This is a genomic window from Streptomyces sp. NBC_01750, from assembly GCF_035918095.1.
In the GTDB taxonomy this organism is placed as follows: domain Bacteria; phylum Actinomycetota; class Actinomycetes; order Streptomycetales; family Streptomycetaceae; genus Streptomyces.
The window spans coordinates 8806172-8861801 of the sequence record NZ_CP109137.1 but is presented as its reverse complement, the minus strand read 5'-3'; the positions used below and the strand labels follow the sequence as shown (position 1 = coordinate 8861801).

58 protein-coding genes and 4 pseudogenes (2 of these 62 cut by a window edge) are annotated in these 55630 nt (G+C 68.1%); 29 read left to right on the top strand and 33 right to left on the bottom strand.

The window, feature by feature from the left end:
- Positions 1–577: the 3' portion of an ArsR/SmtB family transcription factor gene (locus OG966_RS40005; protein WP_326647201.1), read on the top strand. The gene continues 380 nt to the left of window position 1, outside the view; 577 of the gene's 957 nt are visible here — the last part of the coding sequence; the start codon falls outside the window, past its left edge; the stop codon is at positions 575–577.
- Positions 578–1355: 778 nt separating this feature from the next.
- Here the strand turns inward: OG966_RS40005 and OG966_RS40000 are convergent.
- The 3 genes from OG966_RS40000 to OG966_RS39990 form a co-directional block, all read right to left on the bottom strand.
- The gene (locus tag OG966_RS40000; RefSeq protein WP_326647202.1) at positions 1356–1598 is read right to left on the bottom strand and encodes a hypothetical protein; all 243 of its coding nucleotides are present in this window, start codon (positions 1596–1598) and stop codon (positions 1356–1358) included.
- A 1072-nt stretch (positions 1599–2670) separates the two neighbouring features.
- Positions 2671–2952 carry a thioesterase domain-containing protein gene (locus tag OG966_RS39995; RefSeq protein WP_326647203.1) on the bottom strand — a complete coding sequence of 94 codons (282 nt, stop codon included), beginning with the start codon at positions 2950–2952 and terminating at the stop codon, positions 2671–2673.
- Positions 2953–3263: 311 nt separating this feature from the next.
- On the bottom strand, positions 3264–4352 hold the full coding sequence (locus OG966_RS39990; RefSeq protein ID WP_326647204.1) for a ParB/RepB/Spo0J family partition protein: 1089 nt from the start codon (positions 4350–4352) through the stop codon (positions 3264–3266).
- Positions 4353–4592: 240 nt separating this feature from the next.
- On the opposite strand from OG966_RS39990, the gene OG966_RS39985 reads away from it, so the two are divergent.
- The 4 genes from OG966_RS39985 (at position 4593) to OG966_RS39970 (ending at position 8134) form a co-directional block, all read left to right on the top strand.
- Positions 4593–5018 (top strand): helix-turn-helix domain-containing protein, encoded by a 426-nt coding sequence (locus tag OG966_RS39985; protein ID WP_326647205.1) that lies wholly within the window; start codon positions 4593–4595, stop codon positions 5016–5018.
- 265 nt (positions 5019–5283) lie between these two features.
- Positions 5284–5814, top strand: coding sequence for a toxin (locus OG966_RS39980; RefSeq protein WP_326647206.1), 531 nt, complete (start codon positions 5284–5286; stop codon positions 5812–5814).
- Entirely contained in the window at positions 5811–6992 is a 1182-nt protein-coding gene (locus OG966_RS39975; protein WP_326647207.1) for an MAB_1171c family putative transporter, read from the top strand. Before OG966_RS39980 ends, OG966_RS39975 begins: the two co-directional genes overlap by 4 nt.
- Before the next feature lie 20 nt (positions 6993–7012).
- Positions 7013–8134, top strand: coding sequence for a serine hydrolase domain-containing protein (locus OG966_RS39970; RefSeq protein ID WP_326647208.1), 1122 nt, complete (start codon positions 7013–7015; stop codon positions 8132–8134).
- On the opposite strand, the gene OG966_RS41090 is transcribed toward OG966_RS39970, so the two are convergent.
- A complete protein-coding gene (locus OG966_RS41090) occupies positions 8113–8451 on the bottom strand; it encodes a hypothetical protein (protein WP_442806796.1) in 339 nt (112 codons plus the stop codon). The genes OG966_RS39970 and OG966_RS41090 overlap by 22 nt on opposite strands.
- A gap of 174 nt (positions 8452–8625) precedes the next feature.
- Here OG966_RS41090 and OG966_RS39960 point away from each other — a divergent pair, with 174 nt between their 5' ends.
- The 3 genes from OG966_RS39960 to OG966_RS39950 all read left to right on the top strand — a co-directional run bounded on the left by OG966_RS39960 (position 8626) and on the right by OG966_RS39950 (position 12721).
- Complete coding sequence (locus tag OG966_RS39960) at positions 8626–10017, top strand: IS1380 family transposase (protein WP_326652221.1); 1392 nt, start codon at positions 8626–8628, stop codon at positions 10015–10017.
- A 596-nt stretch (positions 10018–10613) separates the two neighbouring features.
- Positions 10614–11807, top strand: a complete 1194-nt coding sequence (locus tag OG966_RS39955) for an NAD(P)/FAD-dependent oxidoreductase (protein WP_326655023.1) — start codon at positions 10614–10616, stop codon at positions 11805–11807.
- A complete protein-coding gene (locus OG966_RS39950; protein ID WP_326655021.1) occupies positions 11804–12721 on the top strand; it encodes an RNA polymerase sigma-70 factor in 918 nt (305 codons plus the stop codon). Before OG966_RS39955 ends, OG966_RS39950 begins: the two co-directional genes overlap by 4 nt.
- Before the next feature lie 340 nt (positions 12722–13061).
- Here the strand turns inward: OG966_RS39950 and OG966_RS39945 are convergent, their stop codons facing one another.
- A complete protein-coding gene (locus OG966_RS39945; protein ID WP_326655020.1) occupies positions 13062–13493 on the bottom strand; it encodes an SRPBCC family protein in 432 nt (143 codons plus the stop codon).
- 456 nt (positions 13494–13949) lie between these two features.
- Here OG966_RS39945 and OG966_RS39940 point away from each other — a divergent pair, with 456 nt between their 5' ends.
- From OG966_RS39940 to OG966_RS39925, 4 genes are all read left to right on the top strand, one after another.
- Positions 13950–14162: a hypothetical protein gene (locus tag OG966_RS39940; RefSeq protein ID WP_326655018.1), complete on the top strand. Its 213-nt coding sequence runs from the start codon at positions 13950–13952 to the stop codon at positions 14160–14162.
- Positions 14143–14487 carry an ArsR/SmtB family transcription factor gene (locus OG966_RS39935; RefSeq protein WP_326655017.1) on the top strand — a complete coding sequence of 115 codons (345 nt, stop codon included), beginning with the start codon at positions 14143–14145 and terminating at the stop codon, positions 14485–14487. The genes OG966_RS39940 and OG966_RS39935 overlap by 20 nt, the downstream gene beginning before the upstream one ends.
- Positions 14488–14573: 86 nt before the next feature.
- Positions 14574–14993 (top strand): ATP-binding protein, encoded by a 420-nt coding sequence (locus OG966_RS39930; protein ID WP_326655016.1) that lies wholly within the window; start codon positions 14574–14576, stop codon positions 14991–14993.
- A 23-nt stretch (positions 14994–15016) separates the two neighbouring features.
- On the top strand, positions 15017–15142 hold the full coding sequence (locus tag OG966_RS39925; protein WP_326655553.1) for a DUF6126 family protein: 126 nt from the start codon (positions 15017–15019) through the stop codon (positions 15140–15142).
- Between the two features lie 8 nt (positions 15143–15150).
- On the opposite strand, the gene OG966_RS39920 is transcribed toward OG966_RS39925, so the two are convergent.
- The 7 genes from OG966_RS39920 to OG966_RS39890 form a co-directional block, all read right to left on the bottom strand.
- Complete coding sequence (locus tag OG966_RS39920) at positions 15151–16632, bottom strand: hydrogenase large subunit (protein ID WP_326655015.1); 1482 nt, start codon at positions 16630–16632, stop codon at positions 15151–15153.
- 4 nt (positions 16633–16636) lie between these two features.
- Complete coding sequence (locus tag OG966_RS39915; protein WP_326655014.1) at positions 16637–18256, bottom strand: proton-conducting transporter transmembrane domain-containing protein; 1620 nt, start codon at positions 18254–18256, stop codon at positions 16637–16639.
- A complete protein-coding gene (locus OG966_RS39910) occupies positions 18256–18948 on the bottom strand; it encodes a hypothetical protein (protein ID WP_326655013.1) in 693 nt (230 codons plus the stop codon). The genes OG966_RS39915 and OG966_RS39910 overlap by 1 nt, the downstream gene beginning before the upstream one ends.
- 7 nt (positions 18949–18955) lie before the next feature.
- On the bottom strand, positions 18956–19909 hold the full coding sequence (locus OG966_RS39905; RefSeq protein ID WP_326655012.1) for a respiratory chain complex I subunit 1 family protein: 954 nt from the start codon (positions 19907–19909) through the stop codon (positions 18956–18958).
- Positions 19906–21939: a proton-conducting transporter transmembrane domain-containing protein gene (locus OG966_RS39900; protein WP_326655010.1), complete on the bottom strand. Its 2034-nt coding sequence runs from the start codon at positions 21937–21939 to the stop codon at positions 19906–19908. Before OG966_RS39900 ends, OG966_RS39905 begins: the two co-directional genes overlap by 4 nt.
- The gene (locus OG966_RS39895) at positions 21936–22415 is read right to left on the bottom strand and encodes an NADH-quinone oxidoreductase subunit B family protein (protein WP_326655009.1); all 480 of its coding nucleotides are present in this window, start codon (positions 22413–22415) and stop codon (positions 21936–21938) included. Before OG966_RS39895 ends, OG966_RS39900 begins: the two co-directional genes overlap by 4 nt.
- 206 nt (positions 22416–22621) lie before the next feature.
- The gene (locus OG966_RS39890; protein ID WP_326655551.1) at positions 22622–22972 is read right to left on the bottom strand and encodes an ArsR/SmtB family transcription factor; all 351 of its coding nucleotides are present in this window, start codon (positions 22970–22972) and stop codon (positions 22622–22624) included.
- A gap of 184 nt (positions 22973–23156) precedes the next feature.
- On the opposite strand from OG966_RS39890, the gene OG966_RS39885 reads away from it, so the two are divergent.
- Together OG966_RS39885 and OG966_RS39880 are read left to right on the top strand one after the other, a co-directional pair.
- The gene (locus tag OG966_RS39885; RefSeq protein ID WP_326655008.1) at positions 23157–23363 is read left to right on the top strand and encodes a hypothetical protein; all 207 of its coding nucleotides are present in this window, start codon (positions 23157–23159) and stop codon (positions 23361–23363) included.
- 14 nt (positions 23364–23377) lie between these two features.
- Complete coding sequence (locus tag OG966_RS39880; RefSeq protein ID WP_326655007.1) at positions 23378–23728, top strand: anti-sigma factor antagonist; 351 nt, start codon at positions 23378–23380, stop codon at positions 23726–23728.
- 187 nt (positions 23729–23915) lie between these two features.
- Here OG966_RS39880 and OG966_RS39875 read toward each other — a convergent pair whose 3' ends face one another.
- Positions 23916–24188: a hypothetical protein gene (locus OG966_RS39875; protein WP_326655006.1), complete on the bottom strand. Its 273-nt coding sequence runs from the start codon at positions 24186–24188 to the stop codon at positions 23916–23918.
- A gap of 400 nt (positions 24189–24588) precedes the next feature.
- Here OG966_RS39875 and OG966_RS39870 point away from each other — a divergent pair, with 400 nt between their 5' ends.
- Together OG966_RS39870 and OG966_RS39865 are read left to right on the top strand one after the other, a co-directional pair.
- Positions 24589–24720, top strand: coding sequence for a hypothetical protein (locus OG966_RS39870; protein WP_326655005.1), 132 nt, complete (start codon positions 24589–24591; stop codon positions 24718–24720).
- A 272-nt stretch (positions 24721–24992) separates the two neighbouring features.
- Positions 24993–25592 (top strand): beta/gamma crystallin domain-containing protein, encoded by a 600-nt coding sequence (locus tag OG966_RS39865; protein ID WP_326655004.1) that lies wholly within the window; start codon positions 24993–24995, stop codon positions 25590–25592.
- Between the two features lie 248 nt (positions 25593–25840).
- Here the strand turns inward: OG966_RS39865 and OG966_RS39860 are convergent, their stop codons facing one another.
- The 9 genes and pseudogenes from OG966_RS39860 to OG966_RS39820 form a co-directional block, all read right to left on the bottom strand.
- Positions 25841–26062, bottom strand: a complete 222-nt coding sequence (locus tag OG966_RS39860) for an alkylphosphonate utilization protein (RefSeq protein ID WP_326655003.1) — start codon at positions 26060–26062, stop codon at positions 25841–25843.
- A 46-nt stretch (positions 26063–26108) separates the two neighbouring features.
- Positions 26109–26516 carry an STAS domain-containing protein gene (locus OG966_RS39855; RefSeq protein WP_326655002.1) on the bottom strand — a complete coding sequence of 136 codons (408 nt, stop codon included), beginning with the start codon at positions 26514–26516 and terminating at the stop codon, positions 26109–26111.
- A gap of 16 nt (positions 26517–26532) precedes the next feature.
- Positions 26533–26955, bottom strand: a complete 423-nt coding sequence (locus tag OG966_RS39850) for an ATP-binding protein (protein ID WP_326655001.1) — start codon at positions 26953–26955, stop codon at positions 26533–26535.
- Positions 26955–27365 carry a pyridoxamine 5'-phosphate oxidase family protein gene (locus OG966_RS39845; RefSeq protein ID WP_326655000.1) on the bottom strand — a complete coding sequence of 137 codons (411 nt, stop codon included), beginning with the start codon at positions 27363–27365 and terminating at the stop codon, positions 26955–26957. Before OG966_RS39845 ends, OG966_RS39850 begins: the two co-directional genes overlap by 1 nt.
- A complete protein-coding gene (locus OG966_RS39840) occupies positions 27362–29023 on the bottom strand; it encodes a SulP family inorganic anion transporter (protein ID WP_326655550.1) in 1662 nt (553 codons plus the stop codon). The genes OG966_RS39845 and OG966_RS39840 overlap by 4 nt, the downstream gene beginning before the upstream one ends.
- 68 nt (positions 29024–29091) lie before the next feature.
- A complete protein-coding gene (locus tag OG966_RS39835) occupies positions 29092–29433 on the bottom strand; it encodes an ArsR/SmtB family transcription factor (RefSeq protein ID WP_326654999.1) in 342 nt (113 codons plus the stop codon).
- Positions 29434–30220: 787 nt separating this feature from the next.
- Positions 30221–30383 (bottom strand): annotated as a pseudogene (locus OG966_RS41085) (GP88 family protein); the annotation flags it as partial.
- A gap of 424 nt (positions 30384–30807) precedes the next feature.
- Entirely contained in the window at positions 30808–31974 is a 1167-nt protein-coding gene (locus tag OG966_RS39825; RefSeq protein ID WP_326654997.1) for a hypothetical protein, read from the bottom strand.
- 619 nt (positions 31975–32593) lie between these two features.
- Positions 32594–32908, bottom strand: a complete 315-nt coding sequence (locus OG966_RS39820; protein WP_326654996.1) for a LysR substrate-binding domain-containing protein — start codon at positions 32906–32908, stop codon at positions 32594–32596.
- 92 nt (positions 32909–33000) lie between these two features.
- On the opposite strand from OG966_RS39820, the gene OG966_RS39815 reads away from it, so the two are divergent.
- The gene (locus tag OG966_RS39815; protein WP_326654995.1) at positions 33001–33399 is read left to right on the top strand and encodes a pyridoxamine 5'-phosphate oxidase family protein; all 399 of its coding nucleotides are present in this window, start codon (positions 33001–33003) and stop codon (positions 33397–33399) included.
- 208 nt (positions 33400–33607) lie between these two features.
- Here the strand turns inward: OG966_RS39815 and OG966_RS39810 are convergent, their stop codons facing one another.
- Together OG966_RS39810 and OG966_RS39805 are read right to left on the bottom strand one after the other, a co-directional pair.
- The gene (locus OG966_RS39810; RefSeq protein ID WP_326654993.1) at positions 33608–33955 is read right to left on the bottom strand and encodes a hypothetical protein; all 348 of its coding nucleotides are present in this window, start codon (positions 33953–33955) and stop codon (positions 33608–33610) included.
- A gap of 441 nt (positions 33956–34396) precedes the next feature.
- On the bottom strand, positions 34397–34855 hold the full coding sequence (locus OG966_RS39805; protein ID WP_326654992.1) for a hypothetical protein: 459 nt from the start codon (positions 34853–34855) through the stop codon (positions 34397–34399).
- A gap of 355 nt (positions 34856–35210) precedes the next feature.
- Between OG966_RS39805 and OG966_RS39800 the strand changes: the two genes are divergently transcribed.
- The 4 genes and pseudogenes from OG966_RS39800 to OG966_RS39785 form a co-directional block, all read left to right on the top strand.
- The gene (locus OG966_RS39800; RefSeq protein ID WP_326652221.1) at positions 35211–36602 is read left to right on the top strand and encodes an IS1380 family transposase; all 1392 of its coding nucleotides are present in this window, start codon (positions 35211–35213) and stop codon (positions 36600–36602) included.
- Positions 36603–37292: 690 nt separating this feature from the next.
- Positions 37293–38293: pseudogene (locus OG966_RS39795) on the top strand (DUF6192 family protein).
- A 2-nt stretch (positions 38294–38295) separates the two neighbouring features.
- Positions 38296–38715 (top strand): RacP protein, encoded by a 420-nt coding sequence (locus OG966_RS39790; RefSeq protein ID WP_326654990.1) that lies wholly within the window; start codon positions 38296–38298, stop codon positions 38713–38715.
- Between the two features lie 58 nt (positions 38716–38773).
- Positions 38774–39448, top strand: a pseudogene (locus OG966_RS39785) (IS5 family transposase); the annotation flags it as partial.
- A 20-nt stretch (positions 39449–39468) separates the two neighbouring features.
- Here OG966_RS39785 and OG966_RS39780 read toward each other — a convergent pair.
- On the bottom strand, positions 39469–41148 hold the full coding sequence (locus OG966_RS39780; protein WP_326654985.1) for a recombinase family protein: 1680 nt from the start codon (positions 41146–41148) through the stop codon (positions 39469–39471).
- A gap of 214 nt (positions 41149–41362) precedes the next feature.
- Here OG966_RS39780 and OG966_RS39775 point away from each other — a divergent pair, with 214 nt between their 5' ends.
- From OG966_RS39775 to OG966_RS41080, 4 genes and pseudogenes are all read left to right on the top strand, one after another.
- Positions 41363–42577, top strand: coding sequence for a site-specific integrase (locus tag OG966_RS39775; protein WP_326654989.1), 1215 nt, complete (start codon positions 41363–41365; stop codon positions 42575–42577).
- On the top strand, positions 42574–43509 hold the full coding sequence (locus OG966_RS39770) for a tyrosine-type recombinase/integrase (protein ID WP_326654988.1): 936 nt from the start codon (positions 42574–42576) through the stop codon (positions 43507–43509). Before OG966_RS39775 ends, OG966_RS39770 begins: the two co-directional genes overlap by 4 nt.
- Positions 43506–44495: a tyrosine-type recombinase/integrase gene (locus tag OG966_RS39765; RefSeq protein ID WP_326654987.1), complete on the top strand. Its 990-nt coding sequence runs from the start codon at positions 43506–43508 to the stop codon at positions 44493–44495. The genes OG966_RS39770 and OG966_RS39765 overlap by 4 nt, the downstream gene beginning before the upstream one ends.
- Positions 44496–44608: 113 nt before the next feature.
- Positions 44609–45076, top strand: a pseudogene (locus OG966_RS41080) (recombinase family protein); the annotation flags it as partial.
- A 1025-nt stretch (positions 45077–46101) separates the two neighbouring features.
- On the opposite strand, the gene OG966_RS39755 reads toward OG966_RS41080, so the two are convergent.
- The 4 genes from OG966_RS39755 to OG966_RS39740 form a co-directional block, all read right to left on the bottom strand.
- Entirely contained in the window at positions 46102–47001 is a 900-nt protein-coding gene (locus OG966_RS39755; protein WP_442806795.1) for an IS5 family transposase, read from the bottom strand.
- Between the two features lie 409 nt (positions 47002–47410).
- Positions 47411–47785 carry a fic family toxin-antitoxin system, toxin component gene (locus tag OG966_RS39750; protein WP_326654983.1) on the bottom strand — a complete coding sequence of 125 codons (375 nt, stop codon included), beginning with the start codon at positions 47783–47785 and terminating at the stop codon, positions 47411–47413.
- Positions 47782–48081 carry a hypothetical protein gene (locus OG966_RS39745; RefSeq protein ID WP_326654982.1) on the bottom strand — a complete coding sequence of 100 codons (300 nt, stop codon included), beginning with the start codon at positions 48079–48081 and terminating at the stop codon, positions 47782–47784. The genes OG966_RS39750 and OG966_RS39745 overlap by 4 nt, the downstream gene beginning before the upstream one ends.
- A 323-nt stretch (positions 48082–48404) precedes the next feature.
- On the bottom strand, positions 48405–49193 hold the full coding sequence (locus tag OG966_RS39740; RefSeq protein ID WP_326654981.1) for an amidohydrolase family protein: 789 nt from the start codon (positions 49191–49193) through the stop codon (positions 48405–48407).
- A 99-nt stretch (positions 49194–49292) separates the two neighbouring features.
- Here OG966_RS39740 and OG966_RS39735 point away from each other — a divergent pair, with 99 nt between their 5' ends.
- Together OG966_RS39735 and OG966_RS39730 are read left to right on the top strand one after the other, a co-directional pair.
- The gene (locus OG966_RS39735; RefSeq protein ID WP_326654980.1) at positions 49293–49649 is read left to right on the top strand and encodes a MerR family transcriptional regulator; all 357 of its coding nucleotides are present in this window, start codon (positions 49293–49295) and stop codon (positions 49647–49649) included.
- Between the two features lie 202 nt (positions 49650–49851).
- A complete protein-coding gene (locus tag OG966_RS39730) occupies positions 49852–50394 on the top strand; it encodes a hypothetical protein (RefSeq protein ID WP_326654979.1) in 543 nt (180 codons plus the stop codon).
- A gap of 756 nt (positions 50395–51150) precedes the next feature.
- Here the strand turns inward: OG966_RS39730 and OG966_RS39725 are convergent.
- Positions 51151–52338 (bottom strand): pentapeptide repeat-containing protein, encoded by a 1188-nt coding sequence (locus tag OG966_RS39725; RefSeq protein ID WP_326655549.1) that lies wholly within the window; start codon positions 52336–52338, stop codon positions 51151–51153.
- A 372-nt stretch (positions 52339–52710) separates the two neighbouring features.
- Positions 52711–53019, bottom strand: a complete 309-nt coding sequence (locus tag OG966_RS39720) for a transposase (protein ID WP_326654978.1) — start codon at positions 53017–53019, stop codon at positions 52711–52713.
- 223 nt (positions 53020–53242) lie between these two features.
- On the opposite strand from OG966_RS39720, the gene OG966_RS39715 reads away from it, so the two are divergent.
- A complete protein-coding gene (locus OG966_RS39715) occupies positions 53243–54208 on the top strand; it encodes an LLM class F420-dependent oxidoreductase (protein WP_326654977.1) in 966 nt (321 codons plus the stop codon).
- Positions 54209–54304: 96 nt separating this feature from the next.
- Entirely contained in the window at positions 54305–54979 is a 675-nt protein-coding gene (locus OG966_RS39710) for an HAD family hydrolase (protein WP_326654976.1), read from the top strand.
- Positions 54980–55119: 140 nt separating this feature from the next.
- Here OG966_RS39710 and OG966_RS39705 read toward each other — a convergent pair whose 3' ends face one another.
- The gene (locus tag OG966_RS39705) at positions 55120–55260 is read right to left on the bottom strand and encodes a hypothetical protein (RefSeq protein WP_326654975.1); all 141 of its coding nucleotides are present in this window, start codon (positions 55258–55260) and stop codon (positions 55120–55122) included.
- Between the two features lie 133 nt (positions 55261–55393).
- Positions 55394–55630, bottom strand: partial view of a hypothetical protein gene (locus tag OG966_RS39700; RefSeq protein ID WP_326654973.1) — the 3' portion only. It continues 888 nt past the right edge of the window; 237 of the gene's 1125 nt are visible here — the last part of the coding sequence; its start codon lies off the right edge, out of view; its stop codon occupies positions 55394–55396.

Sequence of the window (55630 nt, the reverse complement as noted above, 5' to 3'; positions counted from 1 at the left end):
CTACGACGTCGTGCACCGCGCCGGGCGACTGTCGCAATTCGGATGGGCGGCCGCGCTGGACGGCCTGCACGATGGAGTGCGTTGGCACGACGGCGCCATTGAACTGAAGGGCGACCCGACCCGGGATCCAGTGTCGCTCGACGGGGACGGCTTGCTCCTGGTGCCGTCCGTGTTCGTCTGGCCCGGCCTCGTCGTGCACGTCGACCAACCGTGGCCGAAGGCATTGATATACCCAGCCCGCGGTGTGGCCGCCATATGGGAAACGTCGTTCGATGCCGACCCTGAAGCCCTGCACGCGCTGATCGGCGCAGCGCGAGCACGGCTGTTGACGGCTCTTGAGCAACCGGCCACCACAACCCAACTCGTCGCGATGCTGGGGATGACGCTCGGCGCGGCGGGCAGACACCTAGCCGTACTTCGCGAGGCCGGGATGGTCAACCGCGCCCGCATGGGGCGATCGGTGCTCTACCGCCGCACACCGCTGGGCGACGCGCTGGCCGCCGTCGCGGTCAGCAAGACGCCCACTGCACGCACCGCCAGAGCCTCACGGGATACCAGCGCCGCATCACACGCGTGAATCGGTCGTGGTTCAGCAGCCATGGATGCCGGCGCCGGCAGGATCGCCATCTTCCCGTCGGAACAGCGCATCCCGCTCCGCCGGGCCGGTGTCGACGTACGAGCGCAGCTTCGTGTCGGTCCACTCGGCCGCGTACTGGCAGTACAAGTCGCAGCTGAGCGGCAGCCACGCGGTGGGGTTTTGACCGGACTTTGACGGTTCTGCCGGGCCGTGACCGCGACGAGCGACAGGCAGCCTCATCGGTCCCGGTCTACCTATTGCGGCCGCCGGTCTGTGTAACGGAGACCTTCTCCTCCATCCCGGCCGTGAAGTCGTACTGGACCGGCCAGTGCGGACCCACCTCCGACCCGGCGCATCGCCGCTCGAACGCCGTAACGCCTGATGCCCAAGGAGAACAAGGACCCGCAAGGTCGGGCATCAGCGCGCGATGCGCCCGGCCGAAGCCGACAAGGCCCGGTGCCCCATCAAACCGAGATCGATGAGCCGGGGCATCCACCTCCCGCTCGTCGCCCTCGAGCCGAACCCACGGGCCCGCCCAAGGTCTGCCGCCGGCGCAGCATCACGCTCGCTCCCGCCCGAGGGCGTCAAGCACCGGCAGTACCTCGAGTAGGGAAGACATCACCCACGGCCGTTGATGGTCGCGGCTTCGGTGACCTCCGAGGCTCTGGCACGGAAAGTGATCCGGGACCACTAATGCGTCGCCGACAGCCGTGGGATGACGGACTGAGAAGAGACCGGTCAGCGGGTCGGATGCATGCACCCGTGTCGGTGGTGCCGGTCATTTCTCGTCGTGGCAACTGCCTACACTCTGCGACATGACCCTCGCTGCGAAGTCGTGCCATGTCTTGGCGCACTCCACGGCCAGAGCGGCCACGGACTCTGCTCGGTGTGGCGGCACGTTGTCCGTAAGCCGTTCCCATTCATCAGCCTGGATCAGATTCATATCCAGCAGCCGCAGCAGGAAGCGACCCGTCTCCGTCATCCGCACGGACGGGTCCTGGCGCAGAATCTGGTACGCCATCCTCCACCGTTCGGCGCTGGAGCGCTGGTGGCTCGCACGGTCCGGAGGCGCCTCACGCGACGATTCGCGTGGACAGTACATGGCATGGGAGACCCGACCTGACCTGGCCATCGCACCGGACGGAACGTCCTTAGTTCCGCCGCGGTCGGACGTGGGAACGGTCTCGTCCTTCGCTTTCCGTGTGGGGAGCTGGCGGATTCTGCCGTCCCTCCCGACTCGAGCCGTCGACTGAGGAAATTCCTCAGCAGCTAGGCGCCGCCGTACGACCCCGACTGTCTTGGGCGAGAGACCGACCAGCCCGGCGATCATGCGGTCTGACCAATCTGCGTGCGTCCGCACGATGCGGGCGGCTGCGGTTCTGCGGTCTGCCAAGGTCAGTGGCAGACCGTGCGTGGCGTTGGCTTGTACTGCTGCGACGAACGCTTCCTCCTCGTCCCCCTCGAAGAACCGAACGGCGATCGTCTCTCGCCCCTGCAACTTGGCTGCCAACAGCCGGTGCCTACCGTCGATTACGCGGAGCGTGTGACGGTGCACGAGGATAGGCGGTAACGGGCCCTCAATCTCCACCAGAACACGGACATGGCCCTCGTTCGTGCCCTTTATCCGAAGCGTGTCACCCGCGACGAGCGAGGTGAGGGGAACAGTTTCCCCATCGACTTGCTCATGCGAAGCGATCTGTAACCAATGGACGTCAGAGTAAAGCATTTCAACTTCCCCCTTGTGAGATCAGGCGCTAGGGCCAGGAGGCTGGCAAAAGGCAGACGCAGCCCCCGGTTTGATGAACTGGCGTACCCAGCAGCCAGGTGGGGGCTGACACTGCCCGGGACTGAGACGACGGGCCTGCCGACTTGTTGGTGCCGGCGTCAGCAGGCCGTGGCAGTCGACCCAGGAGGGCTTCTTGCACGCCTGTCTAATCTGCCGAGCGGGCTGACTCGAGCATCTCTGCCGGGCGACAACATGTCGTATGCCCTCACAGGCGATGCGACGAGTCGGAGGGTATGGCGACTCATGGCCGCAAAATCCGTTGGGGCGCAAATGTTTCCTGATCGCCATCGCCTGGAGGTTCCTCTCCTCAGACCCCGCCAAACCTCAGGTCGGCCCGTAGCACGGGCTCGAAGAACGAGAACTTGTTGTTGTCGGCTGCGACTTCGGAGGAGACGATCCCGGCCTTGAGCAGCGCCTTCAGGAAATGATCGCTCGGCAAATGGGCCATGGGCGACGACGTGCCCCATGCACTGGGGGCCACCTGCCTGAGAACGGCGAGCCCGCATAATGCGAGTCCCTCCTGCTCCAGTCTCCGCGCCACCTCGTAGGCGACGAATGCTCCGGAACAGTCCCCCAGCAGAATGAACAACTCGCCATGCCCTCGCGCGTGGCGCGGATATTCTCCGTGCACTCGGCGACCACAGACGACATGTCGCGCCGCAGCGGCTCCGAGAACCTGCTCTCCCGGCCTGGCAGTCGCACAGTGAGCAGACTGAGACTCGGCGGCGAGCCACGTGCCAGGTCACGGTGGGAAGCTGCCCCTGAACCCGAGCTGGGGATGGTGTAAACGACAGCCTGAACCGGTCCCTCCGACGCGGTGTGCTCCAGCACCCAGCGTTCACTCACGCGTACACCTCCTTGTGTAGGGCTAGAACAGGCCGTCAGCCGCAGCGCTGCCGGTCACTCTGGTGGATGTGGTCGAGCCAGCCGGCTGGCCCAAGACATGCTCGCCGTCGCCTGCTCGTCGCACGCCTCCAACTGTTTTGCGAGTTGGTACCAGTCCCGCGAACAGGAATAGGCCAGCTCCGCGACAGCGCACCGCCAACGGCTGGGAAGCCAGTTGATGAGCCGCTGCCGCTGCCCGGTGTCGGCGATGTGCATGCCGAACAGGCGCAGCAAGAGCCGGCCCTCGGCAGACATACGAAGCTGCGGATCCCGCATGAGCGCTTGCCTGGCCGTCTCCCGGTTCAGCATCCCGACGGCAGCTCCGGCACCGCTGTCCATCGCGATGTGGCTTCCCTGCGCGGCATTCAGCTCGGCCCTGCGCTGACGGGGAGGGACCGGGTCCTCGTTGCGCTGCAGGCGCTGACGCACATCCCGCACGGTGCCCGGTGACACGCCGGCCGCGGTGGCGATCTCCCGCAGTGAGGCATCAGGGTTCTTCGCGATCAGAGCGCTCGCCAACCTGCGGCCCTCCGTACTGTTGACCGGGCGGGCCTTGCTGTCCCTCCCGATCCGGGAGTGCAACTGGGGAACTTCCCCGGTTGCCGACCGCCGACGAATGGCAGCGACGGTCTTCGCCGCCAACCCGGTCGCTGCGGCCACCGCACGATCAGACCATTCCGGATGTGTCTTGACGATGCGTAGTGCCGCCGCTGTGCGATCCGATAGCGTCAGCGGCAAACCATGCTGCATGTTGGACTTCACAGCAAGAACAAATGCGTCCCGTACGCTTCCATCAAAGAACTTGACCTCAATTACATCCCGGCCCCGCAAAGTCGCGGCGTGCAGCCGATGCATTCCGTCGATGACTCTCATCGACGGGCGGTGGACAATAATTGGAGGCAATACTTCTTCGGACTGGGCAAGCATGCGACCATGCTCCATATCCTCACCCGCCAAACGGGGAGAATCTGCCGTTACCAGTGAAGCGATAGAGACGCGCTCGACACTCGACTCTGCTAAATCACTCTTAGGCGAAGGCTCCAGGGGTATGCCTTCCATCATCACGCATCCTTCCTGCCGGGCCATCGACACGAACACGTACATGGAGTGGCCCACGAAGCACTTGACTCAGATCAGCAACAACCGAAGAACAACTGCTCAACCCACGCCACAAACCGGCGGTCAACCGTTAGATGAAAGTTGAGATTCAAATAATCTACCGGTTGATCCGCAGATGCTTCCATGCCCACGGCGCCTCGTCAACCAGTAGACGAGGCGCCGCAGTAGACTTCAACTGTCCGTCGCACAGGGGTAGATGGTGCATATTCAGCCACAGGAGGACGCATGACTGGCGCGCCAGAGGAGTCGACGCTTGCCGAGCGACTGGACGGCCTGTTCTCCAGGAGCCGCCCTGAGGGACGGCGGTGGACTAACAACGAGGTTGCTGACAAGATCAAGGAGAAGTTTCCTCACATACGCGTTAGTGGCGCCTACCTGTCAGCACTGCGGAACGGCTCTCGTGCACACCCCTCTCAAGAACTACTGGCAGCACTTGCAGAGTTCTTCGGCGTCTCGCCGGCCTATTTCGTGGACCCCGACCATGCAGAGCGAGTCAACGCTCAGCTCGCGGGGCTGGAGGTGCTGAGCCAGGCAGGCGTCCGCGGGGTCGCCCTACGAGCTGTGGGCTTGCAGCAGGACAGCCTTGAGGCCATTACAGCCATGCTTGATCAGGTGAGGAAGCTGCATGGACTCCCCCCTGTCGAGGAGTGACGATGCGTGCCTTTTCCGAGCCGCATCCGGCCCGCACCGCCGCAAGTGGTTCTCAGGCTCTTACGGTGCACAGCAGAAGAGTTCCTCGCCGACTTAACCCTGCCGGGCCTGCTGTGCCCGGCGGCAGGAACCACCACGGCTGGTGTTGCCGGAGTCGAAATCGTCCGAGTGTAGACACCAAGGCTGAGGTAGAAGACTTAACGTCTCCACACTCGTACGGTCGGTGGTCTTCTTCGCTGAGAGGTCGCGTCCAGTGCCGCCGGAAATGAGATACAGCCAGCGCCGCAGCCTTGCACACCTACGCCGCAGTTGTGAGGCCCGTCTGGCTGCGTTGATGCTCCCCATGTCGTGCGACATCGCCGGGTTGTGCGCTCGTCTAAGCGAGCGGCGCGGCCGACCTCTCCATCTGATTCCCATTGCCATGCGGGCCGCCCAGCCGTGCGGTCTTTGGATCGCCTCGGACGCGGCCGACCTCGTCATATTCGAAGCCAAGACTACGCGACCTCACCAGGACCACATCATCGTGCACGAGCTGGCTCACATAGTCTGCGAACATCGCAGCAGCTCATCCCTGGACGACGCGACCGCCCGATTGGTGTTTCCGGATCTGAATCCAGAGCTAGTCCGAAATATGCTGCAGCGTTCAAACTATTCTGATGCCCAGGAACAAGAAGCGGAGATGATGGCAAGTCTGATCCTCGCCACACAGAATGACGGCATCGCTGTGCCCCCAACTCCCGCGCTGGGGGCACTCAGCGAGGCACTGGGAATCACCCAAAGGGGACGTCGACTGTGACGATCAGCGAATTACTGAGTTTCGGGATTGGCTTGGAGACGGCTGGCGTCGCCTCTCTGTGGTTGGCAGTGGTGCTACGTGCTCCGACCGTCATGCGTTCAAGCGAGCAACGGCCCCTGTGGCTAGCGGTCCTGGGCGCCGCAGCTGCGTTGACTCTCCATCTGCAATGGGTCAACGACCTCGTGTACCAAGCCACCGGGCCCACCCATCTGACCGCGTTGGCACGAAACCTGTTCGGCGTTCTCACCTCTGCCGCCGTACTGGACTTCGTGTTCCTGGCGGTTCGCGGCCGTCACACATACCTGCTGTACGGTTTAGCCGGGCTCGTGATGACCGCGCTCGCCTGGCTAGATCTAGCCGCAGAACCGCACCTGTCACACACGGTTCCCTCCGTTGGTGATCCCACCCCTTCCACGACATACTGGGTGGTCCTTATCACGGTCAACCTCAGCACGAACTTGGTGTGCGCAACCGCCTGCTGGTGGTACAGCCGTGCGAGTTTAGACCTCGCCCTACGTGTCGGACTGCGGCTCTTCGGCCTCGGTGCTGTCTTCGCCGGGGCGTACTGGCTACTCAGCGCCACATATATCGGGATGCGATACTCGTGGTTCCCATCTATCACTCCACTTCTGCTGGGTTGTTATGCCTTCTCAAGAGCGAGCGCGATCTGCGTCCCTCTCGGGACTGCGGCGGCGCTGGCGCTCAGACGCATGCGGATCTTGTGGCAGCTCTGGCCGCTGTGGCGTGACCTGGTCGACGCGGTGCCCGACGTCCGCCTGGCGCAGACTCAACAACGCAGCCTTGGTTTCCTGCGGTGCTCTGACCCGCTGGACTTGCTCCTCTACCGGACAGTGATCGAGATCCGTGACGCCGTCCTCGATCTGCGTGCCTATGTCCCCCAGGCAGTACTGGATGACGTTCGGGCACAGCTTGAACACGAAGACTCACCCCCACCCGCCGAGGTCGATCCCCGCGTGACCGCCTGCTGGTTGCGCATAGCGCGACACGCAAAGGCAGGCGGAGCGCCCCTGCTGCGCGGTGATCTGACCGTCCCGGTCCTCGGAGGTGCAGACCTGCCTGGCGAGATCGAATTCCTACGCAAAGTCGCCAAGGCAGACACTTCACCTCAGATCCGCGAACTCGCCGCCCGCCTTAACCGCCTGATAGCGACGCACTGAGATCGGAGACATCGTTCGACATGGAAATTCAAGGCAACTGTAGCCACCAGTTCAGCGCAGTACGGGAGGCGTTCGCCGACTCCCTGCGCAGCGGAGCGGATGTCGGTGCCTCGGTGGCGATCTACCTAGACGGCGAACCCGTCGTCGACCTGTGGGGAGGCCACACCGACCAGGAATGTACCCAACCATGGCAGCGCGACACCATCACCAACGTGTGGTCCACTACGAAGACGATGACCGCGCTGTGTGCTCTCGTCCTCGCCGACCGCGACGAACTCGACCTGACCGCACCGGTCGCAAAATACTGGCCGGAGTTCGGTACCGCAGGAAAAGACCGCATCGAGATCCGGCACCTGCTCGGCCACACCGCTGGTCTCCCCGACTGGGACCAGCCAATGAACCTCGACGACCTGTGCGATTGGGAGAAGGCCACCACCCTACTGGCCCGCCAGTCGCCCCGCTGGGAACCTGGCGCGGCTTCTGGCTACCACAGGTTCACCCACGGCTTTCTGATCGGCGAGGTCATCCGCCGCATATGCCAGCAGTCAATCGGCAGGTTCTTCGCCGACCACATTGCTGCCCCACTCGACGCCGACTTCCACATCGGCCTCCCAGCCGAACACGACCTCCGTGTCTCCGATGTCATCCCCGCACCCGGCCCCGCACCCGCAGCCAACCCACGGGTGACCATTCCGGTCGGCGCCTACGTGACCGCTCAGGATACCTGGAGCGCCCAGTGGCGCCGCGCCGAGATCCCTGCCGCGGCGGGCTACGGAAACGCGCGATCTGTGGCCGCCATCCAATCGGTACTGGCATCCGGAGGCCAAACGCCCTCAGCGCGCCTTCTGTCCGAAGCTACCTGCCGCATGGTGTTCGACGAGCAGTCCCACGGCATCGATCTCGTACTCGGCATCCCTCTGCGCTTCGGCATGGGCTACGCCCTGAACGCCGACGACGCACCGGTCGGCACACCCAACCTCCACACCTGCTACTGGGGCGGAAGGGGCGGATCATTGGTCGTCAATGACCTCGACACGCGCATGACCATCGCCTACGTGATGAACCAGATGACCCATCTCGGCCTCACCGACCCGCGCAGCCACAAGCTCCTCCAAACCGCCTACGAGGCACTGACACGCTGAGCGAAAGCCCTGTCGGTCCATTCGCGCACCGCTGATAGAAAGCACGGCGCGGGGCCCGCTGTCACAGGGCCGCCGCCCGCGGGGCTCGAGGCGCCCGGCTCGGTTTTCTGGCTGGCGGTTCCGACCTTGGTGAGGTAGTCGGCGAGGGAGTTGAGGATCTCGTCTGAGGTCTTGGTCCAGCTGAAGGGCCGCGGGTTCTCGCTCCATGTGTCGATCCACGCGGTGATGTCGTGTTCCAGGGCCTTCACGGACCTGTGGACGCCGCGGCGGATGAGCTTGTCGGTCAGCAGGCCGAACCACCGCTCGACCTGGTTCATCCAGGAGGAGCCGGTCGGGGCGAAGTGGACGTGGAAGCGCGGGTGCTTGCTTAGCCTCGATCCACCGAGTGACCCGCCTCCTGTGGATAAGGAATCAAGAAGAGGTGCCTGCTGACCTGCGATGATGGGAGTTCTGACGCTTCCAGCACGCACAATCAGCAAGGCACCTCGTAGATGAAAGTTTCCCATACTCCGGCGGCGGTCTCCGCTGCGTTCGACGACCCGAATCTGATCGCGCATGCCGGGCTGGTCCCGGTGATGCAGCTGGCCGAGCGGTGCGGGCTGGCCCGTCTGGTGGCGGAGAAGGTGAAGCTGACCGGAGCGAAGAACGGCGCGGGTGCCGGGCCGGATGCCAAGGTCACCAGCATCGTGGCCGGGATGGCCGCCGGTGCGGACAGCATCGACGACCTTCACGTCCTGCGCCACGGCGCGATGCCCGTGTTGTTCGCAGGCGTCCGTGCGCCCTCCACGCTGGGCAGCTTCCTGCGCGCGTTCACCCACGGTCACGCACTCCAGCTCCACGCGGTGCACCGCAGGTTCCTGGCCGCTTTGGCCTCGCACACGCCGCTGCTGCCCGGCGCAGGCGAGAAGGCGTTCATCGATGTCGACTCCACCCACAAACGGGTCTACGGCCGGACCAAGCAGGGCGCCGAGTACGGCCGGTTCAAGGGCGTCCGCACCCTGCACCCGCTGCTGGCCACGATCTGCACCCCCGCCTCGCGGCCGGTGATCGCCACCGTGCGGATGCGCCGCGGGAAGGCAGCCGACTCACGCGGCGCCCCGAAACTGGTCAGTGAGGCGCTGGCCACCGCCGTCGAGGTCGGCTGCACCGGCCTGCGGATCCTGCGGGCAGATTCACAGTTCTACAACGCCGGTGTAATCGCCGCCTGCCGCCGGACCGGGGCCCGCTTCTCCATCACCTGCGGCATGAACCCCTCCATCAAGCGGGCCGTCCTCGGCATTCCGGACGAGGCATGGCAGCAGATCACCTATCCCACCGCGGTGCCCGACCCCGACACCGGCGAGCTCATCTCCGGCGCCGAAGTCGCCGAGATACCCGCCTACACCGCCTTCACCGGCCGCAAGAAGAGCGAGCGGGTCACGGCCCGGCTGATCGTGCGCCGGGTCCGGGACCTGGCCGAACCCGCCGTCGTGGGTGAACAGGGCGAGCTGTTCCCCCTCTGGCGCTACCACCCGTTCTTCACCGACAACCCCGCCCCGACCCTCCAGTCAGAACGGGAACACCGTCACCACGCCGTCGTCGAGCAGGTCATCGCCGACAGCAAAGCCGCAGCTCTGGCCCACCTGCCGTCCGGACACTTCCACGCCAACTCCGCCTGGCTGACCCTGTGGGCGATGACCTACAACCTGCTGCGGGCCACCGGTGCTCTGACCTCCGCCTTCCACGCCAAGGCCACCACCGCCACCCTCCGCGCCCACCTGATCCACGTTCCCGCCCGGACCGCCCGCTCCGCACGGCGCGTCACCCTGCACCTACCGAACAACTGGCCCTGGCAGCACGCCTGGACACACCTCTTCGACACCGTCCACGGCCCAGCCGGCTGACACGAACGTCCCTGCCCACCCCGCCCGCAAGGGCCCAACCGGAACCGAACACGTGGAAACGCTGGGCAGACCAGCAGCTACAAGGTGCCCAATCCAACGGCCGTCCCCCGACCTCAGCCAGAAGATCACCCTCAGCCCACATCGGTGGATCGAGGCTAAGTGGTCGGCTCCGGAAGTCCTTCGGGGGTTGACACCGGAGCCGGTCGTGGGCGCCGCCGCTCAGGTGTCGAGGTGATGAGGATCGGTGATTTGGGTCCGGTTCGTTTCGAGTGAAGCTCGCGATCAAGTGGTGAGGGCGTAGTTCCGCTGGGCGGGGGTGGTGTAGAGGCGGTCGTGCTCGCGGGCGGCGTGAGAGCACCAAGTCCTGCCGCTGACCTGCGGAATCCTGTTGTTCCGTCAGTTCCTGTGCGGAGCCAGTCGATCATGATTGAATGCTGCGCGTCGCGGTGCTCGGGGTGCTGATGCAGCGCGCGCCCGCTCTCTCTTCGCGATGTGACGCGGGTCATATCGGACCCATGTCACGAACGGAAGGGCAGCTTGCGTCTGGTGGTCGTCCGCACAGCGGGAACGACCGACACGAAAGAGAGAGCAGAGCGATGAACACGACAGCAGCGCAGCAGCACGAGGTCCTGGTCCTGGGAGCCGGCTACGCCGGGCTCTCCGCCGCGATCCAGCTCGCGGCCCGCACCAGGAAGCGTGGCAACCTGCGAGTGACGCTGGTCAACCCCTACGTCAACTTCACCGAGCGGCTCCGACTGCACATGACCGCCACCGGCCAGGAGACGGCCGAGATGAACATCCCGGAGCTGCTGGACGGCACCGGCGCCGCCTTCGTCCGCGGCTGGGTCACAGCGGTGGACGCCGAGGCGAAGACCGTCCGGATCGACGACGACCGGGTCCTGCGCTACGACACCCTGGTCTACGGCCTGGGCAGCGCGGCGGACACCGTCGCCGTCCCTGGCGTGGACGACCACGCCTACACCCTCAACAGCCCGGAGGACGCCGCCCTCCTCGCCGACCGGCTGTCCCGGCTCGACGGCGGGACCGTCGTGGTCGGCGGCGGCGGCCTCACCGGCGTCGAGGCCGCCGCGGAGATCGCCGAGCGGCACCCGGAGCTCCAGGTGGTGCTGCTGGGCCGGCAGGAGCCGGGCGCGAGCATGCACCCGAAGGCCAAAGCCTATCTGGACGCGGCGCTCGCCCGGCTCGGCGTGCGGGTGCGCAGCGGCGTCGAGGTGACCAAGGTACTGCCGGACAGCGTCGAGCTCGCGGACGGCTCCGGCGTCCCGGCGGCCGCGGTGCTGTGGACCAGCGGCACCCACGTCTCGCCGCTGGCTGCCACCGCGGGCCTGACCGTCGACGAGCGCGGCCGTGTGGTCACGGACAGTGCGCTGCGCTCGGTCTCCCACCCGGATGTCTACGCCGTGGGTGACGCGGCGGCGATCCGTCAGGGCTACGGCGTGATGCACGGGACCTGCCAGGGCGGCATGCCCACCGGCGTGCACGCGTCCCTCTCGATCCTGCGGGTGCTGACCGGCAAGGAGCCCAAGCCCTTCCGCTTCGGCTACTACCACACACCCGTCAGCCTGGGCCGGAACGACGCCGTCGTGCAGTTCACCCACCCCGACGACAGCCCGCGCCGGCTCATGCTGACCGGCAAGCGGGCCGCGAAGTACAAGGAGACGGTCACCGCCGCGCCGTGGCCGACCTTCGCCCGCATGAAGAAGATGCCCGCCTCGGGCGCGTTCTGGCCGCACGGCGGCCGCTACACCCGGATCCGGAGCGCCAAGTGACCCAGCCACAGCAGGCCAGCCCCGACCAGCTCGCCTTCCAGCAGTACCGCACCCTGCTCTTCTCCGTCGCCTACCGCCTCCTCGGCACCGCCGCCGACGCCGAGGACGTGGTCCAGGACGCCTGGCTCAAGTGGTCGGCGGCCGACCGTTCCCAGGTCGCCGACCCCAAGGCCTATCTGACCCGGATCGTCTCCAACCTGGCGATGGAACGGCTTCGTTCGACCCGCCACCAGCGCGAGACCTACGTCGGACCGTGGCTCCCCGAGCCGATCCTCACCAGCCCGGACACCGCCGACGGCGTCGCCACGGCGGACTCGATCTCCATGGCCCTGCTGGTCGTCCTGGAGACGCTGAGCCCCCTGGAGCGCGCGGTCTTCGTACTGAAGGAAGTCTTCGCCTTCAGCTACGCGGAGATCGCGGAGGCGGTGGAACGCTCGGAGACAGCGGTCCGGCAGGCCGCGCACCGCGCCCGCGAGCACGTCCAGGCCCGCCGGCCCCGTTTCACCGCGGACCGCGCCCGCCAACGCGACGTCACCGAGCGCTTCTTCGCGGCGGCGACGGGCGGCGACATCAACACCCTCATGGAGCTGCTCTCCCCGGACGTGACGCTGTGGACCGATGGCGGCGGCAAGGTCCGCCAGGCCCTCAAGCCGGTCGTCGGCCTGGAGACCGTGGCCCGTTGGTTCGCCGAGCTCGGCACCGTGACCTACCAGGGCATCGAGCCCGGGCAGATGCGGGCAGAACTCACCTGGATCAATGCCGGCCCGGGCGTGGTCTTCCGCGGCCCGGGCCGCGTGGTCGCCACGCTGACCTTCGACTTCGACCCGGAAGGCCGCATCTCAACCATCCACAACATGGCCAACCCGGACAAGCTCCACGCCGTCGCCGACGGCACTCGGCACGAACTCTCCTGAGCTGCCCGATCGTTGTCGACACCCTCCGGAATCCCCGTGAGCGCCCGGGTGTGACTGTCCCAGCACGCCCAGGTGGAGCTGGCTGGCGCAGTCGAGGGTGTCCTCGGGTGGGCCGGTGAAGCCACCGGTGGGCAGGATGGAGTCTGCGTATGGTTCGTCGCTAGCGCAGTAGGGGGCGAAGCCCCAGGGGAGCGCCGGTAACGTCACACCCTCCGCGCCGCCGGGGCCGATGCCGAACAGGCAGACCGGCGATTGCGCCCGAACCGGTCAGGGGGCCGGTCCCGCCGCAGCGGCCGAGAAGGGCAGAGACCTCAGGCCCCGGTGGGAACGGTCGCGCGGCTCACCGTTCCCGTTCTGTCAACTCCTTGAAGTGCTCGAGGTCATTCCGTACGAGCTGTTCGATCGCGGTTGCCTGGGCGAAACCCTTCGGCCCGCCGAACGCCTCCCTGACGGTGCCCGGGTCGTACTCGATCCGGGCCTGGACTCGGGTGTGCTCCCGGTCGATAGGCAGCAGTGAGAACGTTCCGGCCAGGTCGGGACCGCTCGTGGTCTGCCACTCCATCATGTTTTCCTTGCCCCGGTCGGTGATCTCGGCTTCGAACTCCTGAGCCCGGCCGCCCGCGTCGACGTCCAGGTGCGCCCGGTGCCCGCCCTCCGAACGACACTCGCGTACTCCTACCAGGAACCGCGGATACGTCTCCACGCGGTGGAGGCAGTCCCAGGCCACATCCATCGGAACACCGATGTCGATCTGTTCTTCGAGAGTGCTCATCGGCCACCTCACAGCTCGGTTCACGGCTTACGGGGCGCTGTCTCCAGTGTGCCCCCGGAGGATCGATGGCGGCGGGCGTGAGTGCCCGCGGGCCAGCGGGCCGGTGTCCTCCGGCATCGGGCGAGCGCGGGAGCAGGAGGGCCGGGCGGAGGACGGTGGGGGCGGGGCTACCGCAGGGGGACGGCGAGTTAGCGGCTGCAGTAGAAGCCTTCCCACTCCTCGACGACGTAGGGGGCCATGACCTCATGCCGCCGCGCCTCCGCCTCGGAGGGCGAGAAATGCCCCTGCGGCCGCTTTGCGGATGCGGGGTGGATCTGTCGGCGGAACCGCGAAGGATCGCTTGGCCTCCGTCAACGTGGCCGCCGCCGCCGGGAGTGGTGTACCGGCGCCACTCAGGGGCATAGAATTGAAGAGTTCTTCAATTTGCTAGTTGCCAAGTCGGACAAGAGTGCCGAGGTGGGAAGGGTGGCCGTGGGCGGGTTCGTCGAGGCGGTGCTGGAGCGTGTCCGGGAAGCGCGGGCCGCCTTGGAGGCCGCGCTGGAGGCCGAGGACGCTTACGGCGCGGCGGTGGCGCAGGAAGACCTGGATGATGCGCTTCGGCTCGCGAGCGACCACGGGATCGACGTGGGGGCGGAGGAGGGTGAGCGAGGTGCCGGTTCCGCTGTATGAGGCGAAGGCGGAGTTCTTCCGGATGCTGGGGCATCCGGTGCGGATACGGGTGCTGGAACTGCTGCAGGGCGGGCCGATGCCGGTCCGTGATCTTCTTGCGGCGATCGAGATCGAGCCGTCGAACCTGTCGCAGCAGCTGGCGGTGCTGCGTCGTTCGGGCATCGTGACGGCGAGCCGCGAGAGTTCGACGGTGGTGTACGAGCTGGCGGGCGGGGATGTGGCGGAGCTGCTGGCTGCCGCGCGGCGCATCCTGTCTGTCCTGCTGGCTGGGCAGCAGGAGCTGCTGGCCGAGCTGCGCGAGGCGGAGAGGGAAGCGGCTCCGTGATGGGGATGGACAGGTTCAGGCCGTGGCGCAAGCACTTGCCCGCGGCGGCAGTCGAGCACACCTTGCCTGCGGTTCAGAGGCACACGGTGTCTGTCCGGGTGGCGCCGGAGGCGGTGCGGGAGGCTCGGCAGGCGGTGGCCGAGCACCTGCCGAAGGTCGGCATCGCCGCGGACTCCGCCTTCGCTGACGTGGTGCTGCTGGTGGCCAGCGAGCTGGTCGCCAACGTGATCCGGCATGCGGCGCACACTTCCGTGGCTGGTGTCGGGATAGCCGTCGGTGCCGGACAGCTGGTGATTGCGGTCAGCGACGGGGACCCTCGCCTCCCTTGCCTCGCCGCGGACGCAAGGGGTGAGGGTCTGCGGATGGTGAGTGAGCTCGCCGCCCTGTACGACGGCGATGTCAGCGCGGAACCGGCCGTGGATCACGACGGCAAGGTCGTACTCGTCCGGTTCCGGATTCCTTATCCAGCGATCCCAGGAGATGCAAGGCCGGGAGTGATGACGTGACCGGGAAGCAAGCCAAGCAGCCGATGGACCTGGAGAGGTGGAAGGAACGCGGCGTCATGCTGCGCGTCTTCGTGTACGTCTTCGCAACGCACCTGTTCGCCGGCTTCGTCTGGCTTCTGTTCTATGTCGGCGAGCACGCGCCGAAGTAGCGGCGGCGTCATAGGTCGTTGCCGGCGTAGGAGAGGTTGAAGCTCTTATTGGTCAGCGGGAAGTCCGGGACGATCGTGTTGGCGAGGGCGACGGGCAGGGCGGGCCAGTTGAAGAACGACGGGTCGACCGGTTTGACCCGGGCCAGGGTGCCGTTGGGGGCGAGCTCGATGCGGGTGGTGATGGTGCCGCGCCAGCCCTCGACGATGCCGACCCCTGTGCCGGGGCCCGCACCGGCTGTGGGCGTCGGCGCGAGGACGGCACCTGGGGCGAGGCCGTCGGTGAGGTGCTCGATCAGGGCAAGGGAGACGTCGATCTCCTCGGCGCGGACGAGGAAGCGGGCGAGGACGTCGCCGGTGTCGCGGCTGGGGACGGCAATTTCGGAGTCGTACGCGGTGAAGGGGTGGCCGATACGGGCGTCGGTGCCGGACAGGCCGCTGGCGCGGGCCACGTAGCCGAGGCAGCCGATGTCCCGCGCTGCCTTGGCGGTGAGGACGGCGGTGCCGGTGAAGCGGTCGCGCACGGTTGACTGGTCGAGCGCGAGACCCGCGATCTCGCGGATGTCCGCGCCGATCGCCTTCAGACGGTGCGGGTCGGGCAGCGCGTGCAGGGCTGCGCCGCCGGGTACGACGCCGCCGCGCAGCAGCCGGTGACCGGTGATCTCGGCGTTCAGGCGCAGGAGTTGTTCCCGCACCCGCTGGGCGTGGGCGTTGAGGATGGAGTGGCCGACGTCGTTGCAGAGCATGCCCAGGTCGGCGACATGGTTGTGCAGGCGCTCCAGCTCCAGGAGGAGGGCGCGGGCGCGCTGGGCCTCTGGTGGGACTGTCGTGCTGGTGGCTTCTTCGACGGCGAGGCAGTAGGCGAGGGCGTGGCCGACGGCGGTGTCGCCGCTGATCCGTTCGGCGAGGGGCAGCCCGGCCGCGATGCTGCGGCGCTGGAAGAGTTTTTCGATGCCTTTGTGGACGAACCAGAGGCGGGCTTTGAGTTTGAGGATGGTCTCGCCAACGACGGAGAAGCGGAAGTGGCCCGGCTCGATCAGTCCGGCGTGCACGGGTCCGACCGGGATTTCGTAGACGCCGTCGCCTTCGACCTCGAGGAAGGGGTAGGGGCCTTCCTGTTCTGCGAAGGGCGGCGGCGGCCCGGCGTCGGGGAGCATCGGGTTCCAGCCGCGCGGCCAGTGGAAGTGGCGCACCAGACGGCGCGGCATGGGGTGATCGCGGGGGACGATCCCGAACAGGTCCCGCATCTCGCGCTCGAACCGGCCTGCGGGGAAGGACATGTGAGCCAGCGTCGGCACCTCCGGCCGGTCGGCGTCGAGGTGTACGTGCAGTTCGGTACGGGCATCGGGCGGTCCCGCGACGAAGAGGTACACCACGCGGATCCGGTCCTCGTCGTGGTGGGCGGCGACCAGGGCCAGTCGACGGCCAGCGCGCAGCAGTTCGTCGGCCCGCTTGGGCAGTTCGGCGGCATGGATCTCGTGCACGGTGCGCATGGCTTCAGCGGGCTCCGATCGCCTGGGCGGCATCCTGCAGCAGGTCGGTGAGCGGACCGGTCGAGATACCCAGGGCCGCGCAGGCCACCAGGCCCAGGACGAGTGGCCATCGGGTCGTGGCGGGCGGCTCGTCTGTCCGGGCCGTGGGTGCGGGGCCGAGAAGCATCCGGGCGGTGCGGGCGGCGAGCGCGGCGAAGGCGATCAGGACCAGCAGCAGGGCCGCAGAGATGGCCCAGCCCATGCGGGCGGCGAATCCGGCGCGGACGATGCCCAGTTCGGAGGCGAACAGGCTGAAGGGCGGGAACCCGAGCAGCGCGACGACCGCGAGCCCGAAGATGCCCGCAAGGCCGGGTGCCCGGGCGATCAGACCGCGTACGCGTCCGATGCGGGTGGTCCGGGTGAGATGCAGGATGTGGCCGGAGGCGCAGAAGGCGACCGCTTTGGCGAGCCCGTGCCCGGCGATGTGCAGGAGCAGGGCGGCACGGGCGAGAGGGGTACCGATCGCGGAACCGAGGGCGATCAGGCTCATGTGCTCCATGCTCGAGTACGCCAGCATCCGTTTGTAGTCGCGCTGGGCCAACAGCAGGGCCGCGGCGAGGGCGAGCGTGAGCAGCGCGATGCCGGTCAGCAGCGCGCGGGTGTAGCCGGTCCCGAGGGCGGCGTCGGCGATGCTCTGGTAGCGCAGGATCGCGGTGAAGGCGACGGACAGCAGGACGCCGGACATCAGAGCGGAGACGGGGGCGGGTGCCTGGCTGTGGGCGTCGGGCAGCCAGGCGTGCAGGGGCACGAGGCCGGCTTTGGCGCCGAAGCCGAGGAGCACGAGGCCGATGCCGAGCCGGGTGACGGCCGGATCGAGCCGGTCGGCCTGTTCCATGAGGGTGGGCCAGTTAAGCGCGTACGCCTCCGCGATGCCCGCCTGCCGGGCGGCGTAGTAGATGAGGACGGTGCCCAGGAAGGCCAGGGCGATCCCGGCCGAGCAGATCACGACGTATTTCCACGCGGCTTCGACGGATGTGCGGGTGCGGCGGTGGCCGACGAGGAAGGCGGTGACGATGGTGGTGGCCTCGATGGCCACCCACAGCACTCCGAGGTTCGCGGTGAGCACGGCCAGGCACATGGCCGCGAGAAACGCCTGCACGAGGACGTGGAAGATCGCGGTGTTACGGGCATCGGCCCGTCCGGCGGTGCGCTCGCCCGCCAGATAGGAGGGGGCACTCGCGCAGGCGATCAGTGCGACGGCTCCGACGACCAGCAGCATCCACACCGTCAGGGCATCGGCGCGCAGCAGTCCGCCGTAGGCGGTCACGGCTTCGTCGTCACCGAGGGCGGCTGCCAGTACCGCACCGCAGGTGATGATCGCCGATGGGGAGATGAGCCCGTACCAGTCGGCCCGGTGAGGTGCATTGGACCCTGGCGGAGGTGGTGCTGCGGCCCCGTCCGCCGGTCCGGTGGCGGCGCCGACCAGGGCAGGCTGACGGGACACCTCCCTGCTCGGCTCGCGGACTTGCGCCGCAGACGCACGCAGGCCAGTCAGCGCATGGACGCCGGCTACGGCGAGGGGCACCGCGAGGGGCGCGGTCAGCAACACGGCGGTCGCAGCGGGCTCTTGGAGAAGATGCGGCATCAGTCGTGCAGCTCCCGCAGGTCGTCGATGTCAGTGGTGCCGAACGCGGCCCGCATACGAGTGGTGAGCAGCTGCAGTACCAGTACGGCGAGCAGGACATCGAAGGAGACGCCGAGTTCGACGATCAGCGGCACTCCGGAGGTGGCGAGAAAGGCGGTCGCGGTGATGCCGTTGTCCAGCAGCAGGAAGCCCACCACCTGGGCCAGCGCCCGCCGCCTGGTGACCAGCACGAAGAACCCGATCAGGACGACCGCAAGGCCCACCGGCAGGGCACGTGTCGCCGGGGTGGGGTCGAGCTCGGCCAGCGGCCGGGCCACGGCATAGGCGAGCAGGGTCAGTGCCGCCGCAGTCAGCAGGGACGCCGCCACATTCACCAGCGGCTGGGTCTCCCGGGTCTCGGCCCCGTCCGTGTCATACGTTCTGTGGTCGCCGGTCGGGGCGGTGAGCGCCCTGCGCATCAGATACGGAAGCACTCCGGCCCGCAGGAGACCGATTCCGGCCGCCACCGCGATCAGGTCCCAGCGTTCCTCATGCAGCCCCAGGAGGACGGCGACGGCGGCCAGGGCAATGCCCTGGAGGGCGAAGATCCGTACGATCGCGTCGAGTTCACGCCGCCACAGGATCATCACCGCCGCCAGTAGGAACGCCCCGCAGGCCAGGTCCAGCAACTGCGTGTACAGACTCTCGCTCACCGCGCGCTCACTCTCCGCTCAGGAAGTAGGAGGAGGTCACCGCGAGCAGCGCCAACAGGAAGGACCCGGCGAGCAGCTCCGGCACGCGAAACAGCCGCAACTTCGCCCAGAACACCTCTGCCGCGGCCAGCACCATCCCCAGCAGCGCAACCTTGACCACGAACAGGACCAGCGCGACGGCGAGCGCCGACGCTGATGCGGTGGTCGCGATGCCCCAGGGCGCGAACAGCGAGGCGAGCAGCCCCAGCAGCACCGTGAGCCGCATGTGCGCACCCAGTTCGACCAGCGCCAGATCGGGCCCCGCGTACTCCAGCACCATCGCCTCGTGCACCATCGTCAGCTCCAGATGCGTGGACGGGTTGTCCACCGGGAGCCGCCCGGTCTCCGCGAGGACGGCGACGGCGAGCGCGGCGGTCGCCAGCAGCCCCGCCGGCGAGGCCAGCCGTGCCGGTTCGTGGACGGCGCCGGAGACGATGGCGGGCAGGTTGGTGGAGCCTGCCGGTATCGACAGGGCGAACACCGACATCAGGAGGGTCGGCTCCACCAGGGCCGCGATGGTCATCTCCCGCGAGGCCCCCATGCCGCCGAACGCGGTCCCGGTATCCAGCCCGGCCAGCGCCAGGGCGACGGTGCCCAGCGCAAGGAGCGCCACCACCAGGATCAGGTCCGCGCGCCCGGCGACCGGGGTGTCCGTGGAAAGCAGCGGAACCAGCGCGGCGACCACCACAGTGGTCGCCACCAGCAGCGCCGGAGCGATACGGAACGCGGGCCCCGTCCCGGTCGCGCTGATCGGTTCTTTACGCAGCAGCTTGCGCGTATCGCGCCACGGCTGGAGCACACCGGCCCCGGCCCGCCCTTCCATGCGCGCCCGCACCTGCCGCATCAGCCCGGTGAGCAGGGGAGCGCCCCCGACGACCACAGCGATCTGCCCCGCCACCGCCACATACCCGGCGGCGCTCACCAGCCCACCGCCAGCACCAGGAGCAGAGCGACCAGGCCGAAGAAGCCGTAGCCGAGATAAAGATGGACGCTGCCGCCCGCCAGCCGGCGCGCGGCCCGCCCGTACCTCGCGAGAAACGCCAGCACCGGTTCGTACAGCCGGTGCTCGATCCGGTCGGGCACCCGGTTGCGGAACCGGACACGCTCCACCAGGTACGCGGATTCCCCTGCATGCGTGACATTCACGTCCTGCTCCGGGGCAAGTACGTCGTCGAAGACGCGCTGCAAAGGTTCGGCGAACGAGGTCGCCGTATAGGCCATCCTCGGCGTGGACGCGCCGCCGCCGCAGTCCCACAGCTTGGCGTCTCTGCGTCGACGGCGATTGCCATACAGCCGGGGCAGACACACCGCCAGGGCCAGCGCCGCCGTCAAGGCGGCCACCACCCACAGCGGCGACAGCGACGCCGACACGTCGGCAAGCCGTACCTTCAGCCCACCGCCCGACACGGCCGGACCCCCAGGAAGGCCCGCGGCGAGCACGGCCTGATCCAAGCCACTGCCCAGCAGCCCCGGGACCAGCGCCAGCCCCACGCACCCGGCCGCCAGCAGCCCCATTCCGGCGAGCATCATGGGCGGCGCCTCCCGCGCACCGGTGGCCTCTTGGCTGCGCGGCCGGGCGAAGAACCCGACCCCGAGCGCCTTGACGAACACCGCCGCGGCGATCCCGGCCGACAGCGCAATCAGCGCCACCGCCAGCGGCAGCATCACGGCGACGGCCACCCCCGGCATCTGAAGTCCGTGGATCAGCGACTGCAGCAGCAGCCACTCACTGATGAACCCGTTGCCGGGCGGCAACGCCACCGCCCCCAGCGCGCCCAGCGCGAAGAGTCCGGCCGTGACCGGCATCCGCGCCCTCAGACCACCGAGCCGGTCGAGATCCCGAACCCCGGTGGCGCGCAGGACGGAACCGGCCGTGCAGAACAACAGGGCCTTGAACGCCGAGTGGTTGACCACGTGCAGCAGCGCGGCCGCCAGCGCGAGCGCGGCCAGCGAACGATCACCCGAGGCGGCAAACAGGCCCGCCGCTCCGGCCCCGATCAGGACCAGCCCCATATTCTCGCAAGTCGAGTACGCCAGCAGCCTCTTCAGGTCCGAGGCCATCGCGGCCTGCAGAATCCCGTACACGGCGGACAGCCCGCCCAGCACCATCAGCCCCAGCCACCACCACGACGGTCCGCCGCCCAGCAGGTCGAACCCGGTCCGGATAAGCCCGTAGACGCCGAGGTTGACCATGGCAGCGCTCATCAACGCCGAGACGGGACTGGGCGCTTCGGGGTGGGCACGCGGCAGCCACGCGTGCAGCGGCACCGCCCCCGCCTTGGAAGCGAACGCCGCCGCAGTCAGCACAAACACCAGACCGCGCACCGTCGCAGACATCCCGTCCGCGCCTGCCCGCAGTACCGCAAAGTCTTGACCTCCGGCGTGCGCGGCGAACAACGCGAACCCGGCCAGCAGCAGAACGAGTCCGAGGTGGGTCATCACCGCGTACCAGACGCCCGCCGTCCGCACCGACGGCCGCTCGCGATGCTCAGCCAGGACCAGCAGCAGCGAGGCCAGCGCCATCAGCTCCCACAGCACCAGGAACGTGGACACCGATCCCGCCGCAGGCACCAGCACCAGCGACAGGGCGAACAGCGGCAGCACCGTCTGCGCCGCCCGTGAACCCAGCCCGTGCGGGCCGTGCCCGGACGCATACCCGATGCCGTACACCGCCACCGCCGCCACCACGGCCCCCGCCACAGCCATGAACAGCCCCGACAGCGCATCCACTTCAAGATGCACCCCGGCCAGCGGCAGCAGCCCCGGGAGCTCGGCCGACCATCGCCTTCCGCCCAGTACAGCCACACCCGCCGCACCACCGGCCACCCCCACCCCCGCCGTGCACATACCGGCGGCGATGATGCGCCACCGGACCGGCAGCCCGGCCCCCGCCACCGCTCCGGCCCCGCCCATGGCGACGGCAGCACCAAGGGCGGCCGCAACCAGGCTCACCGGCCGGTCACCCGCCGCAGCGCCGCCACGATGTCGTCCGGCGTCGGCGGGCACCCCGGCACCTCGAGATCGACCGGTACGACATCCGCGACCGCGCCCTCGACTCCGTACCCTCCCGCGAACTCACCGCAGTTGACCGCACAGTCCCCGACCGCGACCACCAGCCGCGGCTCGGGCATGGCCGCCACCGTGCGCCGCAGCGGCTCGGCCATGTTCCGCGTGACCGGCCCGGTCACCAGGGCCACATCCGCATGCCGGGGCGAGGCCACCAGCCGGGCTCCGTACCGCTCCACGTCGTAGACCGGGCCGAAGGCCGCCGCGATCTCGATCTCGCATCCGTTGCACGACCCGGCATCCACACAGCGCACCTGCACCGATCCGCCCAACCCGCGCGCCCTCGGCAGCGGTTCCACCGCCGAGGGCGGAGCAGGTTCAGCCACCCGCCCGGTGTCGCGGATCTTGCGCAGCAAGCCCATGAACGCCCCTCCCGGATGCTGGTGAGGACTCTTCCGCAGGTGGCTAACGGACGTCTCCACAGCCGGAGTTACGCCCTTTTTTCTTGCGCTTTGACTATTTTGTTGAGATTTTGTCGGCTGCGCGTCGGCGGGTTGAAGGCGGCGCCCCTCGCCGCGCAGAGCGCTGTCCATGCACGCCGAAGGGCGGCCGCCGGTCTGGGGACGGCTCAGGTCCGCGGTTCTCCCTCGGACGCCGCCGCCTGCAGGTCGGCGAGCAGTTCGGCCTGACCCGCCAGCACACCGGACAGGATCGCCCGCGCGACCCTCAGCAGCTCAGCCACCTGCGGACTGGTCAGCGAGTAGAAAACGGCCGAACCCTCCCGGCGGGTTATGACCAGATTGGCCCGGCGCAGGACAGCCAGCTGCTGCGAGAGGTGGGCAGGCTCGACCCCCACTACCAGCAGCATCTCGGAGACCGCATGCTCACGCTCGCTCAGCAGCTCCAGCACCCGGATCCGCACCGGATGGCCCAGCGTCTTGAAGAACTCCGCCTTCAGTTGGTACAGCGGCGCGCTCACTGAACCGGCCCCGCGCCCGCGCGTGCCGCCGTAAGGCCGGACGATCGTTGCCATGCCTGCACCGTGCATCCCATCCACCCAAAACTCTTCACCATGGAGCCATCCTCGCGCCATCCCACCAACGTGATGACCTCGGGAATTGCTAAGATTAGCAATTCTGAAGGTCGAGAGTGGGAGGTTCGGGATGAGAATTCCACGCCTGCGTGGTGGCAGTGCTCTGCTCAAGTGCTTCGCGTGCCGTCTCAAGTGCCTGCCCGCGGCCGTCGAACCTGACGGCTCATGCCCCCGCTGCGGGCATGAGCGCCTGCTGAGCATGGACCTCGAGCGCGGCTGGATCGGGCACACCGCCCCCCTGGCCGGCAGCCCGAAGCTGTCCGACGGCGAGCACTGAGAATGGCGCCGCCCATGAGCATCAGCTGGAGTTTCGGGGAACAGCGCGGCGTGGCGGTCATGAGTGTTGCCGGGTTCCTCGGCAGCAGTGCGGTCGACCGCTTTTCGGAGGGGTTCGGCTGGGTGGCGGCCCGCAGCACAGGTGCTGTCGTCCTGGACCTGACCGAGCTGCTGGGCTGGAGCACAGAGGGAAAGACGGCGGTCCTGCAGACAGCCGCCGTACTGGGGGCAAATGAACGTGCCCTCGCCGTGTGCGGCCTGGACCGCCTCGAGGCAACGCACTCATGGGCCGACCAGGCCGACTCGATAAGCGTCTACCCGGACCTGAACAGCGCCCTCGACGCCCACACAGCGGCCTCCGGCTGACCACAGCCCACCCTCCACAGGATCCCGCGGATCACGTTCCGCCGGCACACCGCCGACATGTGGCGAGCGGCGCCGGTTCCTCAAGGCCCGCGAGATCGTCTACGCCTGCCACGCCCCCGGCCGCGGTGAGGACGGTGCCGTCCGACGCGAGGGTGGTCCGGCCTCGTGTCCCCACCTGTGGCGTTCTTCAGGCGCCGCTGTTCGGCCTTGCCGAAGTCCCGGATTTCCTGGGCTTCTTGCGTGAGAGTTCGCGGGGAGTGGCGCCACGGGCGAGCTTCGCGTTTTGGATGTGGTGGCGGGTGTCGTCGACAATCTCGGGGTTGGCCAGAGTGGTGACGTGGCCGACGTCGGCGAAGTTGGAGATCCCGGTGATCACCCGGCGCATGATCTTCCCCGAGCGGGTCTTGGGCGTGTCGGCGACGATCCACACGTTCCGGCGCAGCCGCGCGGCCTCGCGCATGTGCGCTTGACGGTGGCTGCACACTTCAACTGGGCGAGGAGTTCCGAAGGAACTCGTAGGTGGGCTTTCGAATCCGAGCATTGCGGTGCACTTTCTGGCGTACAGACGCCTCCGCAGCCCCCGGAGACTGCTGTCCGGCGGCAGCGTCACGTCCTGGCTGAAGATGGGTGTTGGACCCGATGGTCCGCGCTTGGGGCTGCGGGTAATGGTGGGGTTGAGGAACAACCCTACGGCTTCACCCGGCTGCTGGATCGAGGAGGGTCGCGCTGGGCTGGTGCTGGGTGTTCGTGGCCACGGCACGAACGGAGTCCGCGCCGATGACTACTCCAGGAGCCCGCCCGTATCTGTGTCCATATCCCGCACTCGTTCAGCCGGTCCGTAGCTGCGGGGTGAGTCCGCCGTGAGTGTCACGGCGTGGCTGACGGTCGCGGTGTTCGCGACCGTCTACGTGCTGATCGCGACGGAACGGGTGCATCGGGTCACCGCGGCGCTCGGGGCGCGGTGGCCCTGCGTCTGCTGGGGCGGCCTCTGACCGCCACCCGCACCTCCTGTGCTGTCCGTCCTACGGGGGCGGCCAGCCTCACCCGGTATCTGGGCGCGGTGGTTCCCACCACCGCACTTCACTGTTCCGCGTGCCGACGGCTGCCCAATTGCAGACACCTGCGACTTACCGCACTGGTGCTCCGTCGCCCGCCGGCCGAAGGTCCCTGGGGCTCCCCGCGCATCTGTGGGTGTGTCGCCGGTCAGCCGATGACTCCGCCGAGTGATACTTGATCAACTTTCAGTAGTCGATTCGGGGTGCACATGAAAGACGACCAGGTCACCTTCTACGCCCAGCTCTCCTTTGCGGGCGAGGCGCACACTTACGACCTTGGCGCCGACGAGAATCTCCATCCGGGCGAGCTCAACGACAAGTTCAAGTCGTTGAAGGTGGGCCAGCAGGCAAAGGTGCTCGCCTGGCAGCACGCCAACCAGACCGGCAAGTACCGGGAGTGGAATCTCGACCAGTCGGACATCACCGGCATCGGAGGTCTGTCGAGGTTCAAGGTCACCCGGGACACCACGCTGCCCATCGCGGTCCGGCTGGAAGACCTCACCGGTGGGCAGAACCGGCAGTACAGCCTGAAGGTGGACTCCTTTGAGGTGGGCCAGATCCTGGTCTATTCCGGGGACCTCGAGTACGGCCTGGTCGGCATCATGCCGGAGGACGGCCCGCCCGTGACCACAGCCATCTACGTCCGCGACGAGCAAAGCGGAAACTACGTCGCCACGGGATCCGTCTACTTCGCCTGGAACGGCACCACAAAGTCGGTCGATGTCGCCGACGAGACGAACTTCCCCGACAACATGAGGTACAAGCGGGACGGTCGCAACCAGTTCATCTTCGAACTGACGGCCGTTTAGCTTACGTTACCGTCCACTGCGGCCCCGCTGACGCAGGGCAGGTGGCGGGTTCCAGACTCGTTCCTGGATGTCGTAGGCGGTGACATGGAACTGCCCCGTTGTCGTCGCGTACTCGGCAGACGACGGCACTGAGCACGTCAGCAAGCTCGGGCGAGATGACCAGCAGACGTTCCGTGTCTGTCTTCGACGGGACGATGTGCAGCAGGGGAACCAGGGCAGCCGAAGTGGGCATGGCTGGAGAGCCGGGGTCAGGCCTTCTTGAGGAATTCGGTCTTGAGGACCAGACCCTTGACCTTCTTGGTGTTGCACTCGACCTCGCCGGGCTTGCTGGTGAGCCGGATGTTCTTCACCAGCGTTCCGCGCTTGAGGGTCTCGGAGGTCCCCTTCACCTTCAGGTCCTTGATCAGCGTCACGGAGTCGCCGTCCTGAAGCGGGGTTCCGTTGCTGTCCTTCACGATCACGTCGCTCATGCTGCTTCCCTGTCTGCTTTCGTTCCTGTGTGTATATCTCTTACCGCTAGCCTTGAACGGCCGGGTTCCCCGCGCCCGGCCAGTCGTCGCTGCACCATTCCCGCGCCGGGCTGCTCACGTCCTGGTGCGTGGCGAGGGCAGTGGCCAGATCACCGTGCACAGGGATGGGCGGGTGGCTGCCGTCGGGGACGAGGGAGCCGTCGGCGGGGATCGCTGCCAGCTCCAGGCGCCGTCCTTCGTCTGCGAGTTGGCGTGCTGCCTGGGCGACGGCCAGTTGGCCCCCGGCCGACCAGCCGCGGAGCCCGGTGAGGTCGAGGATGACCGGTCCCGTGCCGCGGGCCAGGGCCCAGCCGACGGCGCCGGTGAAGCGGGCCACGGCATCCGCGCCGAGGAATCCGGTCAGGGAGAGGACTCCGAGGTCCTGGTGTGTGGTGTAACGCCACTCGATGGTCATCGTCGCTCTCTCGTTCTCACAGGGGGAGGGTGATCCACACGCTTTTGCCGCGGCCGTCAGCGTCCGCGCGTACGACCGCGGTGCCGCCGAGGCCGAGGGTGAGCTCGACGACAGTGGCCAGACCCCCGCGGTGGCTGATATGGGCGTGCAGAAGGGCTGGCTGGTAGGGGTGGCGGTCGTGGACGGCGAACGCGAACGTGTCATGGCTCGCCGCGTAGATCACCGTGACGTTCGGGGAGAGCACGGCGGCGTGCCGCACGCTGTTGGTGACCAGCTCGCTCAGGATCAGCAACGCGGGATCGACCGTGGGGTGGCGCCGGCTGATGCCCCACTCCACCAGCACCTGTTCGGTGGTCTCGCGCGCTATCCGGACAGCGGACCCTATGGCGGGAACAGTCAGCACATGCCGGTAGGGCAGGCTCTCGAGCTGAGCGGCCATCAGGCACCCTCGTGGGCGAGGCGGAAGCCGGTCACCGTCTGCGGGCGGATCCGGACGAGGGTGTCGTGCGGGCCGTGGACCCAGCCGGGCAGCGTACGGCGGTAGTGGGCGGCCTCATCGGGGTCGGTGATCACCTCGGCCGGACCGGTCGCCGTCACCGTCCACCCGGTGCCGCCGGCCACGCGGATCTCGTCCGCGTGGTACGTGAGCGCGGCCCTCCCGGAAAGGGCTGCCGCCTGGGCCGGGGTGCGGACGATCAAGCGGCCGTACTGGAGGATGTGCACCGCCGGACGTATCACCGCGCTCTCGCGCTGGACGTACACGAGCCGTCCCTGGGCGGCACCTTCGAGCAGCCACAGGGCTTCGGTGCCGGACACCTCGACCATGCGACGGGAGACGGGGACGGTCATCGGGAAGCCTCTTCGGCGACGGGGGCGGGCGACTGCGCGGGAACGGCGGGCAGGACCCCGGCACCCTGCAGATGGGCGCGGGCACCGGCGATGGCCTCCGGGGTGGTCGCGTACTCCCGCCCCTCCAGCCGCAGAAGATCCAACGCGCCGACGGAGTCGAGGACGCGCCGCTGTCCGGGCCGTATCCCGGACGTCATCACCGCGATGCCGCGCCGGTTGAGCTTCTGCACGGCGTCCTTGAGGACCAGTGCACCGGTGGCGTCCATGGTCGTGATGCGCGACATGCGCAGGATGACGACACGGACGTCGGCGACCTCGCTCAGCTCCAGCAGGAAGCGGTGCGCGCCGGCGAAGAACAGCGGCCCGTCGATCCGGTAGGCCACGATGTGCTCGGCCAGCAGGGCGTGTTCCTCGTCGCTGTGCTCGCCGGGCAGGTCGGGCCGGAAGTCCACCTGATCCATCCGGGCCTGTTTGGCCACCGCCCGCAGGGCCAGTGCCCCGGCCACGACCAGGCCGATGATCACCGCGTAGACCAGGTCCAGGGCGAGCGTGGCGACGGCCGTCAGTACGAGCACGAGGGCATCGGATCGGGTCGCTCGGGCCATGGCGCGCAACGCGCCGACCTCGACCATGCGGATCGCGGTCGCCAGCAGCACGCCCGCGAGCGCGGCCAGGGGGATCTTGGAGACCAGCGGGGCGGCGGTGAAGACGATCACCGCGAGGACGGCGGCGTGAGCGAGCGCCGCGAGCCGCGAGCCCGCGCCGGTACGGACGTTGACCGCCGTACGGGCGATGGCGGCCGTCGCCGGGACCCCGCCGAACAGCGGCGCGGCCAGGTTCGCGATGCCCTGACCGAACAACTCCTTGTCCGGGTCGTGCTTCTGGCCCACCGTCATACCGTCCGCGACGGTGGCCGACAGCAGCGACTCCAGCGCCGCGAGCGCGGCCACGGCGACCGCCGGGGCCATCAGAGAACCGAGCGCCGACAGGTCGAGGAAGCCCAGCGACGGAGCGGGCAGCCCGGACGGCAGATCACCGATCGGCGCGGCAGCGTCCAGATGGAAGAGCTGTGCGACGAGGGTCGCGGCGATCACCGCGACGATCGAGAAGGGGACGGTCGGCCGCCAGCGCGCACCGAGGAGCATCACGACGGCGACACCGGCCGTGAGCGCGACGGCGGTCCAGTTCGGTGTGCGTACGAACGCTTCGACGGCCCGCCAGGTCACCACCAGGACCCGGTCGCCCTCGGGCTTGGCCACTCCGAGCGCGTTCGGGATCTGCTGAAGCCCGATCACGCACGCGATGCCGAGGGTGAAACCCTCCACCACCGGGGCCGGGATGTACTGCATGTACTTCCCGGCGCGCAGCAGGGCGAGTGCGATCAGGATCAGCCCGGCCAGCACTCCGACCGTCAGCACCCCGCCGGGCCCGTACTCGGCGACGATCGGCACCAGCACCACCGTCATGGCCCCGGTGGGGCCGGAAACCTGGAGATTGGAGCCGCCGAACAGCGCGGCGAGCGCACCGGCGACCACGGCGGTGGCAAGCCCCGCCTCCGCGCCGAGCCCGGAGGACACCCCGAAGCCCAGCGCGAGCGGCAGCGCCACGATCGCCACCGTGATGCCCGCCAGCAGATCGCGGCGTGGGTTGCGCGCCATGAGCAGGAAGTCGGCGCGGGCAGGCAGCAGGGAACGCACCCGGCCCACGGCCCAGGTGAAGACCGCACTCACTGCGCCGCGACCTCGGCTTCCCGCAACTCCGCCAGCAGCTCGTTCTGCCCGGCCAGCATCTCGGTGAGGATCCGCCGTGCGGCCCGCATCAGATCCGCGACATCCCCGCCCGCGAGCTCGTAGACCACGGTCGAGCCCTCCCGCGTTGACCTCACGATCCCCGACCGGCGCAGCACCGCCAGCTGCTGGGACAGGGCCGACGGCTCCACCTCGATCGATGCGAGCAGATCCCGCACCGGCATCGGCCCGTTCTGCAACAGCTCCAGGACCCGGATGCGCACCGGGTGCCCCAGCATCCGGAAGAACTCGGCCTTGGCCTGATACAGCGGAACCGGCACGATCGCGGACTCTCCTCATCACCCCGGGCACCGGGGTATCGCTTGGCGCTGTGCCCGCGGCTACCTACGGACACAGCCAACACAGCATGTATTGAATTGCAGAATTTTGCAATTCGTGGAGTGTTGCTCAAGGATGAAGGCGTCGCCCGCTGGGCTGCGACATTGTGCGAGGGAGGGGAAATCCATGGCCGGTGGGTCGATCTTGGCCCTGCCCCTTGCGCACCAACTGGCCTGTCGGTGAGGTACGGCAAGGGGCGCTGGCCCATCGTGTCCGCAGATTCTCCCGGAATTGCGTTGATGTCATCCCAACAGACTTGGGCGTGCTTCATCGACTCACGCTTCTGCAGCTCGCCTGTCCATGTGGTCAGTGTCGGCGGACCCGGCGCGCGGTTCCTGTACGGCGATGCCCCTCCGAGGAGTCGTCACGCCGGGGGCAAGGGGATGTGCGGACTCGGTCCAAGGCGGCAAGCAGGGCGTCTTCTTCGCCGTCGTAGACGATGGCGTCCTCGTCCGCGGCCGGAGGTTCGAAGCGTGCGAAGAAGTCGGCTAGTTCTAGCCGCGCTGGCTGGCCACCCCCCAGAGATCACCATGCCCAGGCACGGCAGCTCGCGCCTGGGATCCTCTAGCGGACAGACCACAAGAAGCCCCGCGAGACTGCGTGACCTCGGCCACACCAGCGGTACCGAAAGCGACACGATGAACGACATCGGCACGGAAGAGAGCCGGGCGACAACCCGCCGGCAAAGCGACACGGCACCGTGGGACACGATGAGTGCCGCGATACCGGACGCGCAGATGCTGGCCTGGGGGCAGACGTTGATGTTGCGCACGGTGGTGGTGCCGTCCGGGTTTTGGTCTTCGAGGCGGACGGCCCAGGCAGGCAGAGTCCAGTTGAATATGCCTTGCTTCTTCATACGGTCGTTCTGGGTGAGCAGCCAGTCGGTGGCCATGATGAGGCACTCCACGGGTGATCCAGGAAGCGGACAGTGGTGGTGTGCGGTGTAGGAGGCAGTCGGTGAGACAGTCCGGCTACGGGCCGGTGGGTGTCTCGGTGCCATACCAACGCCCAACCCCCAGACCAGAAGGGGGAGGGTGGGCTGCGCAACAATCCAGGACCAGCCCCCACGAACAAAAGTGGGGTGACACGCGGCGCAGAGGGCTGGTCTGGCAAGAACGATGGTGGCCCAGCAGGAAGTTAGCGCCGCAAGCGGCGCAGCCCCGGTCGGCCGGTGCCGGGTGGATGCGGCAGGGCCCGCCACTGCCGGTCTCGGCGTGGCGGGCCCACGGGTGGTGCGGGTGGTCAGCCTGTGGCCGATGCACAGGGTTGGACGCCTTGCGTTGCGTCACGATGGAGGGTGCACATCACTGTGCCAGTTACTGCTCAGGGTCGTGGTTGAACACGAACGTGGTGCCGCCTTTGACGCGCAGTGGTTTGTCGGCCGGTCCCTTGATCTTGAAGGGAATGACGTCCTCGCGGTGCTCATGGTGTTTCAGATCGTCGTCGTCGAGACGGTGGTGCAGGTGCGGATTGGTGCACGTGTTTCGGCGGTAGGGCGGTACCGGCCATCGGCACGACCACTGCACGGTGCGCCGTCCGTCGGATGCCGCCGCATCTCCGTCGGCCGCCTGCTTGGCCGGGCGTATGGGCGCGGCCAGATCGATGACGCGGACCACTCCGTCCCCAACTGTTTTGTGGCCCAGCCGCTTGGCTTTCGCCTTCGCCTTCTTCCGAGCTGCCGGAGGCAGGGTGTGCTCAGTCGTCTCCACCAGCTGCTGCCTGCCGGTCTGCTGCATGATCTGCCATGTGGTGTAGACGGTTGCGGCCCAGTGCTGCACGCTGCCGGGTGCCGGGTGGGCGTTGAACTTTTCGCCATCGGGGAGGAAGAACTCGTTGTGCCAGGCCATGGGCCCCCACAGGTCTGGGTTTCGGTGCTGGAACGCATGGTCGGCCTTCGTTGACTGACGGGCGGTGACAGCCTCACCCCAAGGGTCGACCGCGACCGGTGCGTCGGGGTCAACGTCGGTGTCGCCGGTCCTGGGTGCGTAGAACGTCATCCAGATCCCGCGCTCTTTCGGGGCGAGCGGTAGGAATCCGTGGGTGGCGCTGTTCCGGATCCAGGTCAGCGGCACGCCGTCGAGACTGGATTGATCGCCGTTCCACAGGGACCAGGAGGCGGCTACGATCGGTGTGTGGATCTCCACTTCCTGACCGCGGTTGGTGGTCCAGGTCGCGGTGTCCGACCCGATGGGATCTTTGAAGATCATGAGGCCGCTGGGGCTCGGAGCGCGCCGCGTGGTGATCTGCTCTCCCGGCGCGCTGGTGGCGGTCGTCGCGACGGCCAGGGCGGTCGTGTCCTCGCCGATGCTGTAGGACCGGGCCTCCTGAAGGCGCTGCGATTCGCAGAGCATCAGCGCCCGGGCAGCGAAGTCGGCTTGATCGATATGCGGGGGCAGGGCGGCGGTGGTTGGCATGAGAGTCCACGAGCCGCTGCGGATCGACGTCGCAAGGATCATCTGGCACAGGTTGGTGCGGGTGAACATCTCCTGACGCCGCTGCCACTCCAACACCGCACCCGGATGGGGTGCCTTCCAACCCGGCAGGGCAGCAGGTTTGTTGGGATTCGGCTGGGAGGGTCGGGCGGATCGGGGCATGGCGCAGCTCCTCATGAACGGAAGGGAGGGATGTGGCCTGGCCGCGTCGAAGAGTCGGTGCGCGAGCCGGGCAGGACTGCACCGTGGATGGAATGTGGACTAGTCCCGCAACTGCCTGTCGCAGACTGGCGACGGGAGGCGGCCCCAGAGGGCGACAACACGCTGTGGTTGCGGTCCTGGGGAACGCGACGGGGCCCGCCTCCGCCGATGACGGCAGAGACGGGCCCGAGAATCAGAGCGCTCGGGTCAGGCGCGCGGCAGGCGGCGGTACCGCTTCGCAATCCGGGTCAGGTACCGCGGATGCGGTCCTGCTGGCACGCGGTCGACGTCCGCGCGCTGGCGTGCGGGGTAAGGCGCGTGTGGGCCGTGAGGGGTGAGGGGGCGGCCCGGCCGTAGGTTGCAGTCTGCGGCCCGGCCGGCTCCGACTGGTACTCGGTCGCTTGAGAGCCGGCAAGATGCGCGCACACCAGCCCCACGACTTACAACTTCACGATGCACACCGCTCCGCTCAGTGATCGGTAGAGGGCGACTCTGCCGAGGTGTGCAGCAGCAGGTCGCGCAGTGCCGTGGCGGTGTCCGACGGCTCGGTGGGGGTGAGGACGGCCTGGTCGGCGGTGGTCGAACGGCCGGTGATGGGGATGATGCGCAGGCCGGGTGGCTGGTGGTCGAGTGCGGATTCGACGGTGATGCTGATGCCCGTTCCCGCGGCGACATGAGCGGCGATGGCGTGCACGCTGTCGGCGATTCTGATGATGCGCAGGTCGGCCCGGTGCGCCGAACCTTCTGATCCGTAGCTCCAGCCGGATCGGTCAGCGACGGTCATACCTGTCGCTTCGGAGCCCCAGAGGGACGGTAGGGGACGGGGACGGTTGCTGGGGTTGCGGTACGGCACTGCTGTACAGCTACGTTTCTACCGTGGACGTTAACGAGTTTCTGTCACGACCGCTGGTTGCGAGGGTAGCGACCAACGGTCCTGAAGTTCGGCCCGTGTGGTTCATCTGGGAGGAGGGTGCCTTCTGGTGGCTGACCGGTTCCTACTCCCGGATGGAGCAGATGCTTGCCGAGGACCCGCGTGCGGCGCTGGTCGTCGACACCTGCGAGCTGGCGACAAGCGAAGTGTTTGCTGTGACTTGCCAGGGCACGGCGCAGATAGTGTCGCTTGACCGAGCCAGGGCGGTGCGGAAGTTGACCCGGTACCTCGGCCCTGAGCACCTATGGCCAGTGCGTTTCTCCGCTCCACTGGATGACCCCGCAACGAAGATGGTTCGGTTCACACCCGACCGCCCGCTTCGACTACGAGACCGATCCTGGTGACCACACAGAAAGACAGCAGGCAGACTTCAGTGCCTGAATCCGGACTGATCTCTGGCTCAGTGCTTGAAAGCCCCAGTGCGGGAGATCGCGCATGCCTGCTGAGCTGCGGGGCGCTGCCTGCGTGTCTCCTGGCTTGTCGCCGTGATTCGCCGTTACTCGCCCGTGGCAACCGGCCGTTTGGGGACGTGAAGGGCACGCACGACACCCCTCACTGGTCAACCTCACCGAGCCAGCCTTCGGGGAATAGCGGCGCAGGTATCAGTACGGCGAAAGCGATCTGAGCCATGACCTGGAACACGAGCGGCTCCGACGCGCTGCTTGCCAACAGGGGCCACACGCAAAGCATCAGCGGGAGGGTAAGCAATACGCGGAAGCGGACCACGTCCATACGGTTGTGCACCCATACCGCGAAAACAGCGATGAGCACGGTAGGTATCCCGATGATCAGCAGCAGGGCCATGCCGGTCGCCATGATCTCTAGAAAGGTGTCGTCCCACCAGACCGTCTGCGAGATGGCCACCCATGCTGCGGTGTGGAGGAGCACGTACGTCAGCACGCATCGCCCGATCCGTCCCAGCACCCGCCCGAGTCTGCGAGCGACGCCCTGCTTCGTTGACATCCGTACCCCCACGAACCACACCGCGCAGCATTTGAACGCGTTCAACATAGTCCGTGGGTGGCCTGCATGGCGAGGGGTGCCGTAACCGCAACGGCCACTCGGAGGCGTGAGGGGCCATGATCTCTCGCCCCATGGCAGCTCCGGCCCAAAGCCGCTACACCGACCTGTGGCCGGATGCGAGGACGCGGCGGGCTGGATCTCGCCGGGTGCGCACGCGGGGAGCCAGAGCAAGGCATGACCGGCCGGCCACCGGTGTTGGAGGTGTGGCCAGCCGGCGAGCTCGGGCTCGTGGTGCGCAGGGCAGCGCCCGCCCTCGGGCTGGCGCCGTCGATCGGCATGGTTGACCTGTGGCAGTGCACCCGCGCCGGGCAGCCGTAATCAGCCGCAGTGAACGCCTCGCTTGTTCACGCTGTAGTGGGCGCGGCCAGCGGAGACGTCGCCGACCACTGTGATGCAGGAGTGCGGCGCCTTCACGTATACCGGGCCTGCCCACTTGCGGTAGTTTTCCCAAGAGTTGTAGCCGTCGGAGTGCCCACGCTTGTACGCCGGGCTGTACAGCCCGACACCGATCTTCCTGGCCGTGCTGCGCAGCTCGGGAACCGGCTTGGCTATCGCACAATTGTGCCGGGTTTGTTTGCTGTAGTACACATATACGTATCCGCCCGTTCGAGGTCCCCCGGTCCCCGAGTCGCGGGTCATGGCGTGCTTGCCGACATAGGCATAGCCGGACCCACAGAGCGACGTGGCGGCGTTGGCAGCGGGGGCGATGGCGATGCTGCCTGCAACCCCCGCGATCCCAACGGTGGCAGCGGTGAGAACTCGGCGTAGCTTGGGCATGAGGTCAAACTCCCTCTGTGGTGGGCTTGGCCGAATGACCTGGGCTAGCCGAGCCTCCACCTCGGCCGGACCCGTGCGCCGAGATGACGCTGTGCTGTCCCGTTGGGTGGAGCTGTGATCACAAGGGAGGTCCCGCCAGGCGGGACTGACTATGCATCGATGAGAGCGCGGGTTGCTCCGACCGGTTGGAGCCGATGCCCCGTTAAGGGTTTGCCTGTCTCGCCCGGCTCCTTAGCCTCGATCCACCGAGTGACCCGCGTCCTGTGGATAAGGAATCAAGAAGAGGTGCCTGCTGACCTGCGATGATGGGAGTTCTGACGCTTCCAGCACGCACAATCAGCAAGGCACCTCGTAGATGAAAGTTTCCCATACTCCGGCGGCGGTCTCCGCTGCGTTCGACGACCCGAATCTGATCGCGCATGCCGGGCTGGTCCCGGTGATGCAGCTGGCCGAGCGGTGCGGGCTGGCCCGTCTGGTGGCGGAGAAGGTGAAGCTGACCGGAGCGAAGAACGGCGCGGGTGCCGGGCCGGATGCCAAGGTCACCAGCATCGTGGCCGGGATGGCCGCCGGTGCGGACAGCATCGACGACCTTCACGTCCTGCGCCACGGCGCGATGCCCGTGTTGTTCGCAGGCGTCCGTGCGCCCTCCACGCTGGGCAGCTTCCTGCGCGCGTTCACCCACGGTCACGCACTCCAGCTCCACGCGGTGCACCGCAGGTTCCTGGCCGCTTTGGCCTCGCACACGCCGCTGCTGCCCGGCGCAGGCGAGAAGGCGTTCATCGATGTCGACTCCACCCACAAACGGGTCTACGGCCGGACCAAGCAGGGCGCCGAGTACGGCCGGTTCAAGGGCGTCCGCACCCTGCACCCGCTGCTGGCCACGATCTGCACCCCCGCCTCGCGGCCGGTGATCGCCACCGTGCGGATGCGCCGCGGGAAGGCAGCCGACTCACGCGGCGCCCCGAAACTGGTCAGTGAGGCGCTGGCCACCGCCGTCGAGGTCGGCTGCACCGGCCTGCGGATCCTGCGGGCAGATTCACAGTTCTACAACGCCGGTGTAATCGCCGCCTGCCGCCGGACCGGGGCCCGCTTCTCCATCACCTGCGGCATGAACCCCTCCATCAAGCGGGCCGTCCTCGGCATTCCGGACGAGGCATGGCAGCAGATCACCTATCCCACCGCGGTGCCCGACCCCGACACCGGCGAGCTCATCTCCGGCGCCGAAGTCGCCGAGATACCCGCCTACACCGCCTTCACCGGCCGCAAGAAGAGCGAGCGGGTCACGGCCCGGCTGATCGTGCGCCGGGTCCGGGACCTGGCCGAACCCGCCGTCGTGGGTGAACAGGGCGAGCTGTTCCCCCTCTGGCGCTACCACCCGTTCTTCACCGACAACCCCGCCCCGACCCTCCAGTCAGAACGGGAACACCGTCACCACGCCGTCGTCGAGCAGGTCATCGCCGACAGCAAAGCCGCAGCTCTGGCCCACCTGCCGTCCGGACACTTCCACGCCAACTCCGCCTGGCTGACCCTGTGGGCGATGACCTACAACCTGCTGCGGGCCACCGGTGCTCTGACCTCCGCCTTCCACGCCAAGGCCACCACCGCCACCCTCCGCGCCCACCTGATCCACGTTCCCGCCCGGACCGCCCGCTCCGCACGGCGCGTCACCCTGCACCTACCGAACAACTGGCCCTGGCAGCACGCCTGGACACACCTCTTCGACACCGTCCACGGCCCAGCCGGCTGACACGAACGTCCCTGCCCACCCCGCCCGCAAGGGCCCAACCGGAACCGAACACGTGGAAACGCTGGGCAGACCAGCAGCTACAAGGTGCCCAATCCAACGGCCGTCCCCCGACCTCAGCCAGAAGATCACCCTCAGCCCACATCGGTGGATCGAGGCTAAGGGCGTGTTTCTAAGCCCCGGTTCTGAGTAGCCTGGGGTCCTACGCTGGCGTGGTGTCCGAGGGCGCCGGTCGGGCCGGGGAGAGGATCTGCCGGGGGTGCGGGGAACGGCTGAGGCCGAGTGCCCGGCCCGGGGCGGAGTTCTGTTCGTCGGTGTGTCGGTCCAGGCAGTGGCGTCGGGAACGGCGGTTGCGTCAGCGTCTGGCGGCGGTTCGGGACGGTACGGGCGAGGTGGAGTGCCCGGAGTGCGGGGCCCGCTGGGTGGCCGGTGTCGACCGCCGCTCGGATGCGGTGTTCTGCTCGCCGCGCTGCAAGATGAGGGCTTGGAGGCACCGGGCGGAACCGTTCGGCGAACGGTCACAGTAACCGCTGGGCGAACGCATCCCGGGTCCAACTTCGGTCGCCGTCCGGTCATTTGCGGTCATTCATTGTGATCTTAGGATTTTCGGTCTGACTCTCAGCTTGGAAGCGGGCCCTGTCCCGTCGCGGCCCCAAGAGCCGTGCCCTGGCCCGCAGTTGGTGGTGAGACACCATGACCGAAGTGGCAGAGAAGGTCGGGAGCGTCAGCCAGTCCCGTTACGAACAGATCGTTGCCGAGCTGCGGGATGTGGTCGAACAGCAGACGCGCGGGCAGTTCACGATCGGTGACCGTGCTCTGGAGATTGAGCCGATGCGGCAGCGGGGCGGCCCGATCGCGGAGCCGGAGTGGACGGTCGAGGCGTCGATGAAGAGGCTGGCCGACGACATCGGGCTGTCGGTCGCCACGGTGAAGACCACGAGGTGGGTGGCCTCCCGCTGGCCGAAGGAACACCGCAGTCCGAAGACGGCGTCGTACACGGTCCACCGGGCCCTGGCGAACATCGAAGACGGGCGGAACGTTTCGCGGCGATCGGGACTCCGCCGGAGGGCAAGGCCCGGTGGACCACGGACGACGCGAGCCGGCGGGTGGGGCAGCAGGTCGAGACCCCGATCACGCCGCAGGAGAAGGTCACCGCGATCCATTCGCTGGCCCAGGACGAAGAGGTCGCCGCGGCGGTCACCACCGACTTCCTCAAGCGTCCGCAGGTCGCGGCCAAAGTGTCGGCGGAGGACAAGGTCCGGGCGGTGGAGGAGTTCACGCGGGACGAGTCGGTCGCGGCGACGGCCGCGACGAGCCTGCTGCGCAGGCCGGACGTCGCGTTCAAGGCGATGAGCGACGACACCGCTCGCTTCCAGGTCAACCATGCCCAGGTCGAACGCGGTCGGCAAGCCCGTGAGGACTTCGACCGCACCAGCCCCGTCGCCCCGGCTGTCCGCGCGATCGACCGGTCGGTGGAGTTCCTGGACCTGGTCACCGCCTGCCACTCCTTCGTGGCGGCGGCCGGCCGGACCGTCCCGGGCCTGCGGGATCGCACCCTGAACGACGACGAACGCACGATCGTGCACGAGAACGTCGCCCGGGTGAGGGCGACGCTGGACTGGATCGAGACGGCCGTCGACACCGGCAAGGTCGACGTCGACGACGAACTGGCCCGTCTGCTCAAGGGCGAATGAGGATGCCCCGCGCCTCACGGCGACGGGGCGATGCCGCCAGACGCCACGCGGACACCCTGCGATTCGTGCTGTTCGAGGCAAGACCTGCCGGCCTTGAGTTCCATCAGCTGGTACGCGCCAGCGACCTGTCCGCCAGTCAGGTCCGTTCCGGGCTCGCGGCCTTGAAGGACCAGGCCGCGGAGAAGGGCTGGCCCCCGCTGACCCGGACCCGGCAGGCGGGCTACCAGCTCGGAGCCGAGCGGCCGGTGCTGGAGGCATACGAACGGGCGGTGGTCAGGGAGAAGCTGACCGAGTTCCGCCGGTTCATCACCGGCACCGTCGCCCCGCACGCCGCCGCCCACCCCGGCGACAAGTGGGTCAAGCACATCGTCGCCCAGCTCAACTCCATCGAGTCCACCCTCGACCTCATCAACAGCTCCTGACCTGCGGCGGTCCGCCCGGACGGCGGGCGGACCGCCGCACAGCTCGAAGGCCCTCGCCATGCGCTCTCGCCGCTACCCCTCGGACACCACCAACGCCGAATGGGCCCTGCTCGAAGGGCTGTTACCCACCCCGGCCTGCGAGACCAGCAAGGGCGGTCGGCCGGAGAGGCACCCCCGCCGCGAGATCGTCGACGCGATCCGATACGTCGTCGATACGGGCTGCAAGTGGCGGGCTCTGCCTGCGGATTTCCCGCCCTGGCGCACGGTCTGGGGGTTCATGGCCCGCTGGGCAGCCGCCGGGATCGTCGGCCAGATCCGTGACCACCTCGCCGGCCGGATCCGCAGGGACATGGGCAAAGGGCCCCGCGCGGTGGCCACCGTGATCGACTCCCAGAGCGTCAAGGCGGCCGAGACCGTCTCCAAGGCCACCCGCGGCTACGACGCGGGCAAGAAAATCAACGGCCGCAAGCGCCATCTGGTCGTCGACACCCGCGGCCTTCCCCTCATGGTCATGGTCACCCCCGCCGACCTGCACGACGCCGCAGCCGCGAAGGAAGTCCTGTTCCGCCTGCGCCTGATGCACCCCGAGATCACGATCGTGTGGGCCGACTCTGCCTATGCTGGGAAGCTCGTCGACTGGGCGAAACAGCACCTCAACCTCACCATCAAGCCTGTCAGCCGTCCCAAGGACGCCTCCGGCTTCGTCGTGCTGCCCCGCCGCTGGGTCGTCGAGATCTGTCAAGCACAGTGCACTCATGGAGTCTGTTGCCCTGTTGTTTCGGCGGTGTCGGTCCAGATGCGGCGGCTGTACCAGCCGGGCGGACGGGTGCGGCGTTCGCGGAGTTCGGCGAGTTCTCGCTGGTTGGCGTGGGCGATGAGGCGGTGGGGCCAGTGGCTTTCCCGGCGGGTGGTGATCCAGCCGCGGTTGATCCAGGCATAGAGGGTAGAGGTGGTCATGTCCAGCTCGGCGGCCAGGTGCTTGAGCCACCACTCGTTGGGGCCGGGCTCCTCGCCGGGTGGCGCGGGGCGGTGTGGGTGGACACGGCCTGCGGGGCAGGCGAGGCGGCGCATGAGGTCGCGGACGGTGGCTGCTGAGATCCGTTTGCCGCCCTTCGCGGGCCGGAAGCCCTCGGTTTCCAGGCGGTCAGCGATCCCGCTGGCTCCGATGCCCTGGTCTGCGAGTTGGCGGATCCGATCGGTCAGTTGCGGGTAGTAGCTGAGCTGTTCCAGCCGCTGGACAGGGCGGATGACCTCTCCCGCCGTAGTTGTCCCGCCGGCCCAGACGATCGTGACCTTCACCCGCTCGCTGGTGCCGAGCACGGTGACGACGACCTTGTCGACGACCCCGCGGATGATCTCCTTGCGGTCCGCTGCCGTGGTGCTGTGCGCACGCCACAACCCCTCGATGTCGCCGGCCAGAGCCGTGATGGTCTGCCGCTCGGCCTCAGTGAGGATGTGCGGACTGCTGCGGGTGAAACGGTCGTAGTCCTCACGGAGCCGCTGATGGGCGGCGAGTGCCTCCTCCCATTCCTTCTCCAGCTGGCGCACGACCAGGCGGTTCTCCGGTTCGGCGAGGTGGTGGCTGCGGCGGGCCCGGTCGGCCTCCTGCGCGGCGCGTTCCAACCGCTGTGACCACAGCCGTTCCAGCTCGGCCCGCTCGGCCAGGACCTGGTCGGCCGCGCGCAGGGACACCTCGACGGCGGCGGGTGTCAGTGCCGCGAGGACCTGCTGTTCGACAAAGGCGTCCACGCAGGCGGAGTTGAGCAGCTGGCAGCTCTTCTGCGCGCCGTAGTTGCTCATGTCCCGGGCGCACACGTACTCGGGCAGGGCCTTGCTGTGCTGGGTGTGGTAGCGCACGCTCATGCGCCGGTTGCAGCGTCCGCAGTGCGCGAGCCCGGCCGTGAGCGCGGGGCCGCCTCGCACCGCGCCCATGGCTTCGGCGCGGGCGCGGTTGGCCGCCAGTTTCGCCTCGTTCGCCTCGAACTGGGCGACGGTGATGTAGGCGGGCAGGACATTCGGGATCATCACGTGCCATCCGTCCCGGGAGCGGACGACCCGTCCGGTGCTGGGCCGGGCCGGGTCCTGGCGGCGCGGGTCGACCCGACGCCGCCCGTAGGCGTAGATGCCGGCATAGGCGGGATTGTGCAGCAGGGTCTGCAGCGTCATCCGGTTCGGCCTTCGCCATTCCAGGGTGCCCTTGTCCGGACCCTCCCGCAGCCGGATGCCCAACTGGATGTCGTGCTCGACGAGGTAGCGCAGCACAGCGTGCAGCGTGCCGAGCCGCTCGAACTGCGCAAAGATCACGCGGATCACGGTCTGCACCTGCTCGTCCGGGTCAAGGGCCACCTGCCCGGACGGGCGGCGGACGTAACCGCTGGGCAGGGGGAAGGCCAGCTCGCCGCGGCGGGCCTTGTTCAGGCGCCCGCTCCACATCCGCTGCTTGATCAGGTGGAGTTCGGCCTCTTATGCGGACCCTGCCGTTATGCCGCCGTACGGTGGTGCCGCCCTGGTCGTGGGCCTGGGCACCGTTGTTTCGATCGGCATAATCATGGGGTTTTAAGGGGATGTTCGCAGGTTCCGGATCGTCCTGCTGGTTCCTTTCGTTGCACGGCCCCTGACAGGGGTCCCTGAACGAGAGGAGACGATCATGACGACGGTTCCGTGTTGGGCTCGGGTGCGTGGTCCGCTGGCTCCGTACGCCGTGGCCTTCCGGGTTGAGCTGGAGCGGCTGGGGTATACGCCGCTGACGGCGGCCGGGCACCTGCGGTTGGTGGCCCACCTGAGCCGCTGGATGCTCGAGCGGCACCTGGATCCCTCGGCGTTGACGCAGACCACGGTGGACGCCTACTTCGCCGAGCGTCGCGCGCTCGGCTACGTCAACTCCGTCACCGGCCGATCCCTGCGGCCGCTGCTGGACTACCTGCGGCGCTTGGGGGTGGCCCCGCCGGTGACACCGGCGGCGCCGACGACACCGGTGGAGGTGCTGTTGGTCCAGTACCGGGACTACCTGAGTGTCGAGCGGGGCCTGGCGGCCACGACCGTCGAGCTGAACGTGCGCCTGGTTCGCCCGTTCCTGCTTGGCCTGGCACGGACCGAGGGCCGCCTTGATCTGGGCGGGCTGGACGCGGGTGAGGTGACCGCGTTCGTGCTGGAGCAATCCCGCCAGCGACCGGGTTCAGCGGGCCGGATCGTGACCGCGCTGCGGTCCCTGCTCAGTTTCCTCCATATCGGCGGCATGATCGAGAAGCCGCTGTCCACGGCGGTGCTGGCGGTGCCCGGCTGGACGCAGACTGGCCTGCCCAAAGGGCTGCCGGACGAGCAGGTCACGGCGCTGCTGGCCTCCTGTGATCGAGGTTCGGCGACCGGGTGCCGGGATTTCGCGATCCTCACCTTGCTCGTCCGCCTCGGCCTGCGGGCCGGGGAGGTCGCCGCACTGGACTTGTCCGACATCCACTGGCGGCACGGCGAGATCACCGTGCGGGGCAAGGGCAACCGATGTGACCGCTTGCCGCTGCCCGCCGATGTCGGAGAAGTCATCGTCGACTACCTGCGCGACGGGCGCCCTGAGCGCGCGCAGGACCGCACCGTCTTCGTCCGTGCCCAGGCCCCCTACCGGGCGCTGACCTCCAACGGAGTCACCACGGTCGTGGTCATCGCGGGCCGACGGGCCGGCCTGGGCCTGATCGGCGCCCACCGGCTGCGGCACTCCGCGGCGACCGCGATGCTGGGCGCCGGCGGATCGCTGACCGAGATCGGGCAGGTTCTGCGCCATCAACGCCTACTGACCACGGCGATCTACGCGAAGGTCGACTACGGAACGCTGCGGCAGCTGGTCCGTCCCTGGCCCGGTGATGTGGCATGAGTACACGCCGGTCTCTACGCCTGGAACTGGACCACTACCTTGGCCTGCGCCGCGCGCTGGGGTTCAAGCTCCACAACGTCGGACGGCTGCTCGGCCAGTTCGTCGACTACCTCGATGAGCACGGCGTTCACGCGCCCACCACCGAGTCCGCACTGGCCTGGGCGACGCTGCCCGCTGGAGCCTCGAGTAATTGGCGGGCGATCCGTCTGTCTGCGGTGCGCGGCTTCGCCGCCTATCTGCACAGCATCGACCCCAGCGTCGAGGTCCTCCCGGCCGGGCTGATCCACCGTGGACCGGACCGCGCCACCCCCTATCTGTATTCCGAGCCGGAGATTCTCGCGCTGATGCGAGAGGCCGCCGGACTGCGGCCGCAGCTGCGGGCGGCCACCTATCAGACGTTGATCGGCCTGCTTGCGGTCAGCGGCCTGCGCGTCGGCGAGGCGATCGCGTTGGACAGCGCCGACCTCGACATCGACAGCGAGCTGCTGGTGGTGCGGCACACCAAGTTCGACAAGTCCCGTCTGGTGCCGCTGCATCCGAGCACGATCGAGGCCCTGCAACGCTATAGGGATCTCCGTGACCGGACGCGTTCGTGTCCGGCATGCCCGGCCCTGCTGGTGTCCTCCACCGGGGCCCGGCTGCTGCACTCCAACATCGGACTCACCTTCACCCGACTGGCCAACCAGGCCGGGATCACCCGCCGCTCGGCATCCTGCCGGCCGCGAATCCACGACCTTCGGCACGGTTTCGCGGTGTCCACCGTGCTGGACTGGTACCGCGAGGACGCGGACGTGGCAGCCATGATGCCCCGGCTGTCGACCTACCTGGGGCACACCGACCCGAAACATACCTACTGGTATCTGTCGGCCGCCCCGGAGCTGATGGCTCTGGCCGGACGACGCCTGGACGCTCACCTGGCAGGTCACCCATGAACACCCTCGCGCCACTCCTGCAGTCGTTCTTCACCGACCGCCTCGTTCGGCAGCGGCAGGCCAGCGGCCACACGATCGCCGCCTACCGCGACGCGGTCAAGGTGCTGCTGGTCTTCGCCGCCGACCAGACCGGGAAGCCACCCTCCCGTCTGGATGTCGCCGACCTGGACGCACCGTTGATCGGTGCGTTCCTCCACCATCTGGAGGCCGACCGCGGCAACAGCGTTCGGACCCGCAACGCTCGCCTGGCCGCGATCCATTCGCTCTTTCGCCATGCGGCCCTGCAGCGTCCCGAGGACGCCGCGGTCATCGCGCGGGTGCTGGCGATCCCACCCAAGCGCTTCGACCGCACCCTGGTCACCTACCTGACCGAGGAGGAGATCAACGCGTTGCTCAAGGCCTGCGATCAGGGAACCTGGACCGGACGACGCGACCATGCGCTACTGATGCTGGCCTGCCAGACCGGGCTCCGCGCCAGCGAACTGACCGGGTTGACCGTGGGCGACGTGCATCTGGGCGTCGGCCCGCACATCAGCTGCCTGGGCAAGGGGCGCAAGCAGCGCATCACCCCGCTGGCCGTGAGCACCGTCGCCACGTTGAAGAACTGGATGAACGAACGTGGCGGTCATCCCTCCGACCCGCTGTTTCCAGCCCGCCGCGGCGAGGCCCTGAGCCGCGACGGGTTGGAGCGACGCATCACCAAGCACGCGGCCACCGCCACACGCTCCTGCCCGACTCTGCTCGGCAAGAAGGTCTCACCGCACGTCATGCGTCATTCCGCCGCGATGCGGCTGCTGCACGCTGGCGTCGACACCGCTGTGATCGCCTTGTGGTTGGGGCACGAAAACGTCGCAACTACACAGATTTACATCCATGCTGACCTTGCGCTCAAGGAGCAGGCGTTGGCCAGGACCGCCCCGCAGGACGCCACCCCGGGCCGCTACCGACCCACCGACACCATCCTGGCATTCCTCGACGGTCTGTAGATTATGCCGCTCGCCTACGGCCGGGCGCTGTCGCCATGACGGCTCCCGGCCGCCATCTCGGCATAACGGCAGGGTCCGCATAAGAGGCCGAACTCCACCTGATCAAGCAGCGGATGTGGAGCGGGCGCCTGAACAAGGCCCGCCGCGGCGAGCTGGCCTTCCCCCTGCCCAGCGGTTACGTCCGCCGCCCGTCCGGGCAGGTGGCCCTTGACCCGGACGAGCAGGTGCAGACCGTGATCCGCGTGATCTTTGCGCAGTTCGAGCGGCTCGGCACGCTGCACGCTGTGCTGCGCTACCTCGTCGAGCACGACATCCAGTTGGGCATCCGGCTGCGGGAGGGTCCGGACAAGGGCACCCTGGAATGGCGAAGGCCGAACCGGATGACGCTGCAGACCCTGCTGCACAATCCCGCCTATGCCGGCATCTACGCCTACGGGCGGCGTCGGGTCGACCCGCGCCGCCAGGACCCGGCCCGGCCCAGCACCGGACGGGTCGTCCGCTCCCGGGACGGATGGCACGTGATGATCCCGAATGTCCTGCCCGCCTACATCACCGTCGCCCAGTTCGAGGCGAACGAGGCGAAACTGGCGGCCAACCGCGCCCGCGCCGAAGCCATGGGCGCGGTGCGAGGCGGCCCCGCGCTCACGGCCGGGCTCGCGCACTGCGGACGCTGCAACCGGCGCATGAGCGTGCGCTACCACACCCAGCACAGCAAGGCCCTGCCCGAGTACGTGTGCGCCCGGGACATGAGCAACTACGGCGCGCAGAAGAGCTGCCAGCTGCTCAACTCCGCCTGCGTGGACGCCTTTGTCGAACAGCAGGTCCTCGCGGCACTGACACCCGCCGCCGTCGAGGTGTCCCTGCGCGCGGCCGACCAGGTCCTGGCCGAGCGGGCCGAGCTGGAACGGCTGTGGTCACAGCGGTTGGAACGCGCCGCGCAGGAGGCCGACCGGGCCCGCCGCAGCCACCACCTCGCCGAACCGGAGAACCGCCTGGTCGTGCGCCAGCTGGAGAAGGAATGGGAGGAGGCACTCGCCGCCCATCAGCGGCTCCGTGAGGACTACGACCGTTTCACCCGCAGCAGTCCGCACATCCTCACTGAGGCCGAGCGGCAGACCATCACGGCTCTGGCCGGCGACATCGAGGGGTTGTGGCGTGCGCACAGCACCACGGCAGCGGACCGCAAGGAGATCATCCGCGGGGTCGTCGACAAGGTCGTCGTCACCGTGCTCGGCACCAGCGAGCGGGTGAAGGTCACGATCGTCTGGGCCGGCGGGACAACTACGGCGGGAGAGGTCATCCGCCCTGTCCAGCGGCTGGAACAGCTCAGCTACTACCCGCAACTGACCGATCGGATCCGCCAACTCGCAGACCAGGGCATCGGAGCCAGCGGGATCGCTGACCGCCTGGAAACCGAGGGCTTCCGGCCCGCGAAGGGCGGCAAACGGATCTCAGCAGCCACCGTCCGCGACCTCATGCGCCGCCTCGCCTGCCCCGCAGGCCGTGTCCACCCACACCGCCCCGCGCCACCCGGCGAGGAGCCCGGCCCCAACGAGTGGTGGCTCAAGCACCTGGCCGCCGAGCTGGACATGACCACCTCTACCCTCTATGCCTGGATCAACCGCGGCTGGATCACCACCCGCCGGGAAAGCCACTGGCCCCACCGCCTCATCGCCCACGCCAACCAGCGAGAACTCGCCGAACTCCGCGAACGCCGCACCCGTCCGCCCGGCTGGTACAGCCGCCGCATCTGGACCGACACCGCCGAAACAACAGGGCAACAGACTCCATGAGTGCACTGTGCTTGACAGATCTCGATCACCCACCGCTTCGGCAACGGCTGGAAACCTTTCGCCGCCGGCCGCTGCACCACCTCCACGTCGATCCCGACGGCCGCGCCATGCTGGAAGACGCTGGTCTGGTAGCCGCCGTCCGCCCAGACCTTCCTCACGCCCGGATGCGTGATGGCCAGCTCATCGAGCAGTCGCTTGCCGCCAGTCGAGTCGTGCACCGAAGCAGCCGTGACGATCACGGCGAGAACCAGGCCGAGGGTGTCGGTGATCAGGTGCCGCTTACGTCCTTTGATCTTCTTGCCGGCGTCGATGCCCTGACTGGTCTCCGCGACATTGCCCGAGGTCTTCACGCTTTGCGCGTCCACCACGGCCGCCGTCGGATCCGGGCTGCGGCCATGCGCGCGGCGGGTCTTGTCCCGCAGCAGGTCGTGAACCTGCTCGGTGGTGCCGTCCGCTTCCCACATGGCGTAGTAGTCGTAGACGGTCTTGTAGGGAGGCAAGTCGTGCGGCAGGTACTCCCACGGGATCCCGGTGCGGTTGACGTACAGGATCGCGTTCACGATCTCACGTAAGTCGTGAACCCGGGCTGCGGTGCCAGGACCGGTCCGAGCAGCCCGCCAGGCGATGAACACCGGCTCAATCAAGGCCCACCGGGCATCGGACACGTCGCTGCGGTACGGACGGCGAACACTCACAAGCCATGCAACGACCATCAACGCCAGCAGTCACAAGAACATCCCAAAACACCAAGTACCTAGATCAGATGCCCTCTTAGAGCGCGCCGCAGGCCCTGCGGCGCGGGATTCCCGGGCTCGGAGGCGCTAAGCGCCCGTCAGGGGCCGTGCCAGGCCCTGCCTTGGCGGGTTTGAAGCCCGAACGGGCATTGCGACCTGCACGGATACCGCGCCTGTAGCGCGGTGCTGCTCGGCCGACCGCTGCGAGGCGAACATCGGCAGAGTCCTTTCCGGTAGTTCCACCGCTCGCCGCACGAAGTCCACCACTATGTCCGGGCTCAGACACCCGGGAGCGAGTAACCCATCGGTAGGTTCCGAACGCCAGCACCGGCATGCCCGACAGGGGCATCTACTTCGGGGCGGGGGTCTGTCAGGCTCCTCGAGCCGGTCAGTCGGTGATGGTCCAGCTGCGGAGCTGCGCGGCTATCTCCTGCACGCTTGCGTTCTTGTGGCTGGCGCTCATGACCAGGGCGAGCGCTTCCTCGGGCTCGTACTGCATGCGGATGCCGTTCGCCTCGAGGAACACTTCGCCGGCGAGCCATGCGAAGAACGCGTTGCGGTCCTCGAGCGGCTCATGCAGGGCGAGTGTCTGCAGGAGGGCGGCCGCCTTGAGCCAGGTCGAGCCGTAGACGTCCTGGTCCATATAGCGGGAGCGGGTGCGGGCACACGCAGCGTCGAGTACACCGAGGTCGAGACAGGCGGGATCTCCGGGGAGAGTCTGGGCGACCTGCAGGAGCTCTTGCGGGGAGAGGTGGCGGGTCACGCAGCGCGGCCGTGCTCGAGGTCGCGGCTGCTCATGGGCGGAGCGTCGGGCCACCGAGTGGTGTCTGCGGCCGGGGCGCCGACTTCCGCGGTCCCGAAGGTGGAGGTGAGGCGGGCCACAGTGTCGCCGGCGTGCTTGAGGGCCTTGAGGAACGGGTCCTCGGTGGCCTCGAGGGCGGCGTCCCGCATGAACGCGTGCGGGTCCTTGCCGACCAGGCGGGCGGCTTCGACGATGCGCGCGTATTCGTCCGCGGTGAAGCCGGCGGGAACGTCTTGTGCAGCCTCGTTGTGCTCCATACGAGCGACGGTACCAGCGAGGCCCGGGTCAGTCGGCGAATCCGGGATGCTCGGCGGCCTGGTGCTCGGCGACGATCGTGCGGCGCGTCGTCTCCCAGCGGGTGGGATGAGCTCGCTTGCCGGGGCTCCGGCGACTTCACTGAGGTCAATACTGAATGAGGCCCGACGCGTCCTGGCGCTCTGCAGGTTCGGGGCTGATCCGCGCTCGTTCACAGTCCCCCGTGCGCGCCATCCGTACCTGTGACTGAGCGCTTCAGTTGTCGGGGTTCGCCATCTGGAGCGCTCAATCTGTCGGGGTCGCACCTAGGGGCGTCGGGCCGGCCTCAGCCGAGCCCGGCCAATTCGGCGATCGTCCCGCCGAGCACCCGGTCGCGTACCTCGCCCGGGCTGGTGACCCGCTCCACCATCGCCCGGGCCAGGACCGGGTCGCCGTACGGGGCGTCCGAGCCGAACAGTGTCCGGTCCGGGATCTCCTTGATGGCCAGCCGGACCGCGAAGACGATGTTGGCCGTGGACAGCTCCAGGTACATGTTCGGGGTGTCCCGGACCAGCTCGACAGCCTCCATCCAGTTCAGCCCTCCGAGCTGGCTGACCACCAGCGGAACCGTCGGGTACCGGCCGGCGAGCGCCGCCAGCGTCCTCAGATCGTCCGCCGTGGTCGGGGCGAATCCGTGCACGACCACGGGCAGCCGACCGTGATCGGCCGCAGTCTGGAGCACCGGTTCGATCACCCCTGCCCGTCCCGGCGGCGGCGTCAGCTCACCGATCCCGTGCAGCCCACGCCCGACGACCTCGCGTTCCACGGTCGCGGCAATCTGTTCCGGCTCCAGGTCCAACGGTACGGACAGGAAGCCGATGAATCGCTCCGGCCGTGCGGCGAGTGCGGCGTCCAATTCCCGCCACGCGCCGCGATACCCCTCGGCCGTGCCGGCCCGACCCCCGATGGCCTCGTCCAGGATCGCCATCTCCCGGCGCAGGGAGGTAAGGTCACCGGCCCGCTCCGGGTGTGGGCGGGTGGCGAACAGCACGGCGCGGTCCACCCCGGCCTCGTCCAGTAGCCCTACATGTGCCTCGACGGGGTCGTGGACGTGGCTGTGTGCATCGATGATCAATGATTCACTCTCTCCATGACGATCGGCCCGGAATGCGGCCGACCAGTGCACTGTTGCTCCCTAACACCGTGAGAAGGTCAAGCTGGAGGGAGCTGGTCGGTGCTGATCGGGGACCTGTCGCGTCGTGCCGGAGTCAGCGAGCGTCTGCTGCGCTACTACGAGCGGATGGAGCTGATCCACTCAGAGCGCCGCGCCAACGGCTATCGCGAGTACGACGACCAGACGGTGGAGACGGTGCGGCGCATCCGCGCCCTGCTGGCAGCCGGCCTGCCCACCCGCATCATTCGCCAGGTCCTGCCCTGCACCTTTGACGAGGCGACGCTGCGCCCCTGTCCCGGCGTTCTCACCAGCCTCCGCGACCAGCTGAACGTCCTCGACCAGCGTGCCGCCGACCTGGAGACCGCGCGTCGCCTTCTGCGCCAGACGATCGCCGCCACCGAGAACGCAGCAAACTAAGACCGGGTGTTGGGTCCGAGTCGCGCATCGCTACGTTCTCGCAGGTGAGAACGGTAGTCACCCTCTCGTCCGCCGGATGAAGGACTCAGGCCCGCCAAGTCGGACGCTCATCCGCCACCTGAAGCACTCAGTCACACATTTCCGGCTCTCGGCGGGTTGCCGGCGGTGCCGTCTAAATTCGAACACGAGTACGCTTACGCGTGTGAGCACCGCCACCCGCTTCCCCGACCGCCTGCGAGCCCTCCAACTGCAGCTCCATCGCGTCCGTGCCCAGTACCAGGACCTCTGCCGAGAACTGCCCTGGGCAGTCGAGCCGACCGTCGGCCGGACCTACGAGCGCCAGCTCATGGGCTCGGTGACACAGACGGTGACCTTCGCCGACTCCCCCGGCTACACCCCCCAGCAGATCACCCTGGAGCGGCAGCTTCGACGCCGCCTGGTGCGGCTGTCGGCCGCTCTCATCACGCACCCGTGGTGGGCCGCCCTCCCGACCGGCGAGCAGGTCGATGCCCGCGCCGCCCTCCAGCAGCTCGACCCCACTGAGCCGGATGACGGGCAGAGCATCGTTGACGAGGCGGCGTTGCGGTCATGGACGAGGTCGAGGGCCTGGCCGACGGGGAGCCGCCGGCGCAGTCCCCGACGCCAGCGATCCGGATCCTGCTCTACGACGGCCAACAGATCACCGGCCGCCTCCACCACCGGTGGCAGGGCTCCACCGGCTCCTGGTTCTACCACGTCAGCGTGACGCTCTGGGCCAGCACCCAGCTGGGCGCCCGCGACGTCCCCGAACCCGCCGACGGGCATGACTGTCGAACATCAAGACCAGGCGGCAAGGTCACCGAGGCCCAGGCGCTTCAGTCCGTTACCGTCGGAGGCGGGTGGTGGCGCGCATCATGTCCAGAACATGCGCGGCCAACCCGCACCCGCAAGCTGCGATCCGCGAGCAGCAAGAAGCACCTCCGCCAGGGCTTCGATGCCGGCTCCTCGGCGAACCGCAGCGGCCTGCCATACGTCGGCCGACTACACAGCTCCAGCGGGCGTCCAGTGTCCCACCCGGTCCGGCCCGCCAACGCTGCTCGTAGCAAAGCTGGTCGGGACGTGACTGGGGAATGACGGCCAGCGCCCGGCTCAGGGCCGAACGGAGTCGGCGATGCGGCCGACGCCGCGAGTAGGGACGTGACCTCCTGGGCGCACCCGCACAGCGTGCACAGCCGCGTCCGGGTTCTCCGCAGCGTCCAGGCGCGCTCCAGATCGAGCAGGCGCAGCATCCGGTGGAACTGGCACGCAGTGCTGGGGGCCTGCCTTGGGCCCGCGACCCGGGGATCTCACCGCAGTTGCTCCATGCGCTCGGGCAGCGGCAGTGGCTCATGCCCGGCCCTCGCGACGCCAACCCGCAGCACCGGGCAGCGAGGTGGCAATCAACGTCGGTGAAGGGCGCCGCCGACACTGCCGCCTGTGCCCAGGGGCAGGGACAGAGCTCTGGGCAGGGAGCGAGTCGACCTCAGATCTCATTGAGAGTCCCCCAGCCGTCAGCGGTGGGTTGGACTTCCCAGCCCGTCGGCCAGGCATGGTTCACGGGAATGCCATCCGGCGTCGTCAGCAGCGCCCGTGCGTCGGTGCGGGAGGCACCGTGGTTGAACGTAGCGTCATCGAAGGAGGCAATGCTGGTGAACCTTGCGCTATCGAACCGGGCGTCGTAGTTGAACGTCGCGCCATCGAACGAGGCGTAGGAGGTGAACGTCGCGCCATCGAACCGGGCGCCGTCAGTGACGGTCGCACACTGGAACCAGGCCTGGCTGGTGAACGTCGCGTGAGCGAAGCTTGCCCAGGTGATGTGGAGCCGGTTGAAGTCAAAGTAGGTGAGGGTGGCGTGGTTGAGGTTGATACCCATGCCATCCCAGAACTGGGCATCGGCAGGGGTGGTCTCCCGCTGATCTGGCGGGCGGTAGTCACAGAGGTGGGCAAGGAGGATGAGTTCGGCGGTGTTACGCACTTGGAGTTCCTGATGCCGCTGGTTGTCCGCCTTCCTGCCGATGAGTTCACGGGCAGCCCGTCGGAAACGGGATACCGGCCACCATGGCGGGGGTGGCATGTAGGGCATGCGCAGGTATGCGCAGATGACGTCCACGATGGTCTGCCGATGGTCGGCAGCCGCCTGGCCGAGCCGCTCCAATGTGTACAGCCCGCCCAGACGCACCGGGGCCTGAGCGCTGCCGAGCTGCTCGACCGCCTTGATGTACAACTCGTTGATACGCCGCTCGCTCGCGTCATATTCGGTTCTCTCGGTGGCCTCCTCGTGGTGATGCTGTCGACGAAACGCCAGCAGCACCGTGATGGCCGCGCCCACGCCGGCACCTGCGGCCAGAGCGGTGCGCACCACCTCGACCCGCTGCTTGGACGTTTCGCTGCCTGGTTGTGTATCGGCGGTTTGGGGCAGCAGCAGGGCCGTGGTCGCCCACACCGCGGCCAGTACAGCCGCGGACGCAAGCACTACCCACCACCAGCGGATACGCGGGGCGAACCGCCGTTGCCGTTCTGTCCGGGTCCGCTTGTACACCTGGTCGGCTGCCACGGCACAACCAACAGCCCCGATCACGATGACGAGCGGGACCAGCGGGATGTGGGCGGCCAGGTTGACCAGCCGGTCCCAGGAGAGAACGGCCACAGCCAGAAGGCCGGCCGCGACCACGGTCAAGACGTGCCCGGTTCGGGCCGTCTGCGGTGAAGTCACGGCGGACGAGGTCGTCATGCACCGGCGGGCCGGCCTTCTTGGCAGTGCTGCGTCTCTTCCCAAACACGCTCCACCAGCTATTGTCCCGGCAGATTCGCCACGCGGTCCGGTCGGCCATGGCAGCCCCCGAGCCGCGGGCCTCGTCGGCCAGGAAGCGGTAGCCGAACTCCGGGTCGTCACGGTGGGCATCGAACAACGCGTTCGCGCGAAGGGCCTCCTCGAGGACGGCATCGGCCACCGGGTGACTGAGCCAGCGGTAGTAGGGCTGCCTGGCGAGCTTGAGGACCCGGCACGTGACCGTGACGGGAATCCCGTCCGCGGTCAGCTCCTTCACGAGCGGGTAGATCCTTTTCCCGGCAGATTCGCCTGCAACAGGTAGGCCGCGGCCCGGCGCAGGACCTCGTTCTCCTGCTCCAGCAGCTTGATCCGCCAACGCGCCTCCCGCAGTTCCGCGTTCTCCTGCCTGGTGGTTCCGGGTTTCATCCCGTCGTCGATGTCCGTGCGGCGCATCCACTTCGACAGCGTCATCACATGGACACCGAAGTCGGCAGCCACCTGCTCCAGCGTCACACCCGGGCCGCGGTTCCTCGCGACCCGCACGACATCCTCGCGGAACTCTTCCGGATACGGCTTCGGCACAACAACATCCTTCCCACCCACCCCCCACAGGGCACGCCAGTTCAGATGTCACCCGATCGTGCATCAGACCCCCCTGGTGGCCTGGGACGGTACCTGCCTGGAGGCGTTCCTTCGTCTATATCCGGAGCGGCGAAGGGCGGTTCCGGAGACCGATTAGGGATTCATTGAAGGTGAACCTGGAAGGCGGTGTTTTGGACGCGAAGGCTTCGGTAAACCGTGAAGCATGGTGCAATTCGGCTACACGATGATGACGGAGCAGGCTGGGCCGAGGGCCCTCGTGGACGACGTCGTCGCGGCAGAGCGGGCAGGTTTCGACTTCTCCGTGACCTCGGACCACTACTTCCCCTGGCTCGCCTCGCAGGGCCACTCGCCCTACGCGTGGAGCGTGCTCGGCGCGGCAGCCCAGGCGACCTCCCACATTCCGCTCATGACGTTCGTGACCTGTCCAACCACTCGCTATCACCCGGCCGTAGTGGCCCAGAAGGCGGCCACGATGCAGCTGCTCTCCGAGGGCCGCTTCCGTCTCGGCCTCGGGTCGGGCGAGAACCTCAACGAGCACGTGGTGGGCGGGGGCTGGCCCTCGGCCCGGATCCGCCTCGACATGCTGGAAGAAGCCGTCGAGGTCATTCGAGGTCTCTTCGCTGGCAAGGAGCTGAACCACCAGGGCACCCATTTCGACGTGGAGAACGCGAAACTGTGGGACTTCCCGCAGGAGGCCCCTCCCATCGGGATCGCGGTCTCCGGGGAACGTTCCTGTTCACTTGCGGGCCGACTCGCCGACCTGGTCATCGCCACCGAGCCGAAGGCCGAACTGCTTGATGCCTTTGACCGGCATGGAGGGGCGGGCAAACCGCGGATCGGCCAGCTCCCGGTCTGCTATGACACCGACCGGGACGCCGCTGTGGCGCGTGCCCACGACCAGTTCCGCTGGGCCCTCGGGAGCTGGCCCGTCAACTCCGAGCTGCCGGGACCCTCCGGTTTCGAAGGCGCGACGACGTACGTCAGGCCTGAGGATGTGGCTGAGACGATCCCGTGCGGGGATGACGTCGGAGCGTTCGTCGACGCCGTCCGACCGTACGTCGAGGCGGGATTCACCGAGGTCGCACTCGTACAAGTGGGGGGCGACCGGCAACGGCCCTTCATCGACTGGGCGGAAAAGCAGCTGCTGCCTGCATTGCGGGCGCTCTGAGCAGTCCCGTATCGCCGCCGCTCGTCCGGCCCGTCCGATCCGGGGCCCGGCGGCCATCACCCGTGAATCCAATCCCACTTCTGAAAGGCAACGTCCATGCCACCCGCGGTTCTATTCGACGTCGACGGCACCCTCACCGACACCAACCACCTCCACGTCATCGCCTGGTGGGAGGCGTTCCGGCAAGCGGGGTACCACGCGGCGATGTGGCAGATCCACCGGGCGATCGGAATCAGCGCGACCGACCTCATCGCCCATCTGCTGGGCGAAGACCGTGACAGGGACCAGGACGAGGCCCTGGCAGCCGCCCATGACACGCTGTACGGCACATGGTTCGACCGGCTCCCCGCTCTCGACGGAGCCCAGGACCTGCTGCGTACGCTCGCAGGTCGGGGTTGGTGTGTCGTGCTGGCCACGTCGGCGGGGGGAGCGGAGCTCAAGGCTCTGCGCCGGGCCATCGACGCGGATGACGTCATCGCCGGCGTGGCTTCGGCCGATGACGTCGAGGCCGGCAAGCCCGCACCCGACCCGGTACACCAAGCGCTTGAACTCGTCGGAGCGTCCGCTGGGGAGGCCGTCTTCGTCGGGGACACGGTGTGGGACATGAAGGCGGCCACCCGGGCGGGCGTACGGGCCGTGGCGCTGCTGTCCGGCGGCATCCCCCGTGCGGATCTCGAACAGGCCGGAGCAGCCGCCGTCTATCAAAACCCGGCGGACCTTCTGTCACACCTGGACTCCAGCCTGCTCGCGGAATACGAGGGCCGCGCGTGATACATCGTCTCGACGAAGACGGGCGGTGCGCGCTTTCGGCGGGGGTGGAACGGCCGGGAGCCGGTCGTGCGGCCTGGCCGCACGGAGCTATGCGCGTACTGAGGGCATCGCGTCGCGCAGTACCCCCTGACGCATGCGGTTCAGCTGTCGAAACCGGCGTCGAAGCCCTTGAGCACCGGGTCCAGCTCGAGGGCCGCGCCGCATAGGGAGTACAGCCGGGTGCCCGGGTAGAGCGTTCCGTGGCGAATCCGCCGAATTGAAACCCGCCACGCCGTGTTCATGGCGCGGCTTCCTGGTTCTCGTCGGCGGCGGGCACGTCTTGGGGTGCGAGGTCGGTCCTGATCCGTTTCACCTGTGCCGGATGGCACCACCGGCCGTTGGCCGGTCCCCCCTTCAGCGCGTCGTCAGGACGCCTCAGCCGACCTTGCGCCAGGCGCAGGTGGTGTTGGCGTTCGCGCAGTGCTCGAACCCGGGGCTGGAGACGAAGAATCCGTCATCGTCCAGCATGCGCCACGAAGGAGCCGGGAAGCTCTTGAAGGCTTGCTGGTTCTGCGTGCTCGCAATAGCCGCACGGCCGCACCGCTCCGTGCCCTTGGGCCCGTCCACAGCCTTTCGTGTGTCGGCGAGAAGGCCGAAGTTGGCCGAGCCGTC

What these genes read in the sequence shown, in the direction of transcription:
- OG966_RS40000 (WP_326647202.1), bottom strand. Translation starts at nt 1,598, where the DNA reads ATGGCGTACCAGATTCTGCGCCAGGACCCGTCCGTGCGGATGACGGAG.
- OG966_RS39990 (WP_326647204.1), bottom strand. Translation starts at nt 4,352, where the DNA reads ATGTACGTGTTCGTGTCGATGGCCCGGCAGGAAGGATGCGTGATGATG.
- OG966_RS39985 (WP_326647205.1), top strand. Translation starts at nt 4,593, where the DNA reads ATGACTGGCGCGCCAGAGGAGTCGACGCTTGCCGAGCGACTGGACGGC.
- OG966_RS39980 (WP_326647206.1), top strand. Translation starts at nt 5,284, where the DNA reads ATGAGATACAGCCAGCGCCGCAGCCTTGCACACCTACGCCGCAGTTGT.
- OG966_RS39970 (WP_326647208.1), top strand. Translation starts at nt 7,013, where the DNA reads ATGGAAATTCAAGGCAACTGTAGCCACCAGTTCAGCGCAGTACGGGAG.
- OG966_RS41090 (WP_442806796.1), bottom strand. Translation starts at nt 8,451, where the DNA reads ATGAACCAGGTCGAGCGGTGGTTCGGCCTGCTGACCGACAAGCTCATC.
- OG966_RS39960 (WP_326652221.1), top strand. Translation starts at nt 8,626, where the DNA reads ATGAAAGTTTCCCATACTCCGGCGGCGGTCTCCGCTGCGTTCGACGAC.
- OG966_RS39955 (WP_326655023.1), top strand. Translation starts at nt 10,614, where the DNA reads ATGAACACGACAGCAGCGCAGCAGCACGAGGTCCTGGTCCTGGGAGCC.
- OG966_RS39945 (WP_326655020.1), bottom strand. Translation starts at nt 13,493, where the DNA reads ATGAGCACTCTCGAAGAACAGATCGACATCGGTGTTCCGATGGATGTG.
- OG966_RS39925 (WP_326655553.1), top strand. Translation starts at nt 15,017, where the DNA reads ATGGACCTGGAGAGGTGGAAGGAACGCGGCGTCATGCTGCGCGTCTTC.
- OG966_RS39920 (WP_326655015.1), bottom strand. Translation starts at nt 16,632, where the DNA reads ATGCGCACCGTGCACGAGATCCATGCCGCCGAACTGCCCAAGCGGGCC.
- OG966_RS39915 (WP_326655014.1), bottom strand. Translation starts at nt 18,256, where the DNA reads ATGCCGCATCTTCTCCAAGAGCCCGCTGCGACCGCCGTGTTGCTGACC.
- OG966_RS39895 (WP_326655009.1), bottom strand. Translation starts at nt 22,415, where the DNA reads ATGGGCTTGCTGCGCAAGATCCGCGACACCGGGCGGGTGGCTGAACCT.
- OG966_RS39885 (WP_326655008.1), top strand. Translation starts at nt 23,157, where the DNA reads ATGAGAATTCCACGCCTGCGTGGTGGCAGTGCTCTGCTCAAGTGCTTC.
- OG966_RS39880 (WP_326655007.1), top strand. Translation starts at nt 23,378, where the DNA reads ATGAGCATCAGCTGGAGTTTCGGGGAACAGCGCGGCGTGGCGGTCATG.
- OG966_RS39875 (WP_326655006.1), bottom strand. Translation starts at nt 24,188, where the DNA reads ATGCGCGAGGCCGCGCGGCTGCGCCGGAACGTGTGGATCGTCGCCGAC.
- OG966_RS39865 (WP_326655004.1), top strand. Translation starts at nt 24,993, where the DNA reads ATGAAAGACGACCAGGTCACCTTCTACGCCCAGCTCTCCTTTGCGGGC.
- OG966_RS39860 (WP_326655003.1), bottom strand. Translation starts at nt 26,062, where the DNA reads ATGAGCGACGTGATCGTGAAGGACAGCAACGGAACCCCGCTTCAGGAC.
- OG966_RS39855 (WP_326655002.1), bottom strand. Translation starts at nt 26,516, where the DNA reads ATGACCATCGAGTGGCGTTACACCACACACCAGGACCTCGGAGTCCTC.
- OG966_RS39850 (WP_326655001.1), bottom strand. Translation starts at nt 26,955, where the DNA reads ATGGCCGCTCAGCTCGAGAGCCTGCCCTACCGGCATGTGCTGACTGTT.
- OG966_RS39845 (WP_326655000.1), bottom strand. Translation starts at nt 27,365, where the DNA reads ATGACCGTCCCCGTCTCCCGTCGCATGGTCGAGGTGTCCGGCACCGAA.
- OG966_RS39840 (WP_326655550.1), bottom strand. Translation starts at nt 29,023, where the DNA reads ATGGCGCGCAACCCACGCCGCGATCTGCTGGCGGGCATCACGGTGGCG.
- OG966_RS39825 (WP_326654997.1), bottom strand. Translation starts at nt 31,974, where the DNA reads ATGTTCACCCGCACCAACCTGTGCCAGATGATCCTTGCGACGTCGATC.
- OG966_RS39820 (WP_326654996.1), bottom strand. Translation starts at nt 32,908, where the DNA reads ATGACCGTCGCTGACCGATCCGGCTGGAGCTACGGATCAGAAGGTTCG.
- OG966_RS39805 (WP_326654992.1), bottom strand. Translation starts at nt 34,855, where the DNA reads ATGCCCAAGCTACGCCGAGTTCTCACCGCTGCCACCGTTGGGATCGCG.
- OG966_RS39800 (WP_326652221.1), top strand. Translation starts at nt 35,211, where the DNA reads ATGAAAGTTTCCCATACTCCGGCGGCGGTCTCCGCTGCGTTCGACGAC.
- OG966_RS39790 (WP_326654990.1), top strand. Translation starts at nt 38,296, where the DNA reads ATGCCCCGCGCCTCACGGCGACGGGGCGATGCCGCCAGACGCCACGCG.
- OG966_RS39780 (WP_326654985.1), bottom strand. Translation starts at nt 41,148, where the DNA reads ATGTGGAGCGGGCGCCTGAACAAGGCCCGCCGCGGCGAGCTGGCCTTC.
- OG966_RS39775 (WP_326654989.1), top strand. Translation starts at nt 41,363, where the DNA reads ATGACGACGGTTCCGTGTTGGGCTCGGGTGCGTGGTCCGCTGGCTCCG.
- OG966_RS39770 (WP_326654988.1), top strand. Translation starts at nt 42,574, where the DNA reads ATGAGTACACGCCGGTCTCTACGCCTGGAACTGGACCACTACCTTGGC.
- OG966_RS39765 (WP_326654987.1), top strand. Translation starts at nt 43,506, where the DNA reads ATGAACACCCTCGCGCCACTCCTGCAGTCGTTCTTCACCGACCGCCTC.
- OG966_RS39755 (WP_442806795.1), bottom strand. Translation starts at nt 47,001, where the DNA reads ATGGTCGTTGCATGGCTTGTGAGTGTTCGCCGTCCGTACCGCAGCGAC.
- OG966_RS39745 (WP_326654982.1), bottom strand. Translation starts at nt 48,081, where the DNA reads ATGGAGCACAACGAGGCTGCACAAGACGTTCCCGCCGGCTTCACCGCG.
- OG966_RS39715 (WP_326654977.1), top strand. Translation starts at nt 53,243, where the DNA reads ATGGTGCAATTCGGCTACACGATGATGACGGAGCAGGCTGGGCCGAGG.
- OG966_RS39710 (WP_326654976.1), top strand. Translation starts at nt 54,305, where the DNA reads ATGCCACCCGCGGTTCTATTCGACGTCGACGGCACCCTCACCGACACC.
- OG966_RS39705 (WP_326654975.1), bottom strand. Translation starts at nt 55,260, where the DNA reads ATGAACACGGCGTGGCGGGTTTCAATTCGGCGGATTCGCCACGGAACG.